This window comes from Streptomyces sp. A3M-1-3, from assembly GCF_024213665.1.
GTDB lineage: Bacteria > Actinomycetota > Actinomycetes > Streptomycetales > Streptomycetaceae > Streptomyces.
Genome location: NZ_JANAVP010000014.1, coordinates 111,778 through 169,448, shown reverse-complemented (window position 1 = coordinate 169,448; position 57,671 = coordinate 111,778). Strand labels below are relative to the sequence as shown.

General features: G+C 69.8%; 42 protein-coding genes and 1 pseudogene (2 of these 43 only partly in view). 18 read left to right on the top strand and 25 right to left on the bottom strand.

The features are described 5' to 3' along the window. Positions 1-184 carry the start of a class II aldolase/adducin family protein gene (locus tag NLX86_RS18250; protein ID WP_254372768.1) on the bottom strand. Its footprint begins 605 nt before the window's first position, so only the first 184 of its 789 coding nucleotides appear in the window; its start codon is at positions 182-184; the stop codon falls past the left edge of the window. 119 nt (positions 185-303) lie between these two features. Beyond that, the gene (gene guaA, locus NLX86_RS18245; RefSeq protein WP_254372767.1) at positions 304-1,887 is read right to left on the bottom strand and encodes a glutamine-hydrolyzing GMP synthase; all 1,584 of its coding nucleotides are present in this window, start codon (positions 1,885-1,887) and stop codon (positions 304-306) included. 327 nt (positions 1,888-2,214) lie between these two features. Between guaA and NLX86_RS18240 the strand changes: the two genes are divergently transcribed. After that, positions 2,215-2,526, top strand: coding sequence for a chorismate mutase (locus tag NLX86_RS18240; protein ID WP_254372766.1), 312 nt, complete (start codon positions 2,215-2,217; stop codon positions 2,524-2,526). A 424-nt stretch (positions 2,527-2,950) separates the two neighbouring features. Here NLX86_RS18240 and NLX86_RS18235 read toward each other — a convergent pair whose 3' ends face one another. After that, positions 2,951-4,690 carry a peptidase gene (locus NLX86_RS18235; RefSeq protein WP_254372765.1) on the bottom strand — a complete coding sequence of 580 codons (1,740 nt, stop codon included), beginning with the start codon at positions 4,688-4,690 and terminating at the stop codon, positions 2,951-2,953. 201 nt (positions 4,691-4,891) lie between these two features. After that, entirely contained in the window at positions 4,892-5,383 is a 492-nt protein-coding gene (locus tag NLX86_RS18230; RefSeq protein WP_254372764.1) for an ATP-binding protein, read from the bottom strand. A gap of 229 nt (positions 5,384-5,612) precedes the next feature. Here NLX86_RS18230 and NLX86_RS18225 point away from each other — a divergent pair, with 229 nt between their 5' ends. Next, positions 5,613-6,464, top strand: a complete 852-nt coding sequence (locus NLX86_RS18225; protein ID WP_254372763.1) for a helix-turn-helix transcriptional regulator — start codon at positions 5,613-5,615, stop codon at positions 6,462-6,464. A 13-nt stretch (positions 6,465-6,477) separates the two neighbouring features. After that, on the top strand, positions 6,478-6,684 hold the full coding sequence (locus tag NLX86_RS18220) for a DUF397 domain-containing protein (protein WP_254372762.1): 207 nt from the start codon (positions 6,478-6,480) through the stop codon (positions 6,682-6,684). A gap of 106 nt (positions 6,685-6,790) precedes the next feature. Here the strand turns inward: NLX86_RS18220 and NLX86_RS18215 are convergent, their stop codons facing one another. From NLX86_RS18215 to NLX86_RS34750, 3 genes are all read right to left on the bottom strand, one after another. Further along, positions 6,791-7,225, bottom strand: coding sequence for a hypothetical protein (locus NLX86_RS18215; protein ID WP_254372761.1), 435 nt, complete (start codon positions 7,223-7,225; stop codon positions 6,791-6,793). Next, complete coding sequence (locus NLX86_RS18210; RefSeq protein ID WP_254372760.1) at positions 7,222-13,713, bottom strand: RHS repeat-associated core domain-containing protein; 6,492 nt, start codon at positions 13,711-13,713, stop codon at positions 7,222-7,224. The genes NLX86_RS18215 and NLX86_RS18210 overlap by 4 nt, the downstream gene beginning before the upstream one ends. Before the next feature lie 174 nt (positions 13,714-13,887). Beyond that, on the bottom strand, positions 13,888-17,457 hold the full coding sequence (locus NLX86_RS34750) for a LamG domain-containing protein (RefSeq protein WP_254372759.1): 3,570 nt from the start codon (positions 17,455-17,457) through the stop codon (positions 13,888-13,890). Positions 17,458-17,880: 423 nt separating this feature from the next. Between NLX86_RS34750 and NLX86_RS18200 the strand changes: the two genes are divergently transcribed. Beyond that, complete coding sequence (locus tag NLX86_RS18200) at positions 17,881-18,936, top strand: LAETG motif-containing sortase-dependent surface protein (protein WP_254372758.1); 1,056 nt, start codon at positions 17,881-17,883, stop codon at positions 18,934-18,936. A 76-nt stretch (positions 18,937-19,012) separates the two neighbouring features. On the opposite strand, the gene NLX86_RS18195 is transcribed toward NLX86_RS18200, so the two are convergent. From NLX86_RS18195 to NLX86_RS18170, 6 genes are all read right to left on the bottom strand, one after another. Beyond that, complete coding sequence (locus tag NLX86_RS18195) at positions 19,013-20,830, bottom strand: GMC oxidoreductase (RefSeq protein ID WP_254372757.1); 1,818 nt, start codon at positions 20,828-20,830, stop codon at positions 19,013-19,015. 19 nt (positions 20,831-20,849) lie between these two features. Continuing rightward, positions 20,850-22,478, bottom strand: coding sequence for a succinic semialdehyde dehydrogenase (locus NLX86_RS18190; RefSeq protein WP_254372756.1), 1,629 nt, complete (start codon positions 22,476-22,478; stop codon positions 20,850-20,852). Positions 22,479-22,610: 132 nt separating this feature from the next. Then, complete coding sequence (locus tag NLX86_RS18185) at positions 22,611-24,248, bottom strand: serine/threonine-protein kinase (protein WP_254372755.1); 1,638 nt, start codon at positions 24,246-24,248, stop codon at positions 22,611-22,613. 3 nt (positions 24,249-24,251) lie between these two features. Continuing rightward, positions 24,252-25,820, bottom strand: a complete 1,569-nt coding sequence (locus NLX86_RS18180; RefSeq protein WP_254372787.1) for a serine/threonine-protein kinase — start codon at positions 25,818-25,820, stop codon at positions 24,252-24,254. Positions 25,821-26,002: 182 nt separating this feature from the next. After that, positions 26,003-28,729 carry a protein kinase gene (locus NLX86_RS18175; protein ID WP_254372754.1) on the bottom strand — a complete coding sequence of 909 codons (2,727 nt, stop codon included), beginning with the start codon at positions 28,727-28,729 and terminating at the stop codon, positions 26,003-26,005. 178 nt (positions 28,730-28,907) lie between these two features. Beyond that, positions 28,908-30,809: a serine/threonine-protein kinase gene (locus NLX86_RS18170; protein ID WP_374213906.1), complete on the bottom strand. Its 1,902-nt coding sequence runs from the start codon at positions 30,807-30,809 to the stop codon at positions 28,908-28,910. 129 nt (positions 30,810-30,938) lie between these two features. On the opposite strand from NLX86_RS18170, the gene NLX86_RS18165 reads away from it, so the two are divergent. Next, positions 30,939-31,670 carry a hypothetical protein gene (locus NLX86_RS18165; protein WP_254372788.1) on the top strand — a complete coding sequence of 244 codons (732 nt, stop codon included), beginning with the start codon at positions 30,939-30,941 and terminating at the stop codon, positions 31,668-31,670. 66 nt (positions 31,671-31,736) lie between these two features. On the opposite strand, the gene NLX86_RS18160 is transcribed toward NLX86_RS18165, so the two are convergent. Then, positions 31,737-33,443 carry a glycerol-3-phosphate dehydrogenase/oxidase gene (locus NLX86_RS18160; RefSeq protein ID WP_254372753.1) on the bottom strand — a complete coding sequence of 569 codons (1,707 nt, stop codon included), beginning with the start codon at positions 33,441-33,443 and terminating at the stop codon, positions 31,737-31,739. A gap of 228 nt (positions 33,444-33,671) precedes the next feature. Here NLX86_RS18160 and NLX86_RS18155 point away from each other — a divergent pair, with 228 nt between their 5' ends. From NLX86_RS18155 to NLX86_RS18145, 3 genes are all read left to right on the top strand, one after another. Further along, positions 33,672-34,904 (top strand): nucleotide sugar dehydrogenase, encoded by a 1,233-nt coding sequence (locus NLX86_RS18155; RefSeq protein ID WP_254372752.1) that lies wholly within the window; start codon positions 33,672-33,674, stop codon positions 34,902-34,904. 23 nt (positions 34,905-34,927) lie between these two features. Further along, positions 34,928-35,359: a hypothetical protein gene (locus tag NLX86_RS18150; protein ID WP_254372751.1), complete on the top strand. Its 432-nt coding sequence runs from the start codon at positions 34,928-34,930 to the stop codon at positions 35,357-35,359. A 120-nt stretch (positions 35,360-35,479) separates the two neighbouring features. Next, the gene (locus NLX86_RS18145; protein ID WP_254372750.1) at positions 35,480-35,992 is read left to right on the top strand and encodes a hypothetical protein; all 513 of its coding nucleotides are present in this window, start codon (positions 35,480-35,482) and stop codon (positions 35,990-35,992) included. Between the two features lie 92 nt (positions 35,993-36,084). On the opposite strand, the gene NLX86_RS18140 is transcribed toward NLX86_RS18145, so the two are convergent. From NLX86_RS18140 to NLX86_RS18125, 4 genes are all read right to left on the bottom strand, one after another. Further along, entirely contained in the window at positions 36,085-37,215 is a 1,131-nt protein-coding gene (locus NLX86_RS18140) for a GuaB3 family IMP dehydrogenase-related protein (protein ID WP_254372749.1), read from the bottom strand. A gap of 155 nt (positions 37,216-37,370) precedes the next feature. Next, positions 37,371-38,873, bottom strand: coding sequence for an IMP dehydrogenase (gene guaB / locus NLX86_RS18135; RefSeq protein WP_254372748.1), 1,503 nt, complete (start codon positions 38,871-38,873; stop codon positions 37,371-37,373). Positions 38,874-39,007: 134 nt separating this feature from the next. After that, entirely contained in the window at positions 39,008-39,595 is a 588-nt protein-coding gene (locus NLX86_RS18130; protein WP_254372747.1) for a sigma-70 family RNA polymerase sigma factor, read from the bottom strand. 275 nt (positions 39,596-39,870) lie between these two features. Further along, positions 39,871-40,482 (bottom strand): response regulator transcription factor, encoded by a 612-nt coding sequence (locus NLX86_RS18125; RefSeq protein ID WP_003948568.1) that lies wholly within the window; start codon positions 40,480-40,482, stop codon positions 39,871-39,873. A 379-nt stretch (positions 40,483-40,861) separates the two neighbouring features. Between NLX86_RS18125 and NLX86_RS18120 the strand changes: the two genes are divergently transcribed. After that, a complete protein-coding gene (locus tag NLX86_RS18120; protein ID WP_254372746.1) occupies positions 40,862-41,188 on the top strand; it encodes a WhiB family transcriptional regulator in 327 nt (108 codons plus the stop codon). A gap of 44 nt (positions 41,189-41,232) precedes the next feature. On the opposite strand, the gene NLX86_RS18115 is transcribed toward NLX86_RS18120, so the two are convergent. Beyond that, on the bottom strand, positions 41,233-42,132 hold the full coding sequence (locus NLX86_RS18115; protein WP_254372745.1) for a LysR family transcriptional regulator: 900 nt from the start codon (positions 42,130-42,132) through the stop codon (positions 41,233-41,235). An 81-nt stretch (positions 42,133-42,213) separates the two neighbouring features. Between NLX86_RS18115 and NLX86_RS18110 the strand changes: the two genes are divergently transcribed. Then, a complete protein-coding gene (locus tag NLX86_RS18110; RefSeq protein ID WP_254372744.1) occupies positions 42,214-42,894 on the top strand; it encodes an MOSC domain-containing protein in 681 nt (226 codons plus the stop codon). A 58-nt stretch (positions 42,895-42,952) separates the two neighbouring features. Further along, complete coding sequence (locus NLX86_RS18105) at positions 42,953-43,726, top strand: SDR family oxidoreductase (RefSeq protein WP_254372743.1); 774 nt, start codon at positions 42,953-42,955, stop codon at positions 43,724-43,726. Here the strand turns inward: NLX86_RS18105 and NLX86_RS18100 are convergent. Beyond that, positions 43,689-43,991, bottom strand: coding sequence for a hypothetical protein (locus tag NLX86_RS18100; RefSeq protein ID WP_254372742.1), 303 nt, complete (start codon positions 43,989-43,991; stop codon positions 43,689-43,691). The two genes, NLX86_RS18105 and NLX86_RS18100, sit on opposite strands and share 38 nt — an antisense overlap. Before the next feature lie 334 nt (positions 43,992-44,325). On the opposite strand from NLX86_RS18100, the gene NLX86_RS18095 reads away from it, so the two are divergent. Then, on the top strand, positions 44,326-45,414 hold the full coding sequence (locus tag NLX86_RS18095; protein ID WP_254372741.1) for a substrate-binding domain-containing protein: 1,089 nt from the start codon (positions 44,326-44,328) through the stop codon (positions 45,412-45,414). A gap of 105 nt (positions 45,415-45,519) precedes the next feature. Continuing rightward, entirely contained in the window at positions 45,520-46,842 is a 1,323-nt protein-coding gene (locus NLX86_RS18090) for a sugar ABC transporter substrate-binding protein (protein WP_254372740.1), read from the top strand. Between the two features lie 23 nt (positions 46,843-46,865). On the opposite strand, the gene NLX86_RS18085 is transcribed toward NLX86_RS18090, so the two are convergent. Next, positions 46,866-48,506: a transposase gene (locus NLX86_RS18085; protein WP_254372739.1), complete on the bottom strand. Its 1,641-nt coding sequence runs from the start codon at positions 48,504-48,506 to the stop codon at positions 46,866-46,868. A 156-nt stretch (positions 48,507-48,662) separates the two neighbouring features. On the opposite strand from NLX86_RS18085, the pseudogene NLX86_RS18080 reads away from it, so the two are divergent. The 3 genes and pseudogenes from NLX86_RS18080 to NLX86_RS18070 form a co-directional block, all read left to right on the top strand. After that, positions 48,663-49,067 (top strand): annotated as a pseudogene (locus NLX86_RS18080) (carbohydrate ABC transporter permease); the annotation flags it as partial. A gap of 50 nt (positions 49,068-49,117) precedes the next feature. Further along, a complete protein-coding gene (locus tag NLX86_RS18075) occupies positions 49,118-50,149 on the top strand; it encodes a hydroxyacid dehydrogenase (RefSeq protein ID WP_254372738.1) in 1,032 nt (343 codons plus the stop codon). Positions 50,150-50,209: 60 nt separating this feature from the next. Then, positions 50,210-50,905: an ester cyclase gene (locus NLX86_RS18070; RefSeq protein ID WP_254372737.1), complete on the top strand. Its 696-nt coding sequence runs from the start codon at positions 50,210-50,212 to the stop codon at positions 50,903-50,905. 95 nt (positions 50,906-51,000) lie between these two features. Here the strand turns inward: NLX86_RS18070 and groL are convergent, their stop codons facing one another. From groL to NLX86_RS18050, 4 genes are all read right to left on the bottom strand, one after another. Next, a complete protein-coding gene (groL, locus tag NLX86_RS18065; RefSeq protein WP_254372736.1) occupies positions 51,001-52,623 on the bottom strand; it encodes a chaperonin GroEL in 1,623 nt (540 codons plus the stop codon). Between the two features lie 94 nt (positions 52,624-52,717). Further along, positions 52,718-53,026: a co-chaperone GroES gene (gene groES, locus NLX86_RS18060; RefSeq protein ID WP_019329594.1), complete on the bottom strand. Its 309-nt coding sequence runs from the start codon at positions 53,024-53,026 to the stop codon at positions 52,718-52,720. Positions 53,027-53,226: 200 nt separating this feature from the next. Further along, positions 53,227-54,180 (bottom strand): polysaccharide deacetylase family protein, encoded by a 954-nt coding sequence (locus NLX86_RS18055; RefSeq protein WP_254372735.1) that lies wholly within the window; start codon positions 54,178-54,180, stop codon positions 53,227-53,229. Next, positions 54,177-55,115, bottom strand: a complete 939-nt coding sequence (locus NLX86_RS18050) for a polysaccharide deacetylase family protein (protein ID WP_254372734.1) — start codon at positions 55,113-55,115, stop codon at positions 54,177-54,179. The genes NLX86_RS18055 and NLX86_RS18050 overlap by 4 nt, the downstream gene beginning before the upstream one ends. 91 nt (positions 55,116-55,206) lie before the next feature. Between NLX86_RS18050 and NLX86_RS18045 the strand changes: the two genes are divergently transcribed. Continuing rightward, entirely contained in the window at positions 55,207-56,448 is a 1,242-nt protein-coding gene (locus NLX86_RS18045; protein ID WP_254372733.1) for a methyltransferase domain-containing protein, read from the top strand. 106 nt (positions 56,449-56,554) lie between these two features. Next, positions 56,555-57,671, top strand: the 5' portion of a protein-coding gene (locus NLX86_RS18040) for a glycosyltransferase family 2 protein (protein WP_254372785.1). It continues 578 nt past the right edge of the window; only the first 1,117 of its 1,695 coding nucleotides appear in the window; it begins with the start codon at positions 56,555-56,557; its stop codon lies off the right edge, out of view.

Below are 57,671 nucleotides of genomic sequence, written 5' to 3'. Positions count from 1 at the left end.
GCTCCGGGTCCCGGGCGGTGATGTGCCCCGAGACCCCCTCCTCGAAGCCGAACTGCCCGAACAGCCGCAGCGCCCCCGCGAGCCGCTCCTTGCGATACCGCCGCTCGCCGTCGACGGAGTCGTGGACGGGCGGCATCGAGAACTGCAGCTGCTCGACGGGCATCGGCGTGGGCGTTTCGGTCATGGCCGGAAGCTACCGTGCGGTACACGAGGTGACCAGGGCTGTGAGCGTGGGAAACGGCGACGCCGCCGCTCATACGCGATGAGCGGCGGCGTCCCGTGGTACCTGGGGCGGGCGGGGGACTACTCCCACTCGATGGTGCCCGGCGGCTTGCTCGTCACATCGAGCACCACGCGGTTGACGTCCGCGACCTCGTTGGTGATGCGGGTGGAGATCTTCGCGAGCACGTCGTACGGCATCCGCGTCCAGTCCGCCGTCATCGCGTCCTCGGACGAGACCGGGCGCAGCACGATCGGGTGGCCGTACGTCCGGCCGTCACCCTGCACACCCACCGAGCGCACGTCCGCCAGCAGCACGACCGGGCACTGCCAGATCTCGCGGTCCAGACCGGCCGCGGTCAGCTCCTCGCGGGCGATCGCGTCGGCCTCGCGCAGCAGGTCCAGGCGCTCGCGCGTGACCTCGCCGACGATACGGATACCCAGGCCGGGGCCCGGGAAGGGCTGGCGCTGGACGATCTCGTCCGGCAGTCCCAGCTCCTGGCCGACCATCCGGACCTCGTCCTTGAACAGCTTGCGCAGCGGCTCGATGAGCTGGAACTCCAGGTCCTCGGGGAGGCCGCCGACGTTGTGGTGGGACTTGATGTTCGCGGTGCCCGTGCCGCCGCCGGACTCGACGACGTCCGGGTAGAGCGTGCCCTGGACGAGGAACTCGACGGCCTCGCCGCCCGTGCCCGCCTCGGCGACGATCTCCGCCTGCGCCTGCTCGAAGACCCGGATGAACTCGCGGCCGATGATCTTCCGCTTCTCCTCGGGGTCGGAGACCCCGGCGAGCGCGCTCAGGAAGCGCTCCTGCGCGTCGACGACCTTGAGCTGCACGCCCGTGGCCGCGACGAAGTCCTTCTCGACCTGCTCGGTCTCGCCCTTGCGCATCAGCCCGTGGTCGACGTACACGCAGGTCAGCTGGGATCCGATGGCCTTCTGTACGAGGGCCGCGGCGACCGCGGAGTCCACGCCGCCGGACAGGCCGCAGATTGCGTGCTTCGTGCCGACCTGCTCACGGATCAGCGCGACCTGCTCGTCCACCACGTTGGTGGTGGTCCAGGTCGGCTCGATGCCGGCGCCGCGGTAGAGGAAGTGCTCCAGGACCTGCTGGCCGTGCGTGGTGTGCATGACCTCGGGGTGGTACTGGACCCCGTACAGCTTCTTCTCGTCGTTCTCGAAGGCCGCGACCGGCACGACGTCCGTGGACGCGGTGACGGTGAAGCCCTCCGGCGCCGCCGAGCAGGCGTCGCCGTGCGACATCCAGACCGACTGCTCGGCCGGGGTGCCCTCGAAGAGCGTCGAGCCGGTCTTGGAGACGGTGAGCGGGGTACGTCCGTACTCGCGCGCACCGTTGTCGTCGACCGTGCCGCCGAGCGTCGTGGCCATCAGCTGGAAGCCGTAGCACATGCCGAAGACGGGGACGCCGGCCTCGAAGAGGGCGCGGTCCAGGACCGGTGCGCCCTGCTCGTACACGGACGAAGGACCGCCGGAGAGGATGATCCCCTTGGGGTTCTTGGCCAGCATCTCTGCCACGGGCATCGTGCTCGGCACGACCTCGCTGTAGACCCGTGCTTCACGGACACGGCGGGCGATGAGCTGGGCGTACTGCGCGCCGAAGTCGACAACGAGTACGACGTCAGGGGCAGCGGGGGACGCTGATGACACGGCGGCGGCCTTCCGGCGGGAAGAGGGGGGCTGGTTTGTCAATTCTAACGGGGCCGAGAGATCGGCCTTGTCTCACCATCCGAACCCGCGTTGGCCCCGCCCCGCGCGACAGGCCATAATCGCCGCATGTCCAAGCAGCTGAGCTTCCTCTTTACCTATGGCACCGGCCCGTCCGGCTGCCATGGTTGTGCTGCTTGAGCCACTGACAAGCAACTTCCCAGGCGCCCCGGGCCGACAAGGCCCGGGGCGTTCTGTCGTTTCCGGACCCTGTCGCTCCGGGGCACCGCACCGCCCCCGACACACCGCCCCTGACAAGGAGACCCGCAGATGAGCACCACGACCGTGGAGACGCAGACATCAGCAGCCGGCGCTGCGGGCGGCGCCCGCACCACGGACGCCGCCGGCCTGATCGGAGACGCCCGTGAGCGCATCGATGCGCTCGACGACCGGATCATCGGCCTGATCCAGGAACGGATGGCCGTCTCGGCCGTGATCCAGGAGGCCCGGATCACCTCCGGGGGCCGCCGGGTGAACCTCTCCCGCGAGATGGAGATCATCAGCCACTACAGCGATGCGCTCGGCAAGCCCGGCACCTCGCTCGCGATGACGCTGCTGGAGCTGTGCCGGGGCCGCATCTGAGGGGCTTGGACCTGAGTTCGGATCCGCTCTCACCCGTACGGCGCGTGACCGGCCCCGGGGGGCTTCGTTGGTCCCGTTGTCCGTGCCAGCCAGGGGCGGCCCGAAAGAACCACGCGTGGCTCCGCTGGAGCGATGAGGCGTACGGCCCGTGGATCGTGCGTCGTGGGACCTCGCTCCAGCGTGTGACCGGTCGGCAGGGGACAGCAGCCCGGTCACCCCAGAAGGACGGTCGGCTCCGGGGACGCCCGGGCCGACCGTCCGTCATCAGCCCTCCGTCATCAGCCCTCCGTCATCAGCCCTCCGTCATCAGCCCTCGGTGAGTCGATGACCTCAGGCGGTGGTGACGGCGAGGGAGGCCACGGCGCACCCGGCTATGAGCAGCCGGGAAGCTGACTTGATCACTTGCATACCTTCATTCCGAGGTTCACACACGGGACGCGCGGCGGCGCGCGGACAGGAAGAGGACGCCACCGGCCACGACGGCCGCGGCGGCGGCGCCGACGGCCGGCAGCATGGCCGTACCGGTGCCGGTGGCGGCTAGGGAGCCACCGGTGGAACCGCCGGTCGCACCGGCCGAGGCGCCGCCCGACGCACCGCCCGAGGTGGCACCCGAGGCCGAGGCGCCGCCCGTCGACTCGCCCCCGTCACCACCGGTCGAGCCGCCGGTGGAGCCGCCGGTGGAGCCGCCCGCCGAGCCGGAGCCGCCGCCCGTGGCGGTCCCGGTGTCCTTGCCGTTCAGGACGAGACGGGCGGTGTTGTTGGACGGCTTCGGGTCGAAGCCCAGCTCCGGACGGGACTGGTAGGGGGCGCGCACGATGACGGCCCCGGTCGCGTTCTCGACGACCTTCTCGATCTTCAGCTCGAACGGCAGGGCGAACTTCGCGTCCTCCAGCACGACCGCGGAGGTGTCACAGACATAGCGGGGCGCGCCGAGCTGTTCCTCCCGGTAGCCGCCGGCGGCCGTCACCCCCTGGCAGCGCTCGGGCTTGCCGGTGACCTTGGCACCAGCGGGCACCGTGAAGTCGACGGCGGCGACGCTCTCGCCGGAGCGGATGTAGCCGATCCAGGCCGGACCCCTGTTCCGGAAACCGACCTCGGCCTTCACCGTCTCGCCTGCCGCGGCCTTCAGAGAGCGGCCGTACGCCGCGAAGTCGGCGGTGTTGTCCGTGCGGAAGTCGAACTCCCGCTGGTTGTCCCAAGGATTGAGGTCCGCGGAACGGGCCGAGGCCGCCTTCTTGGTGAGGGTCAGCTCGCGGCCGGTGCCCCGGGTGAACGTGAGGCCGGCGCGCTGTGCGGTGCGCGCCGCCTGGCTGTCCTCGTCGATGCGGTAGATCAGAGTGTCGATGTAGGCGATGTCGGTGGCCTCGATGTGGAGCGGCTTCGCCAGTTCGTAGACCGCACCAGGCTCGTACGACCCGTCGAACCAGCACACGGTCGCATTGACGGCGCGGATGCCTTCCCCGCCCTCGCTGTATTCGCAGTTCTCGTACTGCTCGGTGAAGGCCATGCCCCGCGAGTGTCTCAGCGTGAGCAGGACACCCTCGGCGGGCGCGGTGCCGGCGTTGGTGAAGGACACCGGCACCGGCTGGACCTCGCCCGGTTGCAGGTTCCGCCTCAGGGCGAGCGGCTTCATGACGAGGTCGGGGCCGCCGACCGTGACCTGGGTGGAGAAGGACGTGAAGGTCGCGCCCTCGGCCTTGCCGGTGACCTTGATGGCGCCCGTGGCACCGAGCCTGCTGCCCTCGGCCGCGGTGAGCTCGAGCTGCGCCACGCTGCTGAGGCCGGGCCAGATGCCGTGGTCGGCGCAGACGGCGGTGGCGCCGGTGACCTGGCAGTCCGAGCTGCCGTTCTCGCCGAAACCGGCCTCCGCGACGCCGGCGATACCGCTCAGGTCGATGGTGACGCTGTAGTCGCCGTCGAAGTAACCGGTCTCCTCGTCCTCGCTGGGATTGGTCACCTGGATGTCCACGGTGGCCTTGTCCGGACTGCCGGTCGCCGGGACGGGCCGGAGGCCGACCTCCGGCTCACCGCTCAGCGTGAATACGGGACCGACGGCGTACGCGGCGGCCTGCGCGGGGGTGCCCAGTCCGACGGCCAGCAGGCCCACGGCAGCGAGGCCGGCCGCTGCGCGGCGCAGACCGGCGGGCGTGGAAGAACGTCTCATGACCACTCTCTGGGGGTTGGCGCTGTGACAGCGATACAAGATCATCGACCGGCGGAGGGCGGCCGGGGTTGCCCTCCGACAGGTCACGGATTGGGGACGAAGAAGGCCCGCGCACCTGAGCGGGCCTTCGGGGGATACAGGGCGGCATGTCGACCTGCTTTCGTCAGGTGGACCACGCCCCCTCCCGGGCCGTGCCGGCTCTCAAGCAACGGCCGCCAAACTCCGCTGACGCCCTAGCTCGAACCACAGCAGCTTGCCGCTGGTCCCGAAGAGGTCGCCGCCGAGCGGATACCCGCCCCAGTTGTCGGCGCACAGCTGCACGAGTAACAGCCCCCGACCACGGTCCGCGCCGACCGATTCGGGAGGGGAGACGGGCGGCAGCAACCCGGGCGGCTTGTCGAATGGCGCCGGAATCACCGGATTGGTGTCCCACACGCTGACCCGCAGCCGGTCCCCCTCCATGGCGCGCAGCTTCAGCGAGGCGGGCCCGTCCGAGTGCCGGTAGGCGTTGGTGACCAGTTCGCAGGCCAACAGCTCGGCGGTGTCGACGAGTTCCCCCATCCCGTACGAGCCAAGCACGGCCCGCAAGGTGGTCCGGGCGATGCGCGGGGCACGCGGATCATGCGGCAACCCAAGGGTGTACGACCAGCCGGACGGGTCCGGCCAGAGGCGGTGCGGGGATACGGTGGCCATGGAAACCCCCTACAGGGAGGTGGAGTTGGATCACTCGACAGTGACGCCGTCCGGTGGCAATGCCGCGCGGGACGCGGTGCGCTTCCGGGGCTCAGGCGCCTCCAGGCGAGTGGCTTGGCTCACACCATAGACTCCAACCCCTGAAGGTTTTGTACGAGTTAGCAAAACCTTCAGCAATAGCATTCGTTGGAGTGACGGCGAGACTGTGCGTACGAATAGGAGAGTGGGCATGGCCCCGAGGAGCGCCCCGACTGCCCGCCGCCTGAGACTCGGCGCCGAGCTGCGCAAACTACGCGAACGCGCGGGAATCACCGCCGCCGAGGCCGCCCGCACCCTCGGCACCACACAGGCCCAGATCAGCAACATCGAAGCGAACCGCTTCGGAGTGAGCGCCGAGCGCGTCCGGACGCTCGCCAGTATCTACTCCTGCCCTGACCAGTCGCTGATCGACGCTCTCGCCGCCATGGCCGCCGACCGCACCCGCGGCTGGTGGGAGGAGTACCGGGAGATCCTCCCCACAGGACTGCTGGACCTGGCCGAACTGGAGCACCACGCCGTCACGTTGCGAACCGCCTACACCGCCCATATGCCCGGCCTTCTCCAGAGCTCCGACCACGCGCGCGAGATCATCCAGTCCGCAGTACCCCCACTGTCCCCGCCCGAAGTCGAACACCGACTCTCCCACCGGATCAAACGCCAGACGGTCCTCTACCGGGACGGCCCCACCCCGTTTCACACCATCGTCCACGAAGCCGCTCTCCGCATGAAGTTCGGCGGTCCGGCAGTCGCCCGCCGCCAACTGCAGCACCTGCTCGACATGAGCGAGCACGACCACATCACGATCCAGGTCATCTCGTTCGACGCCGGCACCTACCCCGGCTCCGGCCAGTCCGTCTGCTACGCCGAGGGACCAGTCCCCCAACTCGACACGGTCCAACTCGACCAGTCCCACGGCTCCGCCCTCCTGGACGCCGAGCACCAGCTGAGCAAGTACCGCACTCTGCTCGATCGCCTGGAAGCGACCGCCCTCAGGCCCGCCAAGTCCCGCGACTTTATCCACACCATCGCCCGCCACCTGTGAAAGGACTAAAAAAATGCCCAACCACGACTGGCAACAGTCCTCCTATTGCGCAGAAGGAAACGCCTGCCTCAACATCGCGACAGCGCCGGACGGCACCATCAAACTCCGCGAGAGCAATAACCCTGAGGTCATAGTCACCACGCCCACCACATTGCGAATTTTCATACGCGGCATAAAGGCAAGCAATATCAAGTGCGCCACCAACCCCGTTGCAGCGTGAACGGCAGCCCAGCACAGCCCGACACCAGGACCTCCGGAAACATCAGAAGCCCCCGACGACAATTCCGTCGGGGGCTTCTATGATTTTGAAATCCTACCGTTTCGGATCAATGTCCACGAGGAGCCGCACCCGGATCACGCTTGAAGCCTAGCTCTTCATTCACCTGCAGGGTAAGCGCCACAAGGTCTTCAAGGGGCACAGAGGGGACTCTGTAGGATTCCTCCATCATTCGTGCAACAAATAGACGGGGGAGGCTCACGTTGTACCTCTCCACATAATGAGCCAGATCCCAGCGCCACACCCATTCGCCATCACTGAGGACAGAAGAGCCACCTCTAATATAGGCGCTTCCATCAACGATGTCCGGACAGGACTCCATGACATCCAGAATCGGGTGTCCCGACCTGAGAAAGGAAACTACATCCCTCACCGGATAGTTCGGGAGATCCTCCATCGCCTCGCGAATATCCGCGCAGTAAACGGGCGGACCGTTTGGGTTGAGCTGCCGAAAGAATCCAGCGAAGCGCACCACGAGCGTCACCTCTTGACAATCGGAAGAAACATACGCCAGTAACCGCCACGAGCGATCTGCGGCACCTGTCCCGGCCCGAGAGCAGGGTTGGTACCGACCGCATTCGTCGGGGCACGAACAGTCACCCCCATCTCGTTGGCGACTTGCTGTGCAATGTTGGGTCCATCGGTGCCTGAGTGGCAGACCATGAGCCTTATGCAACCCCCCGAGTAGTTGGCGTTGCTTCGAACGGCATCAACGATCTGTCCACCGTTCACGAGACCCTCGTCAAGGTCGAGGTACCCCTCTGGCGTCCCATGCGCGATGACATCATGCTCACCACCGTTTGCCACGTTCTGCGAGTTTCGCACACTCTTAGGATCATCGCCGATTCGAGTGAATGAGCCACCGTGGGTGACGGGACTCCCGGCCGGTATTGCCCCATCCATCTCCTCGACGCTGCTGCCTCTGCTAGCTTTCTTGACCTTGGCGCGGGCCGTGGCGAGGGCGTCTCTGGCCTTGTTGACGGCCTTGGAATTCTGCCAGATGCCCTTGACGCCACCGATGAGGTCGCCGACGAGGCCGGCCACGCGCTTGGCGAGCTTGATGCCCTTGGCCCAGTTCCATGGCATGCCGTACTTCGCGAGGATCTTGCCTGCTAGGCCGCCGGCGAAGCTGCCTGCGATGTTCAGCGCTGTTTCGCCGCAGGCTGCCAGGTCTCCGCTGGAGAAGCAGTCCATGGCCGCGTTGATGCCGAGGATGTCCTTGGCGATCTCCACGAGTTCCTTGGCGGCCTGCTTGACCTGCTGCTTCGAGGCAGCGAGGTTCTTCTCGGCCTGGTCGACCTTGTCCTGGGCGTCGTTGGCCGCCTGCTCATCCTTCGACTCGCCGGACTTGATCCGGCCGCCCGAGCAGGAGTTGGGGTGGGCGTTGCAGTAGGCCTGCACGTCCGGGTCGTACAGGCCCGTCGGGTCACTACTGGAGACCGGCCGGTTGTGGGCGTAGGCGTAGGCGTTGAGCTGCTGGGGATCGTTGTGGTCCACGACCGGGTCGGGCGAGATGAACTTGCCCAGGTAGCTGTCGTACTGACGCGCCCCGATCTGGGTCAGACCGGTCGAGGCGTCGATCGTGCCTCCGACGAAGCCCTTCTCGCCCGGCCAGGATCCCGTCGCGGTACCACGCGACTTGCCGTAGGGGTCCATGCGCCGCTGGGTGACCGCGCCGGTGGCAGGGTCTATGGCCAGCTCGCTGGTGCCGTGGTGGTCGGAGGCGAGGAACGCGAGCTTGTTGTCGTTGGTCCGGATGGCGATGGCCTGGCCCGCGTACGCGTAATAGCGGGTGGCCTCCACCTTGCTGCTGCCCTTGGGCAGGCGCAGTTCCATACCGGGCAGATAGACCGTGGTCGCGGTGGCGTCGCGCCGCAGAACCCGGCTGCCCCCGGCGTCGAAGATGTTGGTGGTCGTCGAGCCATTGGCTTCGGTGACCTTGACCGGCTTGCCGGTTGCGTCCCATTCAAGGGACTGGGTGTTGCCGCCGATGGTGCGCTTGGTGGTGTTGCCCGATGCGTCGTAGGTGAAGGTGCGCTGACTGTCGCCGGTCGGGGTGTTCTCCACGACCTTGGTCACAGCGTGCGGTCCCGCGGTGCCCTCCCCGTAGGTATAGGTCCGCTTGACGTCCTTCGTCGCGTTGAGCCCGGTGTCGTGCACCGTCTCCGTCAGCCGGTTGCCGACCTTGTCGAATGTGTACGAGTTCCAGTACGCCGCAGGCCCTCCCAGCGGGCTGCTGCCCGGAGCCGCGGCGCAGGCCGAGGGGAGGGAGCCCCCCTGCTTGCCCCCTACGGTGCCCGAACCTGCGCCGGTCGTCTGGGTCGCCGCAGGCGTCCAGGACTCGGTCATCCGGTACTGGTAGTCGTACTTCAGGCACTGCACGTCGACGGCGCCCACGCGCGCGGTGTCCGCGACCGACAGCACATTGCCGATCTGGTCGTAGGAGTAGTGACTGGCCTTGGCCGGGCCGGCCACGCCCTCGACGTCGACGACCGAGCGGGTCAGCCGGTCGGTGCCCTTCTCGTAGAAGAAGGTCTGCCAGGTCTTCTTGCCGCTGCCGGTGGACAGTTGAAGCTGGTTGAGCCGGCTGGTCGACGAGTACACCGTGTCAGTGACGTACGGGGTCTGGCCGGTCATGCTCTTCGGGCGCTGCAGGTCGTCGTAACCGAGGGCGATCGCCTCGGAGGTGAGGCCGCCGGCTGCGGGCATGCCCTGGCCCTGGACCGTGCCGTCACGGTTGTACGTGGTGGTGAACGTGTAGACGCCTGCCAGCGCACCCTCGGCGGCCGGTACCGAGTACGCCGTCTTCAGCGGACGGTAGAAGTCGTCCATGGCCTGGGTGGCGGTGGCGAAGTACTCCGCGCCGTTCGTGTAGCGCAACGACGCCCATGCCTGGCCGAGCCAGCCGGCCTTGTCGTAGCGGGACTCGGTCAGTTTGGTGCCGGTGTTCGGCTCGCCTTCCCAGGTGGTGACGGGGCGGTCGAGCACGTCGTACACCACGGAGGTCTTCATGTTGCGGGCATCGGTCGTGGAGACTGGCCGGTCGAGTGCGTCGTAGACCGTCGTCGTGGCGCCGGCGTCCGGGTCGGTGCTCTTGGTCGTGCGGCCAAGCTGGTCGTACTCGTACCGCCAGGTGTTGCCTTCGGCATCGGTCAGCGAGGTGAGCCGGTCGCCGGTGTCGTACGTGTAGGTCGTCGCGTCGTAACCGGTGGAGGTACCGGCCACGGTCGGAGCGGACCCCTTGTAGTGGCGCAGCTCGACCGTCTTGCCGCGGGCGTCGGTGATGGCGGTGGCGGGCACCCCGCCCTGCGGCGGATCGGTGTGCACCCGGTCGCCCTCGTGGACGTACGTCGTGCGCCACTGCTCGACCCCGGCCACCTGGAAGATCTCCGCGGTGGTGCGGCCGAGGCCGTCGTACTCGTAGGCGGTCTGCGCCCCGACCTCGCCGCTGTTGACTGTCAGCAGCTCGCTGGAGGGTGCTCCAGTCGCGTTGTAGGTGGCGTTGGTCCTCTTTGGCTTGCCGGTGCCGTCGTAGAAGACGTCACCGACCATCCGGGTGCCGCCCGGTCCCTCGGTCTGCTTCTGGCGCGGGCGCAGCAGGCCGTCGTAGAGCTGGTACTCGACGCCGTAGGAGCCGTCAATCTCGATCTTTTCGGTCTTGACCGCGACGGGCTTGTCCCGGCGGACGTCGTAGGAGTGCTTGATGCTCGGCGTCTGGGTCTTGGCCCGGTCGGCCAGCCATACGGAGGTCAGTCGGCCCATTGCGTCATAGGCCAGTTCGGTGCGCTTGCCGTTCGGGTCGGTCTGGCCGGTCGACTGACCCCAAGCGGGTGCGTAGTCAGTGGTCGTGACGTGCTCGCGGGCGTTGAAGACCTTCGTCTGGGAAATCAGGCCGTTGACTTCGGTGTACACCGTCCTGGTCTCGGTGCCGCTGGCGTTCTTCTGCGAGGTGGCACGGCCGAAGGCGTCATACCTCGTGGTACCAGTGACCTGGTAAGTCGCGGTGGTGCCGTTGTGCGATGTCAGGCGCTCGGTGCTGGTCGCATCGCCCTTGACGGGTGCGGCGCCGAAGGCACCGTCGTCGTAGGAGGTACGTTCGTCCGCGATGACCTGCGTCCGGCGGTCGGGAGTGGCCGAGCAGCCGACCGAGACGGTCTCGCTGCGGGAGGGCAGCTGGAGGAGGTTCTTCGCCGGGTTGTCCGCGTACCACATGCGGGTGCAGGTGTCGTCCTTGGTGGTGGACAGGTCTCCGAAGTCGTCGGTTTGAGTCAGCCGGCCGGTGGCGTTGGCGGTGTCGTAGTGCGATACCGACTTCGTGGCCCGCCACGTGCCGTCCGGGAGCAGCGTGTAGCCACGCGTGGTCTCCGGCTTGACGATGGTCGCCTTGGTCGTCGCCCACGACTGCGTCTGTGTGGCGGTGTCGCGCTTCCACGGCTCGCTGACCGACTTGGCGATGACCTTGCCGTTGTCGTAGGTCTGCGACTCGATCTCGAAGCCCGTGTACTCCTGATGCCCGGTGTAGACGGTGCCGGTGGAGTCGGTCACTTTCTCGCTGCGCATGCCGCCGCCTGGCAGCTTGTCGCCGTCGAGGCCCTGCAGATACGTGTAGTCGATCCGCGTGGACTGGTTGGTGGCACTGCCGCTGGTGAGCGTCACCTTGCCGTAGCCCTGCCAGCCGCCCCAGGTCAGGTACTTGGCGTCGGTGATGCCATCCGGCTCTGCGTGCCGCCAGCCGGCGCTGCCCTGGTAGTTGTAGCGAGTGACCAGGTCCTCACCACCGCCGGTGCGGTCGGTCTCGACGACTTCGGCGACGACGTACTTGTGGAACCAGTCCTCGATCGGGTCGATCGTGCCCGGCGGCGCCCACTTCACCGGGTAGCACCGCTTGGTGGACTCACCCGCCTTCGGCAGCGCGGTCGCCGTGCAGTCGGTGGGTGCGTAGTTGACGTCGACCTGGGCGCCGGTCTCACTCAGCACCGAGGCCAGGCGGAAGCGGTGGAACGGCGCGATGTTATCGCCGTCCTTGTCCACCCGGTTGGGCAGCTGCTTGCCGTACAGGTCCAGCGTGGGGAGCTTGACGCTGCCGCCGGCCCTGCCCTCGTGATCGATCTTCGAGAGCCAGAGGGTCTTGGAGTCGTCCCCGTTGTCGGTGAACAGATGGGTGAATGTCCACGCGTCCACGGCGGCATAGGTGTCTGCGCCCGTACGCATCCGGGTCGTGATGCCGGTCAGCCGCTTGGTCGTGAAGAAGGTCGGTGCCGCCTGGCTCGTACTGCACTTGGTCGCGGCCTTGCACTCGCGGTCGACCGGGGTGTCCGGCCAGCGGGAGGCATTCGCCGTGGTGCGCTTGGTCTCCGCGCAATCGAAGTCGGCAGTGGGCAGGCAGCGTTCGGCGACCGTGAACGCCACCTGGGCCGGAGCCTTCGCGGCGTAGACCTGGCCGTCGCGCTGACCGTAGTCGATCCGCTTCAGGTAGCCGCCGCGGTGGTACGACGTGCCGTTGACGTCCGTCTTGCCGCCCAGCGCGTAGTAGTTGGTCTCCGGCGCGTAGAAGTAGGACATCACGTTGCCGTGGGTGTCCTTGACGTAGTCCAGGTTCCAGCGCCAGGCCTGCTTGCAGTGGGCACTGGTGAACGTCGCGTTGTAGCAGGGTTCACCCGAGTCGTCACCGAAGACCGGGGTCGTCCAGGCCGAGTTGGTCACCTCATTGCCGGTCGCCCAGCCGGGCAGCCGGTTCTGACCGAAGTAGTACTCGGTGCCGTCCGGGGTGGTGACCTTCCAGTGCTCGCCGTCGTCGTCGCCGTTCGTGGCGCCGGTAAGCCTCTCGACCTTCGTGCCGCTCTCGGACGCGAAGTGCCACTTGCCGGTCGTGTCGTCCTTGATCAGCTGTGTGGACGAACCGTTGAGGAGAATCGTGGCGTTGTCGTACGCCCAGCACTGCTCGGCCGAGGTCTTGTGGCCGTCGTCCGCGCAGGCCTTGTAGGACCTCTCGATATAGCCCGGCTCATAGCTGAAGCCCTCGCCGATCCAGGAACCCTGGTTGTTGGTGACGGAAGTGCGACCGTCCACGGACTGCGAGGAGTAGTTCAGACCGATGGCCGGGGTCTGTCCGCCCGGTGTCAGAACGGTCCGGACCGGATAGTTCCAGGAGAAGCCGCCGGACGAATTCGCCACGTTCCAGCTGGCCGAAGGCGCGAGTGGAGTCGCCTTGTAGTCGCCCTTCGCGGAGGAGTCGCCAGCCGCCAGGGCCACGAGCGGAGCGGCTGTGCCCGCCTGGGTGGACAGACCGCCGGTGTCCGGGGTCGCCTCGACCTCGGCCGTCACCGTCCGCTGGGCCTGATCGTTGGCCGACCGGAGCACCTTGGGCAGCTCAGGACACTTCTCGCTGCCCGGTACGGCGATGGTCGCGCAGGCCGGGAGCTGGACCAACTGGAGCCGTGCCGCGTAGTCGCCGCCGTACGCCTCGGCGAATGCCGAATAGTTCACCGACAGCGCCACCTTGCCGGAGCGCTGCACCCCGTCGGTGCGCTGGACGCGCAGCAGGGCCGCGCTGCCCAGCTGCTCGGCACGCCGGTGATCCAGCGCGGATATCCGCACCGTGGAGGGCGACGTGCCCTGCTTGTCTGCGGCCGTCGTCCCCGGGGCCTTGGTGTTCGTGTTCGAAGCCGGCGCGGCTTCGGCGACCGTGACCGGAAGCGTGCCCGGCGTGCCGTGGCCTCCACGTGCGCCCTGGACGGACCTGTCTGATGCCTTCTTGGCCGATACGGTCAGTTCGACACTGCCGGCGTCGGGCCAGACCGCCCGGTCCAGGGTCGAGACCGCGGCCTTCTTCGCCGGGTCGGCAGGCCTGGCTTTGGCCGTGGCATTCCTGCCCTCGGCCGGGTCAGCGCTGTCTTGAACACCGGGTCGTTTGGCGGCTCCGGGTTTGGCGGGCAGCGCCTGTACGCTCCCCGCCGAAAGGGCGAGCAGCACACCAAGCACTGTGGCTCCCACAGCATGCCGGGGCATGCGGGAGGCGAGCAATCGGCCACGCAGGGACATCACACAACTCCGCAAGGGCAGGGTTCGAGTGGGCGAAGAGCAGAGGAATTTGAGGTGGCGGGGCCGGGGCCTCCGGTAGCGGAGGCCCCGGCCACACACCGGGCGCTACAGGGAGGTGTCGGGCGTCGGCTGGCGCATCCTGGCGATGCCGACCGGGTCGACCGCCCCGTCGTACACCCGCACTTCATCCACGGCACCGGCGAAGTACTCGCTGCCACCGCCCTGAGCGGAGCGACCGACCTGTAGTCCGGCGGTCGCCTTCCATCGGGTGATCTCGACACCGCGGGCGGAGGAGGCCAGTTGGCCCTCGACGTAGAGCCGCAGCTCGCTGGTGAACGCGTCGTAGACGACCGCGAGATGCTGGCCGGCGCCACCAGTGTTGGGCAGCTCCTGGTCGTCCGTGAAGGTAGTCACTGGCGCGTCCGCCTTGTCCGTGGCGGCCACCGCCAGCTCCCACTGGCGGGTCGCCTTCTGGTAGCGCACCACGAAACGGTCGGCGGCAGCGCCCGGAAGGGACAGCACCGTCTGTGACTTCTCCGGGTCGAGAGCCGAGAGCTGCGCGCGGACCGCGACCGTGAACCCGGCGTCGCCCGCGACGGGAGGCGTCGCGGTGGCTGCCCACTGTGCTGCGCCGTCCAGCTCCAAGTGGCCGCCGCCGACAAGGGCCGGTTCGTTGCCGGCGATCGGGTCCGGGTCCTGGGGCTGGTAGATGGACGCATTGCCGTACAGGTTCAGCGGCTGGCCACCGGAGTGGGCATTGGCCGAAGTTCCGTTGGTGGCACTGTCCAGCGGCCAGTAGCCCTTCCGCTGGGGCTTGATGGTCATCAGATCTGCGACTTGGGCGGGGGGTAGCACGCGGTCGAAGGCGCGGACATCGGCGAGATCACCTACGAAGTGGTCGTAGTAGCCACGGACGACCCGACTGGCGGTACCGTCACCCGGGTCCTCGAGTACAGCGCCGTATCGGCGGCCGATCTGCAGACGACCGCCCTTGAGCTCGGTTGTCCCGGCCGCTGCCGTCACTGCCTTGGCCTGCTGGTTGACGTAGAGCCGCAGCTCCGGCCCACCCACCTTACCGGCGTCGTATACGGCAGTCAGGTGCACCCACTGCCCCGCGACTACCGGTGCGTCCGACGCGACTCTCACGTGTACTTCAGAGGTGGGGACGGGGCTCCGCTTCGTGAGGATGGAGAACTCCCACTTCTTGGACGAAGCGCTGTACCCCAGATTGATGGAGCCGGTGTGAATCGGCAGAGGGCGGAATGGGCCCTCATATAGCCAGTAGCCCTTGTGGCTGACCACGGACAGATCCTTGCTGAGCACTGTCGGGCGAACCCAAGCGCTGACAGTGAAGTTCTTACGGGGATCCAGAACGGGCGCACCGGAGTCGAGGTACGCGTCTGTCGTGCCGTTGAAGCGTGCAGCGACGTCCGCTGTCCCTCCCGGACCCGGTATTCCGAAGGTCACTCCCGCTCCCGGAGTGGCCGGATTGTCGCCCGTCTCATCATGGGCCAGGTCAGTGCCAGCCTCATCGGCCAAGTTCCACTGGCCGACCGCCGAACGACCATCGGCCACCAGGAACTCGTACTGCGCCGGAACGCTGACGTTCTTCGCCTTGTCGAAGGACTCGACCGTGACCCAGTGCCGGCCGGCCGACATCGGGGTCCAGCTCAGCGAGGCAGGGGCTCCGACCTTAGCGGCGGCCAGAGTCTTCTTCGGCTGGCCGCCGAAGCTGTACCGGTATTCGACAGCCTCGGTATCAGTTCCGGTACTGGTGTCGGGCGAGAAGGTGAACGTACCCACCGATCCCACGCCATCGTGTCGCATTTCGTCGTCCGGGTATTGCTCAGACACCACCTTCGGCGCGGGAGGGGCCGTGTTGTCAAAGATGAACTCGCAGCGCTGCGTACCCGTGGAACTCCATTCGCCCCAAGCATCTCCGTCAAACGCCCTGGCGCTCCAGTAGACCACCGACTTCGGCTTGTAATTCACCATCTTTGCCGCTTCGACCGTGTAGGTGAACGGCGTTCCAGCGTTCGGAGACTTGTAGACAGTGTCAGAAGTGAACGACTGAGCGGCGCTGGCTGTGTCGGTGTAGGCAACCTTGAACTGGACCTTCACCTGGTCGGTCTGTGAGGTGGTGTGGTCCGGGTCGCGCGTCTCCGTCCGGAGCTGAGGCCAGATATTGCTGTAAGGACGGCTCGTCCCCCAGGCACATACGCCACCGGGGTTCGAGGACATCAGGGCCGTACTGATCTGCTTCGGCGGCGTGTTGTAGCTGATCGACAGGTAGGTGTTGCCGCAGATCCGCTTCCAGCCGCCGAACGATGTTTCATTCTCGGCCTTCAGGCCCAGCGTCATGTTCGCCCAGCCACCGGCCGCGGCGCTCTGCACCTGAGTGGTCAGCCCACCACCCTCGAAGTGGATGTTGGCCTGGCTGGAACACGACGTCGGCTGAATCTGCTTGTCGACCGTCATCAAGTGCTGGGACCAGGAGTCCTTGGTGGTGTTCCAGCTACTGGACGACGTAATGCTGTAGTCCTTGCCGCCGATCCGGTACAGCTGAAGCGGCTCCGCCCGGGCGTCGGCCCAGTAGACGTGCTCGACCCGGCCGGAGAACGTCGCCTTCAGGATCTGCTTGTCCTTGTAGAAGGACATTGGGGTGGTGAACAGCAGTCGCCGGACGCCCACACCGTTGCAGGACACGGGACTGTAGTCCGTCGGGCACTTGCCGGCGCCGGCACTCCCGGAATACTTCCAGTCCTGAATGGTCGGCTTGCCCGACATCACCGATGTCCAGGCGGTGCGGGACGTGGTGCGCTGGAACGGATCGATCACGATGGGGAACACGGTGCCGGAGCCCCGCAGAAGCTTCTGGTCTGGAATCAGCGTGAGCTTCTTGGCGCTGATCTCAAGCCCCAGCGGCGATGTCTTGCCCCCGCCGCGCGGGCCGTCGAGCAGCGGCCGGGGCGCCGAACGGAGCGCCGAGCGCGCGGCCATGGGCCCCGTGCCACTTTCGGTGGCCGAGGCCGAGTCCCACATCGCGGGCGCGGCAGCTTCGAAGACTGTCCCGCCAACCGCCGAGTCGACCGCCTGCACAGCGCCGGAGGCGTTCTCTCGCAGAGTGATCCCCTGCGTGCCGAGCTCCAGTTCTATTCGCTTCAGCTCCGGGTTCGCGGCGGCTTCGGGCGTATTGACCACGAGCATGTGGCCGAATCCGTCCACCTCCGCGCGCACTGCCAGGTCCACTCCCGGCAGCACATTGGAGTACGTCGCCGCACTGCCTTCGACGCGGGGTGCGGGCAGCTTCCCGCCCGGCCAGGTCAGCGTGAATTCGCGGCCGGCCCGTCGCATCACCGCGAACGGACCTTCCCCGCCGCCGGAGAACACCACGTCGACGGTGGCGGCCTTCGGCCTCCAGCTTCCGCCCTTGTCCTTGACCAGGGTGTCGTCGACTTGTACCCATGCGCCGTTGCGCACGGCACGCACGGGCTCGGCGTACTCCCGCGCGGTAAACGAGCCGTCCGGATTGGCGAACACCTCACGCCGCTCCTGGCGAAGGCCCGTTACCTCGACCGGTGCGCCGAGTCGGCGGGCTGCGGCATGAGCCAGGTCCTCGGTCGGCTGCGGTCCAGCAGCAGGCTTCTCACCGGCCGGAGTCTGCGACGCGGCCACGGCGGCGACCGCCGGTGCGGCACCCCCCGGTAAATCGAATGCGACGGCCAGGACTGCAGTGGAGGCAACAACGGCCCCCACCCCCCTCAGCCGTGTGCTCCATACGGCCACTCCGGCCATATCCCCCACCCCAAGTCACAGCAATAACACAGGTCGTGAAGATCCTGTGGTGACTGCGGAGGAAACAGCAAGGCCCCAATATCCGACATGCCGGATAACCCTTGGTCACGAATTGATCACACGTCACACGAGTGGAGTGACGTGTCCCGCGTCACATAAGAATTCTGTGAGTTCAGGACAACCGTTCGCGCAGGTCGCAGGTCATGCATGCGGAACCAATGGCCTCACTCGTGTCCCCCACCGCGGAGGCCCCACACTCTCCGTGCCGCCCCGTGCGGCACGCCAGACTTCACTGAGGTCTTCATGAAGCTTCGCCGCGCCATGGCCCTTGCGGCCGCGACGGCTGTCATCGCCCCGGCCGCACTGCTCGCGGCCCCGGCTGCGTACGCGACGGACAACCCCACGACGACGACCACTACGACCGGTGGCACTGGCACCGGCACGCCCGAGGACCCCGCGGACCCGGGCACCACCACGCCCGGGGACCCGGCCAAGCCCGGCGAGGACACCAATCCCGAGAACCCGGCCGAGCCCGGCGACGACACCAAGCCGGAGGACCCCGCGGACCCGGGCACCACCACGCCCGAGGACCCGGCCAAGCCCGGCGACGACACCAAGCCCGAGAACCCGGCCAAGCCCGGCGAGGGCGACGAGGAAGAGGACGGCGAGGAACTGGGCGAGGAGCCCATGTTCTGCGAGGAGTCGAAGCTCGACCTCACGTTCAAGGGCCTCCCCGGCAAGATCGCCGCAGGCAGCGGCTGGCACGAGTTCAACCTGAACGTGCACAACCCGTCGAAGTCCATCGTGTCCGAGATCGACTACTTCGCCGCTGCCTCTGCCGACAAGTTCGGGGACAACATTTTCTCGACCAAGAAGGTCGTTCTCCAGTCGTACAACTATGAGATGGAGGCCTGGGAAGACCTCAACGACTACGGCGACTCGACTGGCTGGGTCGGCCAGTCCAACGAGCTCAAGCCCGGCCACGAGGTCAACATCCCGCTGCGCCTCAATGTCAAGGCCAACGCCCCGGTGGGCGTCGGCTTCACACTCGGCGCCGGTCTGTACTACGACGCCGAGGAGAACTGCCTCGGTGGCGGCGAGACCGCTTGGAAGTTCCAGATCGTGAGCTCCGGCACGGACACCGACGGCACTAAGCCGCAGGAAGGCGGCAAGGTCCCGCTTCCGGCGGAGAAGCCCGTCACCAACACGGCGAGCAACGTCTCGGGCAACCTCGCCGAGACCGGTTCTTCCTCGATGCTGCCGACCATCGGTGCCATCGGCGGTATCACCATCCTCGCCGGTGCCGGCGTGATGTTCGCCGTCAAGCGCCGTAAGGGCGACGAGGGCGCTGCCGCGTAACGCGTAACCCGTAACAGAGCGAAGGGGCTGCACTCGGAGGGGAGTGCAGCCCCTTTCTGCTGTCCGCGCGTCCGCGTTACTTCCGCTTCTTCGCGGGGACCTTCGGTACCGCCAGCAGCGGCAGCTTCAGCGCGCCGAACGCGTCCTTCGGGACCGCCGGCCGGTGCGGCTCGACCGGCGCGAGCCGCGTGTAGGCCGCGCCCTGTTCCGGGCGCGGGTCGCGCTCGCCCTTGTTGGGCCAGTACGACATCGCGCGCTCGGCCTGCGCGGTGATGGTGAGCGAGGGGTTCACGCCCAGGTTGGCGGAGACCGCCGAGCCGTCGACGACCGAGATGCCCGAGTGGCCGTACAGCCGGTGATACGGGTCGATGACCCCGTGCTCCGGGTCGGCGCCGATCGGGCAGCCGCCCAGGAAGTGGGCGGTCAGCGGCGTACCCATGAGCTCGCCGACATTGCTGCCCGCGAATCCGTTGATCTCCTCCGCGAGGAGCGTCGCGGCCCGCGTCGCCTCCGCGATCTGCTTCGGGTTCGGCGCGCCGTGCCCCTGACGGGCCGTGAGCAGGCCCTTCCCGATGCCGCCCGCCTTGCGGTAGGTGGTGAGGGAGTTGTCCACCGACTGCATGACCAGGCCGATGATGGTCCGCTCCGACCAGCGCCGGTTGGAAAGCGAGCGGAGCAGCAGCAGCGGGTGGCGGGTGACGTTGCCTAGCCAGCCCAGCACGCGCCGGCCGCTGTACGGCACCTGGAGGATGGACATCGCGCCCATCGCGTTGGAGCCCTTGCCGTACCGGACCGGCTCGATGTGGGTGGTGGCGTTGGGGTGGATCGACGAGGTGATCGCGACACCCTGGGTGAAGTCCGCCTTCTTCACGCCGTGCCGCTTGCGGTAGCGGCGGTTGTCGGTCTGGGCGCCGACCAGGGCCTCCGAGTTGGTACGGGTCAGCTCGCCCAGCCTGGCCGATATGCGGGGCAGCAGCCCGCGGTCCTTCATGGTGTGCAGGAGCGTCTGCGTGCCGTACGTACCGGCCGCGACGACGACCTGTCGGGCCCGCAGAACCTTCGGCTTCGCCTTCCGGCGCGCGTCGGTCGGCACCGTGGAGACCTGGTAGCCGCCGGCCGGGTCGTCCGTCAGCCCGACGACCGAGGTCATCGGGTGGATGACGGCGCCCGCCCGCTCGGCGAGGTGGAGGTAGTTCTCGTTCAGGGTGTTCTTCGCGCCGTGCCGGCAGCCCGTCATGCACTCGCCGCACTGGGTACAGGCGGCACGGGCGGGTCCGGCGCCGCCGAAGTACGGGTCGTCGACCGCCGCGCCGGGCCGGGCCGTGAACGACCCCTCGGCGTCCTGGCCGTCGCCGAAGAAGACGCCGACCGGGGCCAGATGGAAGCTGTCGCCGACGCCCATGGCCTCGGCGGTGGCCTTCAGGTGCACGTCCGAGGGCGTCATGGTCGGGTTGAGCCGTACGCCCAGCATCCGCTTGGCCTGGTCGTAGTACGCCGACAGCTCGTCCTGCCAGTCCGTGATCCCGGCCCACTGCCGGTCCTCGAAGAACGCCGCAGGCGGTACGTACAAGGTGTTGGCGTAGTTGAGCGAACCGCCGCCGACGCCCGCGCCCGCCAGCACCATCACATTGCCGAGCAGGTGCACGCGCTGGATGCCGTACAGGCCGAGTGCGGGAGCCCACAGGTAGTTCTTGATGTCCCAGGAGTTCCTGGGGAGGGTCTCGCGGGTGAAGCGGCGGCCCGCTTCCAGCACCCCGACCCGGTACCCCTTCTCGGTCAGCCGCAGCGCGGACACGGCCCCGCCGAAACCGGATCCGACCACGATGACGTCGTAGTCGTACGACGCGTCGTGCGACGCGTCGTCATCGTCCTGGGCATGGGTGTCCTGTGACATCGGCTCTCCTGATCAGGAACTAGCGGAGACGGAACGCCTTCATGGCCCGCAGGCTGCGGCTCATGAACGCCGCGTACTTCTCGTCGTCCATCCCGAAGGACGGGGCCATCGGCATCAGCCGCTGATGGGCGACGGTCTGGGCCTCGGTGTACTTGAGGATGCCCTCGGAGCCGTGCCGCCGGCCGAGGCCGGAGTCCTTCATGCCGCCCATCGGCGACTGGACACTGCCGTACGCCGGTGCGTACCCCTCGTTGATGTTGACCGTGCCGGTGCGCAGCCGGGCGGCGACCGCGTGGCCGCGCTTGCCGTCCTTCGTCCACACGCTGGAGTTGAGGCCGTACGGGGTCGCGTTGGCGAGCTCGACCGCCTCGTCCTCGTCGCTGAAGCGGTAGATTGAGACGACCGGGCCGAAGGTCTCCTCGGTGCACACGGCCATCGGCGCCTCGACGCCGTCGAGGATGGTGGGCTCGAAGAAGAGCGGGCCGATGTCGGGGCGGGCGACTCCGCCCGCGACGAGTGTGGCGCCCTTGGCGACGGCCTCCTCGACGTGCCGCCGTACTGTCTCCAGCTGGCGTTCGCCTACGAGCGATCCCATGTCGGCTCCGTACGCGAGGGCGTTGCCGAGCCGCATGGCCTTCGTACGGGTGGCGAAGCGCTCGACGAACGCGTCGGCGACGGACTCGTGGACGTACAACCGCTCGATGGAGATGCACAGCTGTCCGGCGGACGAGAAGCAGGCGCGCACCGCGCCGGCCGCGGCCTTCTCGACGTCGGCGTCCTTGAGGACCAGCATGGCGTTCTTGCCGCCGAGTTCGAGGGAGACGCCGACGAGCCGGGCGGCCGCGCCCTGCGCGACCTCGCGGCCGGTGCGCGTGGAGCCGGTGAACGACACGTAGTCGGCGTGCCCCACGACCGCCGGGCCGACGACCGGACCCTCGCCCAGGACCACCTGGAAGACCTCGGCCGGCAGACCGGCCTCGATCAGCAGGTCACGGGCCCACAGGGCGGTCAGCGCGGTCTCGGTGTCGGGCTTCATCACGACGGCGTTGCCGGAGACGAAGGCGGGCAGCGCGTCGCCGACGGACAGCTCGAAGGGGTAGTTCCAGGGGGCGATCTGGCCGATGACCCCGCGCGGCTGGCGCAGCTCGGTGACCTTGGTGAGGGTCGGCACGGCGCCGGCGTGGCGCTTCGGCTTCAGATACGACGGCGCCTTACGCCCGTAGTGGCGTGCGGCGACGGCGACGGCCTGGACCTCTTCGTGGGCGTGCAGCCTGGCCTTGCCGGTCTCCAGCTGGATGAGGTCGAGTACCTCGGCCTGCCGCTCCAGTACCAGGTCGTGGAAGCGGAGCAGGACCGCGGCCCGCTGCCGTACGGGCGTGGCCGCCCACACCGGCTGGGCCTTGCGGGCCCGCTCGAAGGCGGCGGCGACGTCCTCGGGGGTGGACTCGGGCAGGTCGGCGAGCTTCTCCCCGGTGAAGGGGCTGTGGTTGGCGGTCCGGCCCGAGCCGGTCACGCCGCGTGTCAGCTGCGCGACGACCTCGGGAGTGACCACATCGGCGGCGGTGCGCGCACCTGCCGGGGTGGTGGCTACGGGGTTGGTGCCGAGAGGGCCGCTGCTGAGGGAGGCGGGGGCCTGCGAGTCCGTCATGGCGGTGAGCGTATGACGATTGGAAGGCTTTGGGTACCCGGCGGTAACACTTTTTGACCGTGCCGTTGACCGCGCCAGTGGCTGCTGGCACAAAGGCCCTGATCAGCGGCTCGTCATGGGAGCCGCCAAGGCTCAGCCTTGTGTGAAGGAATCGAGTGCGGCGTCGAAGTGCGCTCTGGCCTCGTCCTGGCTGCCGACCGGAGCGGACACCCACACGTCGTACAGCAGGCCGCCCTCCTCCCAGCAGATGTCGTACGTGTGGCGGCCACCCGTCTGGCGTTCCGCCGCGGTGAAACCGTTCCAGGTGAATTCCCAGAACGCGGCCGGGAGTCCGTTGCGGGTGGTCCCGCTGACCCGGCCGTCGCGGTAGCCCGGGGTGTTGGACGGGCCATCGGCGTGCGACCGGTTCATCTCGGCGAGCGGGCCGCCGGGGCCGGACGGCTGGACGCGGATACCGATGCGGGTGACGTCGCCCGGCGACGTGTAGAAGACCCGTTTGTCGTCCGTGGAGCGGGTGAAGCCCTCCGGTACGGCGAGGGTGAAGCCCTGCGGATCGGCCACGATCCGGTACCCCGCCGGGGCCACGGGCGCGGAGACAGTCGCCGTGGCGGTCGCTGTCGCGGTGGGGGTGGCGGTCGCGGTGGCGGTCGCGCGGCTGGGTACGGACGCGTGCGTGGGCGTGGCCGCACGGGTGGGCGCGACCGGCAGCGTACGGCTCGGCCCTGCGCCCGCCCGGCCGTCGTCCCCGCCGCCGTCACCGCGCCCGGGGAGCAGCGCGGCGACCGCGGCGCCCGCCCCGCCGATGGCCACGACCAGCAGGACGGCGATCAGCACAGTGCGCTTACGCGTCCAGGGACGCGGAGCCGGCCGGAGGTTCGGCGGGACGTCCGGCCGGAGGTTCGGCTGGACCTCCGCCGCGACCACCCGGTCGGTGGGCGTGTACGCGGGGGAGCGCCCGGTCGTCACGTACGCCCGCAGCAGGCGCTCGGCCTCCGTCGCGTCGATGCGCCGCGCGGTGTCCCGCTCCAGCAGCCCTCGTACGACCGGGAGCAGCGGGCCCGCGGCGGCCGGCGGGCGGATCTCGTCCTGGACGACCGCGTGCAGGACACCGCCCAGCGAGTCCCGGTGGAACGGCGATTCACCGCTGAGCGCGGTGCACAGCAGTACCCCGAGCGACCAGAGGTCCGCCTCCGGGCCGGCCTTGGCGCCCTGCATCCGCTCGGGCGCGGTGTACTCGGGAGAGCCGACGAAGGAACCGGTCTCGGTGAGGGTCGTCGCGCCGCTGACCTGCGCGATCCCGAAGTCGGTGAGCACGACACGGCCGCTGCCCGCCTCCATCAGGACGTTGGCGGGCTTGAGGTCCCGGTGCAGCACTCCGCGAGCATGCGCCGTGCGCAGCGCGCCCAGCAAGGCGAGTCCGATCCGGGCGGCCTCGCGCGTGTCGACCGGACCCTGGGTGGCGAGCCGGTCGGCGAGCGAGCCGCCGTCGACCAGCTCCATGACCAGGTACGGCCGTTCGTCCTCCTCGACGACGTCGTGCAGGACGATCACGTGGGGGTGCTTGATCTGCGCGACGGTGCGGGCCTCGCGCAGCGCGGCGGAAAGCCCCGTGGACGCATGGTCGAGGTGCAGCTCCTTGACGGCGACCTCGCGGCCGAGCAGTTCGTCGGTGGCCCGCCACACGGTCCCCATACCGCCCCGCCCCAGCCGGGCTCCCAGCCGGTAACGCCCCGCGATCAGGCGGCTGTTGTCATGGCGCTCCTCCGGCATGAGCTAAGGCTGCCAGCCGCGCAGGACGGTGTCGAACTGATCCCGGGTCGTCTCCCAGTCGTCCACCGGCCCCGACATGTAGATCGCGTACTCGGTGCCGTCGTCCCCGTAGTACATCTGGTCGATGGCTCGCCGCTGCCCGGGGTGGTCCTTCGACTCGGTCCAGGTGAACTCCCAGAGCGCGGACCTGACCTGGTCCCGGTAGGTGTTCTGGTTGAGCTTGACCCGCTTGTAGCCGGGCAGCCGGGTGCTGACCGTCTTCTCCACGTTCAGCATGTGCATGTACGGGTTCTCGAAGTCCGGGCTGTCGTCGATCCCGATCCTGATCCGGTGCCTGCCGTCGTCCGGCGTGTAGTCGATCTGGTCGCCGTCCATCCGGCGCTTCCAGCCGTCCGGTACGAGCAGGCTGAAGCCCTCGGGATCGGTCACCCGCTGCCAGCCCGCCGGTACCGCGTCCGGGCCGGTCTCCTGGCCGGTCTCCCGGCCGGTCCCGGTCTGCGTGCCCCCTTGCGCGCCGCTGCTCGAACCATCGCTGCCGTCGGCGTACTTCATCGCGCCGAGTCCGACACCACCCCCGACCAGCGCCGCGAGAACGACCACCACGGCCGCCCGCCGGAAGCGGCTCCTCCGTACAGCGGGCGTGGCGGGCGTGGCGGGCGCGGTGGGCACGGTCGGCCCGGTGGCCGGGGCTGCGGGCTGGGCGGTCGCCGCCTGGACGTACTCCGCCGGCACCTTCTGCGTCGGCACATACGCCTGGGCCGCCTTCGGTGCGCGCCCCTCCATGGCGTCCAGCAGCATGCGTTCGGCCTCGGCGGCCGAGGGACGGTCCGCCGGTTCCTTGCGCAGCAGCGCGATGATCACGGTGGCCAGCGGGCCCGCGTGCCGCGGCGGCGGCGGCTCGTCGTGGACGACGGCCTGGAGCGTGGAGATCGGCGAGGTGCGGCGGAAGGGCGAGCGCTCCTCGACGGCCGTGTAGAGGGTGGCGCCGAGCGACCAGAGGTCGGAGGCCGGTCCAGGATCGCCGCCCTGCACCCGCTCGGGCGCCAGATAGTCGATGGAGCCGACGAGTTCACCGGTCCGCGTGATCGTGGAGTCGCCCTCGATCGCGGCGATCCCGAAGTCGGTGATGAGGACCCGCCCGTCCTTCGCGAGCAGGACGTTGCCGGGCTTGACGTCCCGGTGCAGTACGCCCGCCGAGTGGGCGGCGCGCAGCGCGCCGAGGACGTGCAGTCCGATGCGGGCGGCCTCCCGCGGCTCGATCCGGCCCGCGGCCTTGGCGGCGTCGGCGAGCGAGGGGCCGTCGATGTACTCCATGACAATCCACGGCCGGTCGTCGTGTTCGAGCACGTCGTGGACGGTGACGACACCCGGGTGCGCGATCCGGGCCGCGGCTCGCGCCTCCTTCTGGGTGCGGGCGTGCAGGACGATCCGGTCGGCCTCGGCGACGTACAGACCCGCCGTCAGTTCCTTGACCGCGACGGTCCTGTGGAGTACCTCGTCGTGGGCACGCCATACCTTGCCCATGCCACCGCTGCCGATGCTCTCGCCCAGCCGGTACCGGCCGGCGAGCATCGTGCCCGCGCCTGTCCTGTGATCCACGTGCCCCCGCCCTGTTCCTTCGGATGCCAGGTTACGGAGCGAAATACGGCCACGGAACAGCGGAGCACTCACGGAGACAGCACTGTGACTCAGTCCGTGACTCAGCGCGTATCGCCGGTCGCAGCCAGGGGTGTTCGCTGCTTTCCGGTCGCTTCTCAGCTCGTGGCGCGGTAGGTGGCGGTGGCCTGTTCGAAGATCTCGCTCACCTCGTCGCGGCCGGACTCGGGGCCGATCACCATGACGACGTGGTAGCGGCCGTCCACGACCGTGGCAAGGTTGCGGACGTACACCTCCCGGCCGCTGCTGTCCGCCCACGTGTACTGCCCCTCCGCCATGACCCGCTGCCCCACGACGACTTGCCGCACCCCGGTGGAGGTGGCCCAGCTGGAGTCACGGAACGGCTGCAGCTCGCGCTCCTTCTCCCGCTGGTACGCCATCGGATCCGTGCCGTTGTCCCGCACGGTGTCCCGGCCGGGAACGATGATCAGCTCGTACTCGCCGCCGGTGTACCGGACCTGGCCGCTGTCGTTGAGCGGGCGTCGCCGCCAGTCCCGGTCCACGGCGACCTGGAACCCCTCCTGGTCCTTGCGGAGTACGTACCCCTCGGCCAGGCCGCCGGCGGGCACGGTCGTCTGCGGCTGCTGGGAGGAGGGCTTCTTCGACGGCCCGGATGTGCCGGGCTGCTGCTCCGGCTGCGAGTCGGCGGGCGCGGAACGGCTCGGTCCGACCGCTCCGGGCCGCTGCTGCGCGCCCTCCCCGCCCGCTCCGTCCGATTCCGCCTTGGGCATGAACATCACCGCGTACGCGACAACGGCCGCCAGGGCGAGCAGGACCAGCAGCAGCAGAATCCGGCCCAGCGACCTGGGCCCGCGCTGCCGCCGCGCGCGCTCGGGCCTGGCCCTGGTCTTGCGCTGCCGGTGCCGGCCGTGCAGAACCGCGGGCGAGGCCGCGCGGCGTCTGCGTACGAGTTCGCCGCGGCGCCGTACGACCGGGAGCCGGGTGCCGTCCAGCGAGGGCACCGGCACCACCTGGGCGCCGGCCTCCGGCTCCGGAGCGGACCGTACGAGCGAACGCAGCCAGCCGCGCAGCTCCTCGAAGTCCGGTCGCTCGGTGGGGTCCTGGCGCAGCAGCGACTCGACCACGGGACGCAGTGGTCCGCACTCCTCCGCGAAGGCGGGCGGTTCGGCGCAGACCATCTGGACGAGTTCTGCGGCGTTCTCCTCCGGGTAGGGGGCGTGCCCCTGTACGGCGCGGAACAGCAGTGCGCCGAGCGCCCACAGGTCTGTCGAGGGACCGACCGGCGCGGCCAGCTGCCAGTTCTCGTGTACGGGACCGGCCTGCTCGGGCGCCCAGCGCTCGGTGACGGCCCCGACGACGGCGATCCGGGTCTGCCGGGCCCGCTCGGCGGCGAGCGGGGTCGCGGGCCCGCGGTAGCCGGGGCTGCGCGCTCCGGCGACGACTTCGTCCCACCCTCCGGCGGGCGCGGACGTACCGCCGGTCCGGCCGGACGGCGCAGCCGCCCCCGTACTGCCGGCCCCCGCGGGCGGTGTGGCCGCCCACGCACCGCCGGTCCGCGCGGGCGGTGCGGCCCCCGTGCCGGCGGCGCGCTGGGGCGGTGCGGCGGCGTCCGTCCCGCTGGTCCGCTCGGGCGGGGCGGGGGCCTCCAGCGCGGCGTGCGCCTGACGGCGCTGGTCGGCCCGCAGACCTTCCCCGGCACTGCCGCCCCGGGGCGCGGCTCCGTGCCAGGAGCCACTGCCGCTGCGGCCGCTTCCAGCCGCGCTGCCACTGCGGCCAGGCGCGCTGCCGCTGCCGCCGTGCCGTGCCTCGTCGCTCCAGGTGCCGGCCAGTTCCGCCCGTCGCAGCTCGGGCACCTCGTGCTCGCCGGTCCGGCGCCGGTCCGTACTCCTGGGCAGGCTGTCGCCGGGCCGGGCGCCGCCGTACGGATACGCGTACCCCTCGGGCGCGGCGGAGCCCGGCGCGCGGCCCTCGCTCTCCGGCGGTGCGGGCCGCTGGACGGGCAGGCTGCCGGTGCCGCCGGGCTGCTCCTCGCCGACCCGGGCGGCGGCGCGGGCTCCTGCGCGGTACGCGGCGATGGCCCCGGCACGGGCGGCGCGGACGTCCGCCGCCGCCCCGGCCCCCGGCGGCAGCGCGGTGCGCGCGCCGGGCAGCTCCGCCGGTTCGGCCGTACCCAGGTCACCACCGGTGCGGTACTGGCCGCCGTACGACACCGCGCTGTCCGGCGCCGCGGCGGCTTCGGCCGACGGTACGGGGGTGGCCTCGACGACCGGTTCCGCGGCGGGGACCGGGTCGTAGCCGCACAGCGCCTCTTCGGCGGCGCCGGACGCCAGGCCGGTCAGCACGACCCGGCCGTCGTCGCACACCAGCACCGTGCGGACGGTGATGTTCCGGTGAGTCCAGCCGTGTGCGTGCAGGACACGCAGCGCGGTGAGTACGTCCGAGGCGACCTCGGCCGCCCGGTACGGGCTCAGCGGTTTCTCCGCGAGCAGCGCCGCGAGGGGCCGCGCCGCCACCAGCTCGCTCACTATCCAGAGCGAACCGCCCTCCGCGAACACGTCGAAGACCTGGTCGAGCCGGGGGTGGTCGGGTATCTGCGCGGCGGCCTGGGCCGCTTCGATCGCCCGCCGTACGGCGGGATCGGTGGGGCGCCGCGTGGTGCGCCCGGAGGCCCGCCGCGGGGCCGGCAGCCCGTCCCCGTCGAGCATCTCCGCGTCCACGACCTCGGGCAACATCACCTGCCGGACGAGCACTTCCTGCCCGCTGTAGGTGTCGAACGCCCGCGTCTCCACGAGTTCGTACTCGTCGGACGGGGGCAGGGGCAGGCGGTAGCGGTCGGCGAGTACCCGTCCCGCATAGTCGTCCACGACGCCTCCCCAGAGCGCGCTGTTCCCCCGGTGCCCGCCGCCGTCCGACAGCCACAGAAAAGGGCCAATTCCGGTCGTTTACCGGCCCATTGCGGCTGCGTACGGTCCGCGAGCTCTCACGATACGTGGCAACACCCGTCCGCGCCGCCGGGTCAACGCAACCCGGCCCCGAACGTGCTCAGTCCTTCGGCCGGAACGTGTCGAACGCCGTCTTGCGCAGCGTCCGGCACTCCGCGCCGTCCCACTCGCTCTGCTTGCAGGTGACCATGATCGAGTAACCGTGCCTGGCGTCCACCTTGAAGCCGCGGTTGAGTATCCGGACCCGCTCGCCGCTCTGGTTCCGCTCGAACTGCCAGTCGGCGACGGTCGGGTAGCCCTTGTACTGCACCTTCCCGATGCCGAGCAGCTTGTAGCCGCTGCTGCTGCCGGCGACGGCGGGCGCGAGCTGTGCCCAGGCGAGGGCCGCGTCGTCGGTGGGGCTGTCGTTGAAGTCGATCTGGATACGCGGGAATCCGCCGGACTCGCTGTAGATGCCGCCGGAGTTCTGGCCCGCTATTGCGGTGCGCTTGAAGCCGGCCGGCATCGCCATGGTGAAGTGGAAACGGCTGTCGGTGACCGTCTTGTACCCGTCGGGCAGCGTGACCTTGTCCGAGGAACCGCCGGTCTTCCCGCCGTCGGAGGCGTCCCCCGTACCGGCGCCCGTGCCCTTGTCCTTGTCCTTGTCGGCTTCCTTGCCCGTGCCCTTGTTCGTGCCTGTGCCCGTGCCCGTGCCCTTGTCCGGGTCGTCACCGCCCGCAGTGGCCCCGCTGGACGCGGCCTTGTCGTCCTTGGACTTGCCGTCCTGGCCGCCCGGCTCGTCACCGTTGCCGCCGAGCGCGACTGCGAGGATCGTGCCGAGTATGGCGAGCACCGCCACGACCGCCACGATTGCGAGCGTGCGGCGCGACACCACGTCCGTGAGCGGCGCCCGCGCGGCGGGCTTGGGCCCGGGCTCGGCGGAGGCGGCGGCTGCTGCGGCTGCGTTGCGTACGGACTGCAGCGCCCCGCGCATCCGCTCCGCGGCCGCCGCACCCTTCGGCTGCGCCGCCCTGTCCTCCGGCGGTACGGGCGGGAGGACGACCACCCGGGTCGCGTCGCCGGCCGGTTCCGGCTCGGGCTCCGCGACCGGTTCGGGCGCGTTGACGACGTCGTTCAGCAGCGCACGGGCGCCCGCGTCGTCGAGCCGCCGCTGCGGGTCCTTGGCCAGCAGCCCGTAGATGACCTCCTCCAGCGCTCCCGCGCTCTTCGGCGGGTCGAGCGGCTCGGTCATAACGGCGGTCAGGGTCGCGATCGCGGAACCCTTGTCGTACGGCGGAATGCCCTCCACCGAGGCGTACAGCAGGCCGCCCAGCGACCACAGGTCGGCGGGCGGGCCGGGCTTGTGACCGCGGGCGCGCTCGGGCGAGATGTAGGAGGGGGCGCCGACGAGCATGCCGGTCGAGGTGACGGAGGGGTCACCCTCGACCTGCGCGATACCGAAGTCGGTGAGCACGACCCGGCCGTCCTCGGCGATCAGCACATTGGACGGCTTCACATCGCGGTGCAGGATGCCCTCGCGGTGCGCGGAACGCAGCACGTCCAGGACGGCGAGCCCGACCTCGGCGGCCCGATGGGGGCTCAGGGTGCCCTTCTCACGGATGACTTCGGCGAGCGAGGCGCCCTCGATGAGCTCCATGACGATCCAGGGCCGGTCGTCCTCGTCCACGACGTCGAAGACGGTCACCGCACCGTTGTGGCGGATACGGGCGATCGCCTTCGCCTCGCGCAGGGTCCGGGTGATCAGCCGGCGCTTCTCGTCCTCGTCGATGTTCGTCGGGAACCGCAGCTCCTTGACAGCGACGGTGCGGCCGAGGGTCTCGTCCACGGCCCGCCAGACGGTACCCATACCGCCCTTGCCAAGCACGGCCCCGAGCCGATACCGCCCCGCAAGAAGCCGCCCACCCTCCTCGGCGCCGCGGTCCGCACTGCGGTTCGCACCACCCTCGCCGCCGTCACCCGAACGCTTCTGGCCGAGGCGGCCCGAGCCCTGCCCCGTCTCCACCTCCGGGCTCCCGGAACCCTCACCACGCCCTGCGCCGGCCTCGCCAGCACCCCCGGCCACGGCCGTGCGGCCCTCACCGTCACCCAAGGGACGGTCCTCACCACGGCCTTCGACCGAACCTTCGCCCGGTTGCCCATCAGGGCCGGCGGAACCACCCTTGTCCCCCACCCGGCCCTCAACGTCACCCAAGGAACGGCCTGGGGCCTGCTCGTCGGCATCGCGGGCGGAGGCGGTGCGGTCCTCGTCGTCGCCGGGGCCACGGTCCGCGGCGCCATCACCTGCAAGCGGCGCGCCAACGCCGCCGGGGCGGCGGTCACCACCGCCGGTCGGCTCGTCATCCCGGTCCCCCTCCACGGGGTCCCTGGGAACGGCCTTGTCCCCGCCCTCGGGCCCGCCGCTGCCCGAAACCTCGCCCGCACGGTCGGCATCAGCCACGACTTCAGCCGGGACCGAACCGTCGGCAGCCGAACCGTCGGCGTCAGCCGCGCCATCGGGCGGAGCCGGAGCCGTGGCAGGGCGGTCCGCGTCACCCATGCCACCGCCCGGAACCTCGGCCGAACCGTCGGCGTCAGCCGCGCCACCGGCCGGGGGCGCGCCACCGGCCGGGGCCGGGGCTTCGGCCCGGCCGTCGGCCTGACGCGCGTCGACCGCGTCCATATCCGCCGGTCGTTGGCCGGCCGCGGCCTCGCCCTCGGGCCGGTTCTTGTCCTGCTGGGGCCCCCGCGCCTGCTCCGCCTCCGACATGCGTCCCCTCTGCGATCCTGTGCCTCGCCCGCGGTGCTCCTTCGGCTCTGCGAGCCCGGGAGTAGCAGTAACCCGCCCTGGCAGAACCTTCATTGTCCCCCACCCCGGGACCGGTGAATGTGCGGGGTCCACCGGTGGCACCAGGCGGTTTCCGGCCAGACCGGCCGGAAACCGCCTAGATCCTCACAGCGGCACGATGTCCGGCGCGCCGAGCCGCGCCGCGTCCGCCGTCAGGTCGTCCGGCTGCCGCTGCGACTCCCGCTCCGCCTGCACGCGCTTGTTGTAGTGCTCGACCTCCTTCTCGATCTGCTCCTTGTCCCAGCCCAGCACCGGCGCCATCAGCTCGGCGCACTCCCGCGCGCTGCGCGTCCCCCGGTCGAACGTCTCGATCGAGATCCGTGTCCGGCGCGTCAGTACGTCGTCCAGGTGCCGCGCGCCCTCGTGCGAGGCCGCGTAGACCACCTCCGCCCGCAGGTAGTCGTCCGCCGCACTCAGCGGCTCACCCAGCGACGCGTCGGCGGCGATCAGCTCCAGCAGCTCCTCCGTCAGCGAGCCGTACCGGTTCAACAGGTGTTCCACCCGCGCCACATGAAGCCCCGTCCGGGCCGCGATCCGGGCCCGCGCGTTCCAGAGCGCCTTGTACCCCTCCGCCCCGACCAGCGGCACATCCTCCGTGACACAGTCGGCGACCCGCTGGTCCAGCCCGTGCACCGCCTCGTCCACCGCATCCTTGGCCATCACCCGGTACGTCGTGTACTTGCCACCCGCCACGACCACCAGCCCCGGCACGGTATGCGCCACCGTGTGCTCGCGCGACAACTTGCTTGTCGCTTCCGACTCCCCGGCCAGCAGCGGCCGCAGCCCGGCGTACACCCCCTGGACGTCGTCCCGCGTCAGCGGCACCGCGAGCACCGAATTGACGTGTTCCAGCAGGTAGTCGATGTCGGCGCTCGAAGCCGCCGGATGCGCCTTGTCGAGGTCCCAGTCCGTGTCCGTCGTCCCGACGATCCAGTGCCGGCCCCACGGGATCACGAACAGCACGGACTTCTCGGTCCGCAGGATCAGCCCGGTCGTGGAGTGGATCCGGTCCTTGGGCACCACCAGGTGGATGCCCTTGGACGCCCGTACGTGGAACTGCCCGCGCTCCCCGATCAGCGCCTGCGTGTCATCTGTCCACACCCCGGTGGCGTTGACGATCTGCTTGGCCCGGATCTCGTACTCCCCACCGCCCTCCACGTCCTGTACGCGCGCCCCGACGACCCGCTCACCCTCCCTCAGGAAACCGATGACCCGGGCCCGGTTGGCGACCTCCGCGCCGTACGCCGACGCCGTACGCACCAGGGTCGCCACATAGCGCGCGTCGTCCATCTGGGCGTCGTAGTACTGCAACGCGCCCACCAGCGCGTCCTTCTTCAGGCAGGGCGCGACCCGCAGCGCGCGCGTGCGCGTCAGATGCCGGTGCACCGGCAGTCCGCGCCCGTGGCCCGAGGACACCGACATGGCGTCGTACAGCGCCACGCCCGATCCGGCGTAGAAACGCTCCCAGCCCTTGTGCTGGAGGGGGTACAGAAACGGCACCGGCTTCACCAGGTGCGGCGCCAGCCGCCCCAGCAGCAGCCCGCGCTCCTTCAGAGCCTCCCGTACGAGCGTGAAGTCCAGCATCTCCAGATAGCGCAGCCCGCCGTGGATCAGCTTGCTCGACCGGCTCGACGTGCCCGACGCCCAGTCGCGCGCTTCCACCAGTCCGGTCGCGAGCCCGCGGGTCGCGGCGTCGAGCGCGGTGCCGGCGCCGACCACCCCCGCGCCCACGACCAGCACGTCCAGTTCACGCTCGGCCATCGCGGCAAGCGCTTCCGCACGCTCCGCAGGTCCCAGTGTCGCTGTCCTCACTGCTGCCTCCCGTTGATCGGGGTGGTCCCGCTCATAGCCCCCACCCTCACGATTCTGTCCGGGCTTGCCCGAGTCAGCCACCGCCTGTGGACAACACTCCCGTGACCGCCGCCGCGCAATACGGCATATCGGTCATATTTACGCCTAGTCTGACATTGCGCTCGCTCGTTCTGTCCACAGGACTTGCGCTCTCTGTCCCCTCCGGTTAAGGGAAGGACGGCCAACGCCATGCCCGCAGATCTCGCCGTCATCGGACTCGGCCACCTCGGCCTGCCCCTCGCCCAGGCTGCCGTCACCGCCGGCATCGAGACCATCGGATACGACACCGGCCCCTCCCCCTGCGGTGGCGCGCTGTCCGCAGCGGACATCCGCCGGATGTCCGCGGCCGGCTTCCGGGCCACCACCAACCCGGCCGAGCTGGGCAGGGTCCGTACCGCCGTCATCTGCGCCCCGACCCCGCTGGGGCCCGACCGGGCGCCCGACCTGTCCGCCGTCGGGAACGCCGCCCGCGCACTCGCCGCGCGGCTGCGCCCGCACACCACGGTGATCCTGGAATCGGCCGCCTATCCCGGCGCCACCGAGGAATTCCTGCGGCCGGTACTCGAACAGGGCTCCGGCCTCCGGGCGGGACGCGACTTCCACCTCGCGTACTCCCCCAGCCGCCTCGATCCCGGCAACCGCACCCACGGCTACTCCAACACCCCCAAGGTCATCGGCGGCCTCACCCCCGCCTGCACCGAATCGGCCGCGGCCTTCTACGCCCGCCTCACCGACAAGGTGGTCCGCGCTCGCGGCCCGCGCGAAGCGGAAACGGTTCAGCTCCTGGAGACCAACTACCGGCACGTCAACATCGCCCTGGTCAACGAAATGGCGGTGCTCTGCCACGACCTCGGCGTGGACCTCTGGGACGTCATCCGCTGCGCCGAGACCAAGCCGTACGGCTTCCACGCCTTCCGCCCCGGCCCCGGCGTCGGCGGCCACGGCGTCCCGGTCGACCCCAACTACCTCCCGCACACCAGCCGCACGCCGGGCCACCCGCTGCGCATGGTCGGACTCGCCCAGGAGATCAACAACCGCATGCCGCAGTACGTCATCCAACGCTGCGCCACCCTCCTCAACGAGCACGGCAAATCCGCCCGCGGGGCCCGCGTCCTGCTCCTCGGCGTCACGTACAAGCCCGACCTCGCCGACCAGCAGGGCTCACCCGCCCACGAGATCGCCTCCCGCCTGATCGACCTGGGCGCCCAGCTCAGCTACCACGATCCGTACGTCGCCGACTGGCGCGTCCGCGACCAGCCGGTCCCGCGCGCGGACTCCCTCTACGAGGCCGCGGCCAACGCGGACCTGACGATCCTGCTCCAGCACCACCGCACGTACGACCTCCAAGGGCTCGCCGTAAAGGCCCAGTTGCTGCTTGACACCAGAGGAGCGAGTCCGGCGGGCGCGGCGCACCGGCTCTGAGGCGAACGAAGCCCAGCGCCGCCGTGCACGCCTTTCCCGACGGCGGCCGGCGCCTCACCGGCCACGACGGGTTCTCACTGACCGTCGAGCCGACCCTGTACCGGCTCACGCCACAGGATGTGGCCCACCTGGACTCGGGCATACCGGCGGAGGCCGTCGTACGCATGCCGGCCCGCGCCCCGGAGCGGATCCCGCAGCCCCGGCCCCAGTCGAAGGACCGGTCGGGCAGCGGGGCCGGCGCGCGTGGCGGGGATGGGCAGGGGTCGGCCCGGTTGTGGATGCTCACGATCCTCAGCGCTGTGGTCGGCACGTTCACGCTGATCCTCACGGCCGCGGAGTTCGACACCTCCCTCAGCCCCACCCCGGACTGGACCGCGCTCGTCCTCTTCTGGTTCTTCACCGCGTGTTGTGCGGTGCCGACCGTCCGGGCCTGGCTGCGCAGACGCCGTGGCTGAGTGGCTGCCGGGAAATGCGTGGCGGCGCCGTCCGAAGGGCCTGCTAGCCTGCGGCGTCACTTCCCGCACAGCCGCAACTCGTACAGCTGTGCGCATTCAGTCCCTGGGGGGATCTTCAGCATGAGCCAGTCCGTTCCGCCGGCCGGCAATCCGTTCGCCGACGGCGCCGTCCCGCCCGCCCCGGCCCCGGCCCCGGTCCGCAACAACGTCGCGCTCGGCCTGGTGGCCGGCCTCGTCGCCGCCGTCGTCGGCGCCCTCGCCTACGGCGGCATCATGCGTGCCATGGCCGATGAGGACGGCAGCTACAGCGAGATCGGCTTCCTCGCCCTCGGCGTCGGCGCCCTCGTCGGTGTCGCGCTCGGCAAGCTCGGCGGCCGTAACCCGATCCTCCCGATCGCGGGTGTGCCGCTCGCTCTGCTCGGCGTCTTCCTCGGCCAGATGTTCGGCTACGCCCTCATGATGAGCTGGTGGTCCGAGCTCGCCGGTACGCCGGTCACCCTCACCGAGCTGTTCACCTCCGAGTTCACCCGTCTCTTCGAGGCGTGGAAGGAAGAGAGCGACTTCATGAGCGTTCTCTTCTTCGCCATCGCGGGCTACGAGGGCTTCGTCATCACCAAGAAGCTCGGCGGCTGACGCCGCACGCAGTGCACACGGAAGGGCCCGTACGCGCGATGCGGTACGGGCCCTTCCGGCGTACGTACGAGGCGTACGGGACGTACGGGCCCTCAGCGCGGGCCGTCGTGCTGCGACGGCGCCACCGTCACCTCGACCCGCTGGAACTCCTTGAGGTCGCTGTAGCCCGTGGTCGCCATCGACCGGCGCAGCGCACCGAAGAAGTTCATCGACCCGTCCGGGACGTGCGAGGGGCCGAGCAGGATCTCCTCCGTCGTACCGACCGCACCCAGGTCCATCCGCTTGCCGCGCGGCACGTCCTCGTGGACGGCCTCCATGCCCCAGTGGAATCCGCGGCCCGGCGCGTCCGTCGCGCGCGCCAGCGGCGAGCCCATCATCACCGCGTCGGCGCCGCAGGAGATCGCCTTGGGAAGATCACCCGACCAGCCCACTCCGCCGTCGGCGATGACGTGCACGTACCGGCCGCCGGACTCGTCCATGTAGTCCCGGCGGGCCGCCGCGACATCGGCGACCGCGGTCGCCATCGGCACCCGGATGCCCAGCACGTTACGGGTGGTGTGCGCGGCCCCGCCGCCGAAGCCGACGAGGACACCGGCGGCGCCGGTGCGCATCAGGTGCAGCGCGGCGGTGTACGTGGCGCAGCCGCCGACGATGACCGGCACATCGAGTTCGTAGATGAACTGCTTGAGGTTGAGCGGCTCGGCGGCGCCCGACACATGCTCGGCGGAGACGGTCGTCCCGCGGATCACGAAGATGTCGACACCGGCGTCGACGACGGCCTTGGAGAACTCGGCCGTGCGCTGCGGCGACAGCGCGGCCGCGGTGACGACACCCGAGTCGCGCACCTCCTTGAGGCGCTGCCCGATCAGGTCCGCCTTGATGGGGGCGGCGTAGATCTCCTGGAGACGGCGGGTGGCCCGGCCCTCGTCCAGCTCGGCGATCTCCTGGAGCAGCGGCTCCGGGTCCTCGTACCGCGTCCACAGGCCCTCGAGGTTCAGCACACCCAGGCCGCCGAGCTCACCAATGCGGATCGCGGTCTGCGGCGAGACGACGGAGTCCATCGGAGCAGCCAGGAACGGAAGCTCGAAACGATAGGCGTCGATCTGCCAGGCGATCGAGACCTCCTTCGGGTCCCGGGTGCGCCGGCTCGGGACGATGGCGATGTCGTCGAACGCGTACGCCCTGCGGCCGCGCTTGCCGCGCCCGATCTCGATCTCAGTCACGTGTGTGGCCTTTCCCTCTTGGTCTGCGTGTCCAGTATCCCCGACGGGCGCGCGGAAGCGTCTCGGCGACCGGTGGGCGGACGGGTCGCGCGCAACGCGGGGGCGGCCCGGAATCCCGGGCCGCCCCCTCGCTGCGCTTGCCGCGGCGGCGAGCCTTACCGCCTGGTGTAGTTCGGCGCCTCGACCGTCATCTGGATGTCGTGCGGGTGGCTCTCCTTGAGCCCGGCCGCCGTGATCCGGACGAACCGGCCGCGGTCCTGAAGCTCGGGCACCGTCCGGCCGCCGACGTAGAACATCGACTGGCGCAGGCCGCCGACCAGCTGGTGGACGACCGCGGAGAGCGGGCCGCGGTAGGGCACCTGGCCCTCGATGCCCTCGGGGACCAGCTTGTCGTCGGTGCCGACGCCCTCCTGGAAGTACCGGTCCTTGGAGTACGACTTGGCCTGGCCGCGCGACTGCATGGCGCCCAGCGAGCCCATGCCGCGGTACGACTTGAACTGCTTGCCGTTGATGAAGAGCAGCTCGCCCGGCGACTCCTCGCAGCCGGCCAGCAGCGAGCCCAGCATCACCGTGTCCGCGCCGGCGACCAGGGCCTTGGCAATGTCGCCGCTGTACTGCAGGCCGCCGTCGCCGATGACCGGGACGCCGGCCGCCTTGGCGGCGAGCGAGGCTTCGTAGATGGCGGTGACCTGCGGGACGCCGATGCCGGCGACCACGCGGGTGGTGCAGATGGAGCCGGGGCCGACGCCGACCTTGATGCCGTCCACGCCCGCGTCGATCAGCGCCTGGGCACCGTCGCGGGTGGCGATGTTGCCGCCGATGACGTCCACCGACGAGTTCGACTTGATCTTGGCGACCATGTCGCCGACCAGCCGGGAGTGGCCGTGCGCGGTGTCGACGACGATGAAGTCGACGCCCGCCTCGATCAGCGCCTGGGCACGCTCGTACGCGTCGCCCGCCACACCGACGGCGGCGCCGACGAGCAGTCGGCCGCCCTTGTCCTTGGCGGCGTTCGGGTACTTCTCGGCCTTGACGAAGTCCTTGACCGTGATGAGGCCCTTGAGGATGCCCGCGTCGTCGACCAGCGGCAGCTTCTCGATCTTGTGGCGACGCAGCAGCTCCATGGCGTCCACACCGGAGATGCCGACCTTGCCGGTGACCAGCGGCATCGGGGTCATGACCTCGCGCACCTGGCGGCCGCGGTCCGACTCGAAGGCCATGTCGCGGTTGGTGACGATGCCGAGCAGCTTGCCCGCCTGGTCGGTGACCGGCACCCCGCTGATGCGGAACTTGGCGCACAGCTCGTCGGCCTCGCCCAGCGTGGCGTCGGGGTGCACGGTGATCGGGTCGGTCACCATGCCGGACTCGGAGCGCTTGACCAGATCGACCTGGTTGGCCTGGTCGGCAATGGAGAGGTTGCGGTGCAGCACACCGACACCGCCCTGACGGGCCATCGCGATCGCCATCCGCGCCTCGGTGACCTTGTCCATCGCCGCGGACAGCAGCGGGACGTTCACCCGGACGTTCTTGGAGATGTACGACGAGGTGTCGATCTGGTCCGGGGCCATGTCGGACGCGCCTGGCAGCAGCAGCACATCGTCGTAGGTCAGCCCGAGCGTCGCGAATTTCCCGGGTACTCCGTCGACGTTGTCAGTCATGACACCTTCCCAAATGGTCTTGCTCAGCGCGGATGTCCATGCTAACGGGATCCTGTCGTGTCCCATTCCACGAACAAGATCAGCAGGAATTTTCGTACGTTCCTACCGCGTCGTGCGCCGTACGGCCGGCCGGACTACTGCTCGGCCAGCGCCCGCAGCCGGCTCAGGGCCCGGTGCTGAGCGACGCGCACCGCACCCGGCGACATCCCGAGCATCTGCCCGGTCTCCTCGGCGGTCAGCCCGACCGCGACCCGCAGCACCAGCAGCTCGCGCTGGTTCTCCGGGAGGTTGGCGAGGAGCTTCTTGGCCCATTCGGCGTCGCTGCTGAGCAGTGCCCGCTCCTCGGGGCCGAGTGAGTCGTCCGGCCGCTCCGGCATCTCGTCGGACGGTACGGCCGTACTCCCAGGGTGCCGCATCGCGGCCCGTTGCAGGTCGGCGACCTTGTGCGCGGCGATGGCGAAGACGAAGGCCTCGAAGGGCCGACCGGTGTCCCGGTAGCGCGGCAGCGCCATCAGCACCGCGACGCACACCTCCTGCGCGAGGTCCTCCACGAAGTGCCGGGCATCGCCGGGCAGCCGGGAGAGCCGGGTGCGGCAGTAGCGCAGGGCGAGCGGGTGCACGCGGGCCAGCAGGTCGTGCGTGGCCTGTTCGTCGCCCTCGACCGCACGGTGGACGAGGGCACCGATGACCCCATGGGCAGTGACTGCCTCGTCTTCGCGCATCGGTCCATGGTGCCTTGGTGCCGAACGTTCCGTGGCACCGCGTCCTGTTTCGTGCACCGAAGCGTTATGAGCAGGCGCGCCGGACGTCATCTCGTGCGCCCTCCCCTCCCGCTCGGCCGAATCGTCCCCGAGGAACTCCACACCTCAAGGATGCGGCATCGAGCCGGAGGCAACACATGCCGCTCCGCGGCAGGGTCGTTCCCGGCACGGCAGACCCCGCCCGCCGACCGGCGGACGGGGATCGACGACGTACCCCCGGGGCAGCACACACGGTCCTAGCGGACCAGGCCCCAGCGGAACCCGAGCGCCACCGCGTGCGCCCGGTCCGACGCGCCCAGCTTCTTGAAGAGCCGCCGCGCGTGCGTCTTGACGGTGTCCTCGGAGAGGAACAGCTCGCGCCCGATCTCCGCGTTCGACCGGCCGTGGCTCATACCTTCCAGCACCTGGATCTCCCGCGCGGTGAGGGTGGGCGCGGCGCCCATCTCGGCCGAGCGCAGCCGGCGCGGCGCGAGCCGCCAGGTCGGGTCGGCGAGGGCCTGGGTCACGGTCGCCCGCAGTTCGGCGCGCGAGGCGTCCTTGTGCAGGTAGCCGCGGGCACCGGCGGCGACCGCCAGCGCGACACCGTCGAGATCCTCGGCGACGGTGAGCATGATGATGCGGGCGCCGGGATCGGCCGAGAGCAGGCGGCGTACGGTCTCGACACCGCCGAGCCCGGGCATCCGTACGTCCATCAGAATCAGGTCCGAGCGGTCGGCACCCCAGCGGCGGAGGACTTCCTCGCCGTTGGCAGCCGTCGTCACACGCTCTACGCCGGGCACGGTCGCGACCGCACGGCGGAGTGCTTCTCGGGCAAGCGGGGAGTCGTCGCAGACGAGGACGGATGTCATGGCCGCCCTCCGCAGCTGATGCGCGTCACCTTGAGCCTCCAGGCTGGGTACGTATCGTCACCTGTGCGGTTGACACCCTCGGACATCTGCCCGAGCGCTTGTTCCTTCAACCGCCTCCGCACTCTCAACGACGGTCACTCGAAAGAGTTACGGGTCGGACGGACACCTTCAGCACTCTACGTGAGGAAGCGGACACACCGCGGGCGCCACGAGCCATCTGTCCTTCATCTGGAGCTATGCCCTATTTGGCTGCAATTCTTCCGTTTCGCTGGTGTCTGGGACTAGATTCGCCATGAGTCATATTTACATCTACTCACACCGTGGATGTACCGTCGTGGGCACCTTATCCGCCTCAGTAACGGCTTCAAGGGGACAAGCAATGGCAGATTTCTCCCGCCTTCCCGGACCCAACGCCGACCTCTGGGACTGGCAGTTGCTCGCCGCCTGCCGCGGGGTCGACAGCTCGCTCTTCTTCCACCCGGAAGGCGAGCGGGGCGCGGCCCGGAGTGCGCGTGAGACCTCCGCCAAGGAGGTCTGCATGCGGTGCCCCGTGCGCGCGGAGTGCGCCGCCCATGCCCTGGCCGTACGCGAGCCGTACGGCGTGTGGGGCGGGCTGACCGAGGACGAGCGCGAGGAACTGATGGGCCGCGCCCGCAACCGGCTGATCTCGGCGTCGAGTGCGGGAGGCACGACGACGACCCACTGAAGGAACGTTTCTGCAGACGGCCGTTTTTTGGCGTGCCGCCGTGGTCAGCGCGCGGCCGCGCGCTCCAGCCGGTCCAGCATTGCCGCGACCGCGGGCACCCGGGCCAGGTCGGGGAGGGTCAGGGCGACCACCTCGCGTTGGACGGACGGCTCCAGCGCCACGGTCCGCGCCCCCCTCGGGCGTACCGATTCCACCGCCAGTTCAGGCAGCACCGCCACGCCGAGGCCCGCACCGACCAGCCCGACCACCGCCGGGTAGTCGTCGGTGGCGAAGTCGATCCGCGGGGTGAAGCCGGCGTCCTCGCACACCTCGACGAGGTGGCGGCGGCAGCGCGGACAGCCCGCGATCCAGGACTCCTCGGCCAGTTCGGCCATACCCAGCCGGTCCGCCTCCGCCAGCCGGTGCCCCTCCGGAACCAGACCGACCAGGCGGTCGGTGAGCAGGGGGCGGACCACGAGGTCGTCCCAGGCGTCCCGCTCCACGGCGGTCGTGCCGTAACGGAAGGCCAGCGCCACATCACAGTCACCCTCGCGCAACATCTCGACCGAGCGCGGCGGTTCGGCCTCGACGAGTGAGACCCGGGTGCCGGGATGTTCCCGGCGCATAGCGGCGAGCGCGGTCGGGACGAGCGTGGAACTACCGCTGGGGAACGAGACCAGCCGCACCCGGCCGGCCCGCAGGCCCGCGATCGCGGCGACCTCCTCCTCGGCGGCCGTCAGCCCGGCCAGGATGCCCGCGGCGTGGCGTACCAGCGCCTCCCCGGCCTCGGTGAGGCGCATCTCGCGGCCGGTGCGGATCAGCAGCGGGGTGCCCGCGGAGTGCTCCAGGGCCTTCATCTGCTGGCTGACGGCGGGCTGGGTGCAGCCCAGGTCCCGCGCGGCGGCGGAGAAGGAGCCGGTGGCGGCCACGGCGCGCAGCACGCGGAGATGACGGGCCTCGATCATAGTTTGAGCATAAGCGACGCTTGGGGGCAGAGGCGAAAACCGCGTCGACGCTTTGGCGGTCGATCGCTTAGCGTGGCGCACATGCTGTCTTCTCGAAGAGTTCTTTCCGTGAATCTGGGACGTGCCGAGGCCGTCGAGTACACCGACGCTCCCTCCGGCCGCACCGGCATCGACAAGCAGCCGGCCGAGGGGGCCGTACGGGTGACCGCCCCCGGCCCCAAGGGGGTGGGGGCGAGCGGCGTCGCGGGGGACGCCGTGTGCGACCTGCGGTTCCACGGCGGCGACGACCGGGCCGTGTACGCCTTCGCGCGCGAGGATCTCGACCGGTGGGAGCGCGAGCTGGAGCGGCCGCTCGCGCACGGCTCGTTCGGCGAGAACCTCACCACCGCCGGCCTCGATGTGAACGGTGCGCTCATAGGCGAGCGCTGGCGCGTCGGCCCTGAGTTGGTGCTCGAGGTCACCGGCGGGCGTATTCCCTGTCGTACCTTCGCGGGCTCACTCGGCGAGCGGGGATGGGTCCGGCGTTTCACCCGGGACGCGGCACCGGGGGCACTGCTGCGCGTCATCCGGCCCGGCGAGATCCGCGCGGGCGACCCGGTCGAGATCGTGCACCGGCCCGAGCACGACATCACCGTCGCCCTGCTCTTCCGGGCCGTGACCACCGAGCGTGAGCTGCTGCCGCGCACACTGGTCGCCGCGGAGTGGATGGAGCCCGAACTGCGGGCAGTGGCCGAGGAGTACACCGCCAAGTACGGCTCGTAGGGCGTGGACGGGGGGCGCGGGCCCTGCCAGTGCGCCGGGCATCCCCTAACGTTCAGCCATGACGACTGCACTGATTACGGGATCGACGGCAGGCATCGGCGCCGCCTTCGCGCGGCGCCTGGCCTCCGAAGGGCACAACCTGGTGCTGGTGGCCCGTGACACCAAGCGGTTGCGGGAGCAGGCCACCGAGCTGCACGACCTGCACGGCATCGAGGCCGAGGTGCTGACCGCCGATCTCTCCCTGGACAGCGGGATCGAGGCGGTCGAGGCCCGGCTGTCCGACCGCAAGAGCCCTGTCGACCTCCTGATCAACAATGCCGGGTTCGGCAACAAGGGCCGCTTCCTCGAAGTGTCCATGGCCGACGAACTGACGATGCTGAAGGTGCACTGCGAGGCGGTGCTGCGGCTGACCTCGGCGGCGGCCGACGGCATGCGCGAGCGCGGGCGCGGCGGAGTGGTCAACGTGGCCTCGGTGGCCGCGTTCGTACCGCGCGGCACGTACGGCGCGTCGAAGTCCTGGGTGGTGCAGTTCACCCAGGGCGCGGCGAAGGACCTGGCCGGGTCCGGCGTGCGGCTGATGGCGCTGTGCCCCGGCTTCGTCCGCACCGAGTTCCATGAGCGGGCGGGGATGGGGACGGACAACATCCCGAACTGGATGTGGCTCGACGCGGACAAGCTGGTGGCGTCGGCGCTCGCCGATCTGGCGCGCGGGAAGACAGTGTCCGTCCCGGACCCGCGGTACAAGGCGCTGATGGGCGTGGTGAAGGTGGCGCCGCGCGGGCTGCTGGGCGGCGTCAGTTCCCGTACGGGCCGCAAATACGGGCCCCAGTAGCGGCTTGGCTCAGGTCCTCGGTGAGGACCAGGGCCGCCGTGCTGCCGTCCTGCCATGCGACGTCCACCCGGCGGCCGGTGACGGTGACTCGGGCGAGGGTGGCGACCGGGGCGGGGTCCGGTTCGGCGGTGAGTGAGGCGAGGGCGGCGAAGACCGTCCCGCCGCGGTCGGTGACCGTGCCGTGCAGCACGGCGGTACGCGCCCGCGGGCCGATGAGGGTGGAGCCCGCGGGGGTGTCGGCCGGCCCGGTGTCGTAGCCGTGCACCGGGTGGAGCTGCGCGGTGGGGCTGTCGGTGGCGACGGCGGGGATGACGGCGGCGGTGACGGCGGGAGTGACGGCCCAGCCCGTCTGGCGTACGGGAGTTCCGGGCTCGGCGCCGGTGACCAGATGGCGGCGTCCCAGTGCGCCCGGGTCCAGCCGGTGTACGGGCTGAGCTCCCGGTTCTCGGACGGCGCGGGCATCATGCTCGGGGAATCTAGAGCCATGATTGATCGAACGTCAACGAGATAAGCGCGAATGATCGAAACTCCCATCGTTCGATCACATTGCATTAGGGTCGTGGCCGCCGAGCCACTACACCGCGAGGGGGACTGCCGCCGTGCGCGAGACCGCCGTTGAACGTCACGACCGACTGCTGGGCCTGGTGCGCGAGCGCGGTACCGCCCGGGTCTCGGAACTCGCCGCCCAGCTCGGCGTCTCGCCCGTCACCGTGCGGCGGGACGTGGAGGCGCTGGCCGTCCGGGGGCTCCTCGACCGGGTGCACGGATCGGTCTCCTGGCCGGCCGACAGCGCGGCCGACGCGGGGGGCGGGGGCGCCGAGGGGCTGGTACTGGGGCTGCTGGCGCCATCCGCGACGTACTACTTCGCGCAGGTCATCCAGGGGGCGCACGAGGCGGCGGCGCGGGCCGGGGCCCGGTTGATCCTGCGGATCTCCGACTACCGGCCGGAGGAGGACCAGGCACGCACCGAGGGGCTGCTGGCCGCCGGGGCGGAGGGGCTGCTGATCGCGCCGGGCTGGCGGGGGGCGGACGATGCGGCGCGGTACGGCGACTGGGCCGCCGGGCTCCCCGTACCGGCCGTACTGCTGGAGCGGGAGGCCGCGCCCGGCAGCCCGCTGAACGGCCTGGACCGGGTGTGCTCGGACCACCGGCACGGGGTGCTGCTCGCCGTACGACACCTGGTGGCTCTCGGGCATCCGACGCCGCTGCTGGTGGCCCGCGCCGACAGTCCGACCGCCCTCGCGGTGCGGGCGGGGTACGCGGAGGCGCTGGGCGCGCTCGGGCTGCGGGCGCCGCGGCCGGTGATCGACTCGGTGCCGGCCGAGCGGGACCCGGAGGGGTTCGAGGAGGCGGTACGGGCGCTGCACGCGGCGGTGGCCGCGGGCGAGGCGACGGCGGCGCTGGTGCACAACGACGTGGACGCGATCCGAATGGTGCAGCGCCTGGCCGACCTGGGCGTACGGGTGCCGCGGGACCTGGCCCTCATCGCGTACGACGACGAGGTGGCGGCCCTGGCGGACATCCCCATGACGGCGGTGGCGCCGCCCAAGCGGCATGTGGGGCGGCATGCGGCCGGGTTGCTGTTGGACCGGCTGGCGGCCGGGGGGGTGGGAGCGGAAGAGGAGGAGCCTCGGCGGCATCTGTCGCTGCTGCCCCAGCTGCGGGTGAGGTCATCCTGCGGGGCCTGATCTGATCTTTTTTCGATCAATCAATCTTTCGCTCTTGACTTCGGTCGTCGGCGGCTCAAGTATCACGGCCAACGTCATGCCCTCTCTGTCGTCAGGAGCTGCGCTGTGAGCCGGAGTTGGAACAGAACCACCCATGTCGTAGTCGGCGCCGCCACCGCCCTCGCCGTGCTCACGGCCTGCGGCGGCAGCGGTGACTCGTCATCGGCCGAGGGGACTGCCGACAAGCCCGTGACGCTGACGTTCTGGGCCTGGCAGAAGGGCTCAAAGGACGTCGTGGACGCCTTCAACGCCTCGCAGGACGAGGTGAAGGTGAAGTTCGAGGAGATCCCCGCCGGCAACGCCGGCGGCTACGCCAAGATCTCCAACGCCGTGAAGGCGGGCAATGCGCCCGACCTGATCGCCGTCGAGTACCCGCAACTGCCGGAGTACGTCAGCCAGGGCGCGATCCAGGACATCAGCTCGCATGTCACCGACGGCATCAAGCAGAAGCTGCTGCCGCAGGCGGTCGAACTGACCACGCTCGGCGGCAAGAACTGGGCCGTGCCGTTCGACGCGGCGCCGCAGGCGTTCTTCTACCGCAAGGATGTGTTCGACCGGCACGGGATCGCGGTCCCCACGACGTGGGACGAGTACCGCAAGGCCGGCGAGCAGATCAGGAAGGCCGACGGGAAGGCCCGTATAGGCACCTTCTTCCCTGACGACCCGAGCACGCTCCAGGCGATGTCCTGGCAGGCCGGTGCGCACTGGTTCAAGGCGGAGGGCGACACCTGGAAGATCGACACGACGGACGCCGCGACTTCCAGGGTCGCCGGGTTCTGGCAGGGCCTGATCGACGACGACCTCGTCCACTCGCAGGTCTCCTTCAGCCCCGAGTGGGTCAACTCCCTGAAGAGCGGCGGCACGGTCGGTTACGTCGGCGCGTCCTGGGGCGGCGGGGTCGTCAAGTCCACCCTGCCCGAGCAGAGCGGCAAGTGGGCCGTGGCGCCGATCCCGACCTGGGACGGCAAGCCGGCCAGCGGGATGCTGGGCGGCTCCACGTTCGCGGTGACCAAGGGCAGCAAGCACGCCGAGGCGGCGGTGGAGTTCGCGACGTGGATGGCCACGACGCCGGAGGGCATCAAGGCCCGCATCGCCTCGGGCACCTCCAGCGCCTTCCCGGCCGCGTCCGCACTGCGCCCGGTGGCCAAGGCGGCGTTCGACCCGAGCTTCTACGGCGGCCAGGACATCTACCAGGTCTTCGAGGACGCGGCCGCCTCGATCCGGCCCGACTGGACCTGGGGCCCCACGTCGGGCACCACGACGACCGCGATCAAGGATCGCTTCGGAAAGATCAAGAGCGGCGAGTCCACCGTGGCCGACGGAATCAAGGCCGGCCACGACGCGACGGTAGCGGAGCTGAAGAAGCGCGGCCTGAAGGTAACGGGCTGATGCCCAACGCCCAACCGTTCCAATTAAGTGATCAGGAGTGAGCTTTGAACCCATACCTGGTCACTGCGGACATCCCGAACGGTTTTGGATATCCGACTGGTCGCCCGCGTTCTCGTGCCATCCGTTCGGGTACGTGCATCGTGTGCACGCTCCGTGACGGAGGGGCGGGTTCCCTCACGCCCCCGGTCACCTGGTCCGGCCTGGACGGTCCGATGCCCAGCACCATCGCTCTGGTGATGCTGGGGCGGTGCCGTCCGTCGCCGGATCGGGTGCCCGAGAGCGCGTCGCCCGATCGCGATACCAGCGGCATCGTGACGGGACATCTTGCGGCGGGGGATGGTCAGCGGCTTGCGCCAGTGCTGATCGCCCCACATGGAGGTGTAGGCCGGGTCCACGGCCACGATGGACAAGTCCATCTCGGCGGCCATCGACACCAAGCGGGCTTTGAGTTTGCCGGTGGGGATACCGGAGATGAGCTGCCGGAAGCGTTTCCTGCGGCCGTGCTTCTCGCGGGTCTTCTCGGCGGTGAAGTCCAGGTCCTCAATCGCGATGGCCGCCACGCCGCACTGCTTCGCCCAGTGCAGGAGTCGGGTGATGGCGTGCCGGATCTGCGCGTCACGGTGCGGGGCGGTGTCGGACAGGTCGTAGTGGAACCTGCGCGGGTCGCCGACCGGGTTGCCGTAGGTGTCGAGCTGGTAAGCGGCGAAGTGGTCGGCGTTGGTGTCCACGCCGATCATGCCCTGGGCGCGTGCCGTGTCCAGCGGCATGGTCTGGACGATGGGGCGCTGCCAGGACGCGGTCAGGTACCAGCGTCCGCGTTCCACGTCCAGGTGGATGCGGTAGGCGACAGCCCGGTTCGTCTCGATCCGGTCGGCCCATTCCTGGCCCCGGTGCGCGAACGCGATACGGGAGGCCAGGACGTACCGGCCGTGCTTGGCGTTGGCGTACTGGGCAAGCGGGGCGGGCAGCTTGATGCTGACCTCGCCCTCGGGAGTGACACGGATCGTCTCGTTGCCGTACCGCTTCCCGGACTCGCCGTCAGCGGCGAGGAACCAGCGCGATGCTTCCCAGCGTTCCCGCCACTCGGGCTCGGTGAGCTGCATGGCGGACAGGTTGTGCCGGGTGTTGAGCAACTTCCGGCCGCCGCGCACGACGTGCACGACTCCGGCCTCACGCTCAGCGCGAGCGACATCGAGCCGGTGTTCCAGGATCGCCAGGCGTCGGGTTTTCTGGAACCACTCGCCCTTGGACCGGTAGCCGCCCGCAGCGCGCTTGGTGCCCTTCTCCCCGAGCGGGAGGGACAGTCGATGCATCAGGGTCCGCACACCAGATTCGAGGTTCTGGATGTGGGCGAGCTGGCAGCGGCGCGAGAGCGCCCACTGATCGTGGGTGGCCTTCGTGATCGACCCCGCCCACCGGGACGACGAGGCGGCCGTCAGCCCCTGCTTACGGGCCGCCCACGTATCCGTGGAGTGGTCGCCCGCGTCCGAGCAGCGCGCCTTGAGGTCGCGGGCCGCCAGGGAGCCAAGCTGCTCGCCGATCAGGCGCAACACCTTGTCGTCCTCGGGCGTGAGGCGCTTGAGACGGTCACGCACAGCGACACCGGACGGGCCGAGGGAGACGAACGGGGCATCGATGGTACGAAGCTTTCTCTGCTCAGACATGCCCGTTCACCTCCCTTGATCCGTGCGTGATCGGATCATACGCACGACCACCGACAAACCGTCAAACCCCCTCAAAAACCATCAAGTTGGGAAGATCGGAAGTCGTGACAAGCCACCCAGAAAGTGCACCCCTGAGCACTCGCGCGCACTCAAACGCCAGCAGTTCGCGACCCCTTCGGGGTCTATCTCTCCCGGGTCTTCAGCGCCGGCTATATCCCCGACGAGGCCCTGGAGGCCGCCCGTATCGACGGGGCCGGCGAGCTGCGCACCTTCTGGTCCATAGGTCTGCGCATGATCATGCCGGGGTTTGTGACCGTCTTCCTCTTCCAGTTCACCGCGATCTGGAACAACTTCTTCCTCCCCCTCGTCATGCTCTCCGACCGCGAGCTCTTCCCGCTGAGCCTCGGTCTGTACGCCTGGAACACCAACACCCACAGCGAGCCCGAGTTCTACCCGCTCGTCGTCACCGGCTCCCTCCTCGCCGTCCTCCCCCTGATCGTCGCCTTCGTCTCCCTCCAGCGGCACTGGAAGGCCGGCCTCACCGCAGGCAGCGTCAAGTGACGCCGTACGGGCGCCGATGGAGCAAGCGCAGAAGGAGCACTGGTTCCACCATGCACCCCACCACTGACAACAGCAGGCCACGCGTTCTGCTCGCCATGGGCCCGGGCATCGCCGAGCGGCTCTTCTCCGACCGCCACCACACCCGCCTCGCGGCCCTCGCCCGTACCGACTCCCGCCTGGTCGCGCACGACCTCGCCGCGCCCACCCCGCAGGTCGTGGCCGCCCTCGCCGAGGCCGAGCTGCTGCTCACCTGCTGGGGAGCGACCCCGCTCAGCGCCGGCGTGCTGGACGCGGCCCCGAAGCTGCGGGCCGTCGTGCATGCCGCCGGCTCGGTCAAGCACCACGTCACCGACGCCTGCTGGGAACGCGGCCTCGCCGTCGCCTCCGCCGCCGCCGCCAACGCCCTGCCTGTCGCGGAGTACACGCTCGCCGCGATCCTCCTCGCGAACAAGCGCGTCCTGCACACCCGCCGCCGCTACCGCGAGCTGCGCAGCCACCACGACTGGCGCCGGGAGCTCGACGGCGCGGGCAACTACGGCCGTACGGTCGGGGTCGTCGGCGCGTCCCGGATCGGCCGCCGCGTGATCGAGCTACTGCGCCCGTTCGACCTGCGGGTCCTGCTGTACGACCCGTACGTCGAGGAGGCGGAGGCCGTCCGCCTGGGCGCCCGCAGCGTCCCGCTGGACGTGCTGTGCGCCCGCAGCGACATCGTCACCGTGCACGCTCCGCAGGTCCCGGCCACCCACCGCATGATCGGCGCCCGGCAGCTGGCTCTGATGCCCGACGGAGCGACCTTGATCAACACCGCCCGCGGCTCCCTCGTCGACGAGGACGCCCTCCTCCCCGAGCTCGTCTCCGGCCGGCTGGATGCCGTACTCGATGTGACGGACCCCGAACTCCCACCCCCCGACTCGCCGTTGTACGACCTGCCGAATGTCCTGCTCACCCCGCACATCGCAGGGTCGCTGGGCGGGGAGCTACACCGGATGGCCGACCGGGCGCTGGACGAGGTGGAGCGGTTCGCGGCCGGCCTGCCCTTCGCCGACCCGGTTCACCCGGCCGCCCTGAGCCACTCGGCCTGACCCAACAAGAGGCGCAAATATCACTAAAATGGACGTATCCCATCCATCGCGGGAGGCGCCATGAAATTCGTACAGGTAATCGACTACAAGACCGAGCGGTCCGATGACATGAACCAGCTCATGGACAAGTGGGTCGAACAGACCAAGGGCAAGCGGACCGCCACCCACAACATCATCGGCAGGGACCGGTCCGAAGCGAACCACTACGTCGAGATCGTCGAATTCCCGTCGTACGAAGAGGCGATGAAGAACTCCCACCTGCCGGAGACCGACCGGATCTTCCAGGAGATGGTGGCGCTCTGCGACGGGATGCCGTCCTTCACCGACCTCGATGTGGTCCGCGAGGAGCAGCTGAACACCGCGACCGCGCGGCGCTTCTTCCACGAGATCGCCGTCGGCGGCAACCTCGACGCCATCGACGAGGTGTTCGCGGCGGACCACCAGGACCACGACATCATGAAGGAAGAGGACACCGTCGTCGGCTCCGACATCATCCGCAGCGACGTCACCGGATGGCGCAACGCCTTCGATTTCCACTTCGACCTCGACCGGCAGGTGTCGGAGGGCGACGACGTGGTGACGCTGTGGACGTGGACCGGCACCCACAAGGGCGACTTCATGGGCATCGCACCCACGGGCAAGCAGTGCAGGATGACCGGCACCACGATCTTCCGCTTCCGCGACGGGAAGATCAAGGAGACCTGGTGGCACTACGACGCCATGCGTCTGATGCGGGAACTCGGCGCGACCGGCTGAGGCTGAGCGACTGAACGACGAACGACGAACGACGAAAGGCCCCTGTTCCCGCCGCTCGGCGGCGGGAACAGGGGCCTTTACGCGACTACGCGACGTCAGTGCGAGTGGCCGTGGCCGTGGCCCGCGTTCGCCTCTTCCTCGGCCGGCTTCTCGACGACCAGGGTCTCGGTCGTGAGCAGCAGCGACGCGATGGACGCGGCGTTCTCCAGCGCGGAGCGGGTGACCTTGACCGGGTCGATGACGCCGGCCTTCACCAGGTCGCCGTAATCGCCGGTCGCGGCGTTGAAGCCCTGGCCCTTCTCGAGCTCGGCCACCTTCGCGGTGATGACGTAGCCCTCGAGGCCGGCGTTCTCGGCGATCCAGCGCAGCGGCTCGACCACGGCGCGGCGGACGACCGCGACACCGGTGGCCTCGTCGCCGTTCAGGCCGAGGTTGCCCTCGAGCACCTTGGAGGCGTGCACCAGAGCGGAGCCACCACCAGAGACGATGCCCTCCTCGACCGCGGCGCGGGTCGCGGAGATGGCGTCCTCCAGACGGTGCTTCTTCTCCTTCAGCTCCACCTCGGTGGCGGCGCCGACCTTGATCACGCACACGCCGCCGGCCAGCTTCGCGAGGCGCTCCTGGAGCTTCTCGCGGTCCCAGTCGGAGTCCGTGGACTCGATCTCGGCCTTGATCTGGTTGATGCGGCCGACGACGTCCTCGTGCTTGCCGCCACCGTCGACGATGGTGGTGTCGTCCTTGGAGACGGTCACGCGGCGGGCGGAGCCCAGCACGTCCAGACCGGCCTGGTCGAGCTTGAGGCCGACCTCCTCGGCGATGACGGTGGCGCCGGTGAGGGTGGCCATGTCGCCGAGCATCGCCTTGCGGCGGTCGCCGAAGCCGGGGGCCTTGACCGCGACGGCGTTGAACGTGCCGCGGATCTTGTTGACGACCAGGGTCGACAGGGCCTCGCCCTCGACGTCCTCGGCGATGATCAGGAGCGGCTTGGAGGAGCCGGCCTGGATGACCTTCTCGAGCAGCGGCAGCATGTCCTGGATCGAGGAGATCTTGCCCTGGTGGATCAGGATGTACGGGTCGTCGAGGACGGCCTCCATACGCTCCTGGTCGGTCACCATGTACGGCGACAGGTAGCCCTTGTCGAAGGCCATGCCCTCGGTGAAGTCGAGCTCCAGGCCGAAGGTGTTGGACTCCTCGACGGTGATGACACCGTCCTTGCCGACCTTGTCCATCGCCTCGGCGATGAGCTCGCCGACCTGCTGGTCCTGCGCGGAGAGCGCGGCCACGGCGGCGATGTCGGTCTTGTCCTCGATCGGGCGGGCGTTCGCGAGAAGGTCCTCGGACACGGCCTTGACCGCGGCGTCGATGCCCTTCTTGAGCGAGGCCGGGGAGGCGCCGGCGGCGACGTTGCGCAGGCCCTCGCGGACCAGTGCCTGGGCCAGCACGGTGGCGGTGGTGGTGCCGTCACCCGCGATGTCGTTGGTCTTGGTCGCCACCTCCTTCACGAGCTGGGCGCCCAGGTTCTCGTACGGGTCGTCGAGCTCGACCTCGCGGGCGATGGTGACACCGTCATTGGTGATGGTGGGGGCGCCGAACTTCTTGTCGATGACGACGTTGCGGCCCTTGGGGCCGATCGTCACCTTGACCGTGTCGGCAAGCTTGTTGACGCCGCGCTCGAGGGCGCGACGGGCGTCCTCGTCGAACTTCAGGATCTTCGCCATGTGAGCTTCTCTGTCCTCTCAAATGAACTGCGCCCCGGCGCCCGGCCATTGAAGAGCGGGAGCACGGGGCGCAGATCAGAAAACTTCGGCTGAATTACTTCTCGACGATCGCGAGAACGTCGCGAGCCGAGAGGACGAGGTACTCCTCGCCGTTGTACTTCACCTCGGTGCCGCCGTACTTGCTGTACAGCACGACGTCGCCGACGGACACGTCGAGCGGAAGACGGTTGCCGTCCTCGAAGCGGCCCGGGCCCACGGCCAGGACGACGCCCTCCTGGGGCTTCTCCTTGGCAGTGTCCGGAATGACCAGGCCAGAGGCCGTGGTCTGCTCGGCGTCGAGCGGCTGGACCACAATGCGGTCCTCGAGCGGCTTGATGGCAACCTTGGAGCTGGCGGTCGTCACGATCCGACCTCCCCCTTCGGAGATCTCACGGGGTTAACTGTCTTGGTGGCGACCAGGTCGATCCGTCGTCGCGGGTGCCGGACCTGCCCGTCGCTGTGTTGGCACTCTCCAGTGGTGAGTGCCAGGGCCGAGACTATGCGGCGGTTAGCACTCGGTCAAGCGGAGTGCCAACGTGGCCACGGTGAATCGCTCCGAGACAGTCAGAGATAGTCCTCGAGGAGGCCGATCCGGAAGCCCTGCTCCTGGATCCGGCGCAGCATCTGCGTCGTCATCTCGGTGATCGTCGAGCCCTTGAGCTCACCGGGGCCGCGGAAGTGCGCGAGCACGATGTCGCCGGGCCGCAGCCTGTCGCCCTCCGCGTACCGCAGATTGTGTATCTGCATCGAGACCCGCCACAGTACGACCGAACTCACCCCGCAGTCGGCCGCCGCCCGCAGGGTGTCGTCGTTGTAGTTGCCGAACGGCGGCCGGAACAGCCGCGGCTTCGTCCCGAAGCGGGCCTTCAACCGGTGCTGCTGCCCGCAGATCTCCGCGCGCTGCTTCGCGTACGTGAGCGTGCGCAGGTTCGGGTGGGTGAGGGTGTGGTTCTCTATCGTGCTGCCCAGGTCCCGCAGCCGCTCGAAGTGGCCGTACCCCTTCGAGGCCACGCTGTCCGTCAGGAACATGCTGAGCGGCAGCTTCAGGTCGGCGGCCATCCTCAGGAACTCCGGGTCGCGTTCCGCGCCGTCGTCGAAGGTGAGGAAGACGACCTTCTCGTCGGTCGGGACGCGGTCCACCACCGAGGGCAGCCCCGGCCCTGCCGCCGGCAGTACGGGCTTGCGGGCCGGCTTCGGCGCGAAGGCGAGCGGCGCCTTCAGCCCCCATCGGGTGTGCGCCCCGGGGGCGGCGGACGGCCCCTCGGCGCCTTCCGGCGTGGGGCCTCCCGCCGTGGGGCCCTCCGCCGTGGGGCCCTCCGCCGTGGGGCCTCCCGCCGTGGGGCCTCCCGCCGTGGGGCCTCCCGCTGTGGGGCCCTCCGCCGTGGATTCCTGTTCCTGCCTCCCCTCGGCGGCCTTCCTGCCCAGCCGCTCGATCGGGTCCACCGACTGCGAGCACGCGGCGAGCACGAGCACGCCGGCTGCCAGCGTTCCGGCCAGCAGCCGGGGCGTGCTTGTCACAGGTAGTCCTCCAGCCTGGCCACGGCGTACCCCTTGTCCGTGATCGTCTTCATGACCCGCCGGATCATGTCAGGCATGGTTCCGTTCCAGTCCTCCCGCCCCCTGAAATGCGTGAGGATGATGTCACCGGGGTGCAGATCGCGGTCCCACTCGCGCCACTCCATCCGGTCCGGGAAAGCTTCGGCGGCCCACAGCGGGACCGCCTTGACGCCGCACGACTTGGCTGCGCGCAGGGTCTTGGCGTTGTAGTTGCCGTACGGCGGGCGGAACAGTTCCGGGCGCTTGCCGTACCGCTTCTCGAGGACGGCCTGCTGGCCGCAGATCTCCTCACGCTGCTCCGCGAACGAAAGCGCGGGCAGGTAGCGGTGGTTGAGGGTGTGGTTGTGCAGCGTGACGCCGAGGTCCTGCATCTTCTCGAAGTACGCGTGGTCGTCGCGCACCAGGTAGTCGCTGAGGAACGCGCTGTACGGGATGCGCAGTTCGCTCATCATCCGCAACAGCCGGGGGTCCTTCTCGGCGCCGTCGTCGATCGTCAGGAAGACGATCTTCTCCTTGGTCGGGACGGTGGTGAACACGGGCGGCAGGCCCGGCCCGGCCTCGAAGCCCTTGCGCGTCTTGATCTCCGGTTTCACGGCGGGCGGCGCGGGTGCGATGAGCGGAACCTTCTTCAGGCCCCACCGCTCGGCCGCGGCGCGCCGGGCGACCTCGGCGCGCCGGAGCTTCTCCGCGTACGCGGCGAGCGCACCCGCCGCGCCCTGTGGCGCGTTCGCGCCCGGCCGGCCGGGGGCCGGTTTCTCGCCCGCGGATTCGGTGGTCCCGACGCAGCCGGAGCCGAGTGCGGCGACGAGGAGACCGGCCAGGGCGATCCGGAAGCGCCACCACCGCCGGAACGCGGCATTTCTAGCGGATTTTCCCTTTTGTCTTACTAGCTGCATGGCGCCGCATCCTGTCAGCGCAGGGCCACCGCTCCCTGCCGACACCGCCACCGGGCGCGCACCATCCACCTACTGGCCCACAATGGACCGGGTGAACGACCTCGAATCCTTCTCCGCGCTGCTCACCGACGAGGGCCGGGCGCTCCTCGACTCTCTAAGGGAGTACGACCCCGCGAACGAGCTCGCGACCGCCACCCGGCTGCGCCGCGAGCACCCGGCCGAACTGGTCTCGGCGGCGCTGGGGCAGGCGCGGCTGCGGCAGCGGGCGGTGGCGAAGTTCGGTGCCGAGGACGCGTTCCGGATGTTCTTCACCCCGAACGGCGTCGAGCAGGCGACCCGTACCTCGGTCGCCGCCCACCGCGCCCGCCGGTTCGCCTCCCTCGGCGTACGCGGCGTGGCCGACCTCTGCTGCGGCATCGGCGGCGACGCGATCGCGCTGGCGCGCGCCGGTGTGTCCGTACTGGCCGTCGACCGGGACCCGCTGACCTGCGCGGTCGCCCGCGCCAACGCCGAGGTCCTGGGCCTGGCGGACCTCATCTCCGTGCGCTGCGCGGACGTCACGGAGGTCGACACCTCGGCGTACGACGCGGTGTTCGTCGACCCGGCCAGGCGCGGCGGCAGTCCGAGAGGGGTCGCGCGCAGCGCGTCGTTGAGGGGCGGTGGTCGGGCGACGGGTGGGCGAATCTTCGACCCCGAGGCGTACTCGCCGCCGCTCTCCTGGGCCATCGAGGCGGCCCGCACGGCTCCGCACGCAGCCCTCAAGATCGCCCCCGGGGTCCCGCACGAGGCCATCCCCGGCGACGCCGAGGCGGAGTGGATCTCGGACGGCGGCGACGTCAAGGAGGCGGTCCTCTGGTTCGGCACCGCCCCCGGCTCGGTCCGCGCGACGCTGCTCCCGGACGGGGCCGCCCTGTGGACCGCCGAGCCGCTCCCTGATCCTCAGCCGGGCCCGGTGGGTCGCTACCTGTACGAGCCGGACGGCGCGGTGATCCGGGCGCATCTGGTGGCCGAGGTGGCGGAGAAGGTGGGCGGCCGGCTGATCGACGAGACGATCGCCTACCTCACCTCGGACGAGCTGCACGCGACGCCGTTCGCCACCGCCTACGAGATCACCGACGTACTCCCGTTCAACCTGAAGAAGCTGAAGGCCCTGCTGCGTGAGCGTGAAGTCGGCGTCCTCACCGTCAAGAAGCGCGGCTCCGCCGTCGAACCGGAGGAACTGCGCCGCCGGGTGAAGCTGCACGGCCCGCACGCCGCCACGGTCGTCCTGACCCGGGTCGCCGGCGCCCCGACGATGCTGATCGGCGGCCCGGCCCCGGCCCCGGCGCCCTAAAGGAACAAACGTTGCAGCAATCGGCCGAACCGGACGTGCGCATTCCGCTCCGGCTGACTGTCGTGGGAGGTGACCGACCTGCCGGCCCAAGGAGCTGCACGTGCGGATGCCAGCTGTCGAACACGCCGGCCGAGTGGACGGGCAGACGGCACCCTCCGTACTCCCGCAGCCCCCGGACGACCAGGAGAAGCACTCCTACGCCGGGCGCCGTCTGTGGGTGCTCACCGGCAGCTCGCTGATCAGCGTCGGCTGTCTGGCCGTCAGCCAGTTCCGGCAGGTCCAGTCATCACCGTGGCTATGGGTCTTCCTGCCGTTCCTGGTCTTCACCCTCCTGTACTACCTGACGTCCCTGCGCGTGAACGCCTTCACCACCGACTTCGACCTGGCCGAGCACCGCCGGCTGGTGCGGGACTGGCATCCGGTGCGGTACCCGGCCGTCGGCGTCCTGCTGCCGGTGTGCGGCGAGCCCGTCGACGTACTGCGGAACACCTGGACCCACGTGCACAGGCTCACCGGCCACTACCGCGGCACCGTCACCGCGTACGTACTGGACGACTCCGGCAACCCCGAGCTCGCCGCCCTGGCCGCCGAATTCGGCTTCGTCCACGGCAGCCGGCCCAACCGCGGCTGGTACAAGAAAGCCGGCAACCTCCACTACGGGCTGAGCATCTCCGACGAGGAATACGTCCTGATCCTCGACGCCGACTTCGCCCCCCGCGCCGACCTCCTGGACGAGCTGCTGCCCTACCTGGAACAGGACCCGCTGACCGGCATCGTCCAGTCGCCGCAGTTCTTCCGCGTGCTGCCACGGCAGACATGGATCGAGCGCGGGGCAGGCGCGGTCCAAGAGCTGTTCTACCGCGCCATCCAGGTCTCGCGGCAACGCCGTGACGGCGCCATCTGCGTCGGAAGCTGCGCGGTGTACCGCCGCGCCGCACTCCAGGCCAACGGCGGCACCACCCTGATCGAACACTCGGAGGACGTCCACACCGGCTTCGACCTGAACCGCCTGGGCTGGACCCTGCGCTACGTACCGATCCCGCTGGCCACCGGCATCTGCCCGGACAGCGTCAGCGCGTTCTTCCACCAGCAGTACCGGTGGTGCTCAGGCTCCATGAGCCTGCTGGGAAGCCGAAAGTTCTGGAATGCCGAACTCCGGCTCGCCACCCGCCTCTGCTACATCTCGGGCTTCCTCTACTACCTGCACACCGCGCTGTTCACGT

Coding starts and splice junctions, on each gene's coding strand:
- NLX86_RS18110 (WP_254372744.1), top strand. CDS start 42,214: ATGCTGTCTTCTCGAAGAGTTCTTTCCGTGAATCTGGGACGTGCCGAG.
- NLX86_RS18105 (WP_254372743.1), top strand. CDS start 42,953: ATGACGACTGCACTGATTACGGGATCGACGGCAGGCATCGGCGCCGCC.
- NLX86_RS18125 (WP_003948568.1), bottom strand. CDS start 40,482: ATGACATCCGTCCTCGTCTGCGACGACTCCCCGCTTGCCCGAGAAGCA.
- NLX86_RS18180 (WP_254372787.1), bottom strand. CDS start 25,820: ATGCTCGCCGGCCGGTACCGGCTGGGCGAGAGCATCGGCAGCGGTGGC.
- NLX86_RS18230 (WP_254372764.1), bottom strand. CDS start 5,383: ATGGCCACCGTATCCCCGCACCGCCTCTGGCCGGACCCGTCCGGCTGG.
- NLX86_RS18075 (WP_254372738.1), top strand. CDS start 49,118: ATGCACCCCACCACTGACAACAGCAGGCCACGCGTTCTGCTCGCCATG.
- NLX86_RS18070 (WP_254372737.1), top strand. CDS start 50,210: ATGAAATTCGTACAGGTAATCGACTACAAGACCGAGCGGTCCGATGAC.
- NLX86_RS18240 (WP_254372766.1), top strand. CDS start 2,215: ATGAGCACCACGACCGTGGAGACGCAGACATCAGCAGCCGGCGCTGCG.
- NLX86_RS18190 (WP_254372756.1), bottom strand. CDS start 22,478: ATGACGGACTCGCAGGCCCCCGCCTCCCTCAGCAGCGGCCCTCTCGGC.
- NLX86_RS18220 (WP_254372762.1), top strand. CDS start 6,478: ATGCCCAACCACGACTGGCAACAGTCCTCCTATTGCGCAGAAGGAAAC.
- NLX86_RS18155 (WP_254372752.1), top strand. CDS start 33,672: ATGCCCGCAGATCTCGCCGTCATCGGACTCGGCCACCTCGGCCTGCCC.
- guaB (WP_254372748.1), bottom strand. CDS start 38,873: ATGACTGACAACGTCGACGGAGTACCCGGGAAATTCGCGACGCTCGGG.
- NLX86_RS18195 (WP_254372757.1), bottom strand. CDS start 20,830: ATGTCACAGGACACCCATGCCCAGGACGATGACGACGCGTCGCACGAC.
- NLX86_RS18050 (WP_254372734.1), bottom strand. CDS start 55,115: ATGCAGCTAGTAAGACAAAAGGGAAAATCCGCTAGAAATGCCGCGTTC.
- NLX86_RS18145 (WP_254372750.1), top strand. CDS start 35,480: ATGAGCCAGTCCGTTCCGCCGGCCGGCAATCCGTTCGCCGACGGCGCC.
- NLX86_RS18120 (WP_254372746.1), top strand. CDS start 40,862: ATGGCAGATTTCTCCCGCCTTCCCGGACCCAACGCCGACCTCTGGGAC.
- groL (WP_254372736.1), bottom strand. CDS start 52,623: ATGGCGAAGATCCTGAAGTTCGACGAGGACGCCCGTCGCGCCCTCGAG.
- NLX86_RS18130 (WP_254372747.1), bottom strand. CDS start 39,595: ATGCGCGAAGACGAGGCAGTCACTGCCCATGGGGTCATCGGTGCCCTC.
- NLX86_RS18235 (WP_254372765.1), bottom strand. CDS start 4,690: ATGAGACGTTCTTCCACGCCCGCCGGTCTGCGCCGCGCAGCGGCCGGC.
- NLX86_RS18200 (WP_254372758.1), top strand. CDS start 17,881: ATGAAGCTTCGCCGCGCCATGGCCCTTGCGGCCGCGACGGCTGTCATC.
- NLX86_RS18085 (WP_254372739.1), bottom strand. CDS start 48,506: ATGTCTGAGCAGAGAAAGCTTCGTACCATCGATGCCCCGTTCGTCTCC.
- NLX86_RS18225 (WP_254372763.1), top strand. CDS start 5,613: ATGGCCCCGAGGAGCGCCCCGACTGCCCGCCGCCTGAGACTCGGCGCC.
- NLX86_RS18115 (WP_254372745.1), bottom strand. CDS start 42,132: ATGATCGAGGCCCGTCATCTCCGCGTGCTGCGCGCCGTGGCCGCCACC.
- NLX86_RS18185 (WP_254372755.1), bottom strand. CDS start 24,248: ATGCCGGAGGAGCGCCATGACAACAGCCGCCTGATCGCGGGGCGTTAC.